This is a genomic window from Paenibacillus sp. 01T442, from assembly GCF_056398345.1.
The window spans coordinates 1-55,894 of the sequence record NZ_JBFTPF010000041.1; the positions used below are offsets into that span (position 1 = coordinate 1).

At 47.1% G+C, this 55,894-nt stretch carries 48 protein-coding genes, 6 tRNA genes and 1 rRNA gene; 40 read left to right on the forward strand and 15 right to left on the reverse strand.

Features of this window, described 5'->3' with window-relative positions:
• Window positions 1–28: 28 nt before the first annotated feature.
• From rrf to AC1DLM_RS23830, 10 genes are all read left to right on the forward strand, one after another.
• Window positions 29–145 (forward strand): 5S ribosomal RNA (gene rrf / locus AC1DLM_RS23785).
• Between the two features lie 30 nt (window positions 146–175).
• Window positions 176–252: transfer RNA gene (locus AC1DLM_RS23790), tRNA-Met, on the forward strand.
• A gap of 7 nt (window positions 253–259) precedes the next feature.
• A tRNA-Lys gene (locus AC1DLM_RS23795) sits at window positions 260–335 on the forward strand.
• Between the two features lie 56 nt (window positions 336–391).
• Window positions 392–471 (forward strand) — tRNA-Leu (locus AC1DLM_RS23800).
• Window positions 472–514: 43 nt separating this feature from the next.
• Window positions 515–589, forward strand: a tRNA-Gly gene (locus AC1DLM_RS23805).
• Between the two features lie 9 nt (window positions 590–598).
• Window positions 599–675: transfer RNA gene (locus AC1DLM_RS23810), tRNA-Arg, on the forward strand.
• A 19-nt stretch (window positions 676–694) separates the two neighbouring features.
• Window positions 695–768, forward strand: a tRNA-Pro gene (locus AC1DLM_RS23815).
• 130 nt (window positions 769–898) lie between these two features.
• Window positions 899–2,098, forward strand: a complete 1,200-nt coding sequence (locus AC1DLM_RS23820; protein ID WP_477571359.1) for an MFS transporter — start codon at window positions 899–901, stop codon at window positions 2,096–2,098.
• 69 nt (window positions 2,099–2,167) lie between these two features.
• Window positions 2,168–3,046 (forward strand): aldo/keto reductase, encoded by an 879-nt coding sequence (locus AC1DLM_RS23825; protein ID WP_477571360.1) that lies wholly within the window; start codon window positions 2,168–2,170, stop codon window positions 3,044–3,046.
• A gap of 121 nt (window positions 3,047–3,167) precedes the next feature.
• Window positions 3,168–5,165: a transglycosylase domain-containing protein gene (locus AC1DLM_RS23830; RefSeq protein WP_477571361.1), complete on the forward strand. Its 1,998-nt coding sequence runs from the start codon at window positions 3,168–3,170 to the stop codon at window positions 5,163–5,165.
• Window positions 5,166–5,768: 603 nt separating this feature from the next.
• On the opposite strand, the gene AC1DLM_RS23835 is transcribed toward AC1DLM_RS23830, so the two are convergent.
• On the reverse strand, window positions 5,769–6,623 hold the full coding sequence (locus AC1DLM_RS23835; protein ID WP_477571362.1) for a hypothetical protein: 855 nt from the start codon (window positions 6,621–6,623) through the stop codon (window positions 5,769–5,771).
• Between the two features lie 83 nt (window positions 6,624–6,706).
• Complete coding sequence (gene hprK / locus AC1DLM_RS23840) at window positions 6,707–7,621, reverse strand: HPr(Ser) kinase/phosphatase (RefSeq protein WP_477571363.1); 915 nt, start codon at window positions 7,619–7,621, stop codon at window positions 6,707–6,709.
• A 238-nt stretch (window positions 7,622–7,859) separates the two neighbouring features.
• Between hprK and AC1DLM_RS23845 the strand changes: the two genes are divergently transcribed.
• Entirely contained in the window at window positions 7,860–8,129 is a 270-nt protein-coding gene (locus AC1DLM_RS23845; protein ID WP_477571364.1) for a zinc ribbon domain-containing protein, read from the forward strand.
• Entirely contained in the window at window positions 8,122–8,346 is a 225-nt protein-coding gene (locus AC1DLM_RS23850; RefSeq protein WP_441991681.1) for a hypothetical protein, read from the forward strand. Before AC1DLM_RS23845 ends, AC1DLM_RS23850 begins: the two co-directional genes overlap by 8 nt.
• Before the next feature lie 89 nt (window positions 8,347–8,435).
• Here AC1DLM_RS23850 and AC1DLM_RS23855 read toward each other — a convergent pair whose 3' ends face one another.
• The 4 genes from AC1DLM_RS23855 to AC1DLM_RS23870 form a co-directional block, all read right to left on the reverse strand.
• Complete coding sequence (locus AC1DLM_RS23855) at window positions 8,436–8,606, reverse strand: hypothetical protein (RefSeq protein WP_155993910.1); 171 nt, start codon at window positions 8,604–8,606, stop codon at window positions 8,436–8,438.
• Between the two features lie 161 nt (window positions 8,607–8,767).
• The gene (locus AC1DLM_RS23860; protein ID WP_477571365.1) at window positions 8,768–10,150 is read right to left on the reverse strand and encodes a DUF4129 domain-containing protein; all 1,383 of its coding nucleotides are present in this window, start codon (window positions 10,148–10,150) and stop codon (window positions 8,768–8,770) included.
• On the reverse strand, window positions 10,131–11,264 hold the full coding sequence (locus tag AC1DLM_RS23865; protein ID WP_477571366.1) for a DUF58 domain-containing protein: 1,134 nt from the start codon (window positions 11,262–11,264) through the stop codon (window positions 10,131–10,133). The genes AC1DLM_RS23860 and AC1DLM_RS23865 overlap by 20 nt, the downstream gene beginning before the upstream one ends.
• Before the next feature lie 7 nt (window positions 11,265–11,271).
• A complete protein-coding gene (locus tag AC1DLM_RS23870) occupies window positions 11,272–12,228 on the reverse strand; it encodes an AAA family ATPase (RefSeq protein WP_477571367.1) in 957 nt (318 codons plus the stop codon).
• A gap of 606 nt (window positions 12,229–12,834) precedes the next feature.
• On the opposite strand from AC1DLM_RS23870, the gene AC1DLM_RS23875 reads away from it, so the two are divergent.
• From AC1DLM_RS23875 to AC1DLM_RS23920, 10 genes are all read left to right on the forward strand, one after another.
• A complete protein-coding gene (locus AC1DLM_RS23875) occupies window positions 12,835–14,493 on the forward strand; it encodes a response regulator (RefSeq protein ID WP_477571368.1) in 1,659 nt (552 codons plus the stop codon).
• Between the two features lie 68 nt (window positions 14,494–14,561).
• Window positions 14,562–16,316 (forward strand): histidine kinase, encoded by a 1,755-nt coding sequence (locus tag AC1DLM_RS23880; protein ID WP_477571386.1) that lies wholly within the window; start codon window positions 14,562–14,564, stop codon window positions 16,314–16,316.
• Window positions 16,313–17,281 carry a substrate-binding domain-containing protein gene (locus tag AC1DLM_RS23885; RefSeq protein WP_477571369.1) on the forward strand — a complete coding sequence of 323 codons (969 nt, stop codon included), beginning with the start codon at window positions 16,313–16,315 and terminating at the stop codon, window positions 17,279–17,281. The genes AC1DLM_RS23880 and AC1DLM_RS23885 overlap by 4 nt, the downstream gene beginning before the upstream one ends.
• Window positions 17,282–17,400: 119 nt before the next feature.
• Window positions 17,401–18,477 carry a galactose ABC transporter substrate-binding protein gene (locus AC1DLM_RS23890; protein WP_216626270.1) on the forward strand — a complete coding sequence of 359 codons (1,077 nt, stop codon included), beginning with the start codon at window positions 17,401–17,403 and terminating at the stop codon, window positions 18,475–18,477.
• Between the two features lie 149 nt (window positions 18,478–18,626).
• Window positions 18,627–20,144: a sugar ABC transporter ATP-binding protein gene (locus tag AC1DLM_RS23895; RefSeq protein WP_441991687.1), complete on the forward strand. Its 1,518-nt coding sequence runs from the start codon at window positions 18,627–18,629 to the stop codon at window positions 20,142–20,144.
• Between the two features lie 18 nt (window positions 20,145–20,162).
• The gene (gene mglC, locus AC1DLM_RS23900) at window positions 20,163–21,194 is read left to right on the forward strand and encodes a galactose/methyl galactoside ABC transporter permease MglC (protein WP_441991688.1); all 1,032 of its coding nucleotides are present in this window, start codon (window positions 20,163–20,165) and stop codon (window positions 21,192–21,194) included.
• An 83-nt stretch (window positions 21,195–21,277) separates the two neighbouring features.
• The gene (locus AC1DLM_RS23905; protein WP_477571370.1) at window positions 21,278–23,011 is read left to right on the forward strand and encodes a methyl-accepting chemotaxis protein; all 1,734 of its coding nucleotides are present in this window, start codon (window positions 21,278–21,280) and stop codon (window positions 23,009–23,011) included.
• Window positions 23,012–23,602: 591 nt separating this feature from the next.
• A complete protein-coding gene (locus AC1DLM_RS23910; protein WP_477571387.1) occupies window positions 23,603–24,343 on the forward strand; it encodes a hypothetical protein in 741 nt (246 codons plus the stop codon).
• A gap of 16 nt (window positions 24,344–24,359) precedes the next feature.
• Window positions 24,360–26,045 (forward strand): vWA domain-containing protein, encoded by a 1,686-nt coding sequence (locus AC1DLM_RS23915; protein ID WP_477571371.1) that lies wholly within the window; start codon window positions 24,360–24,362, stop codon window positions 26,043–26,045.
• 31 nt (window positions 26,046–26,076) lie between these two features.
• The gene (locus tag AC1DLM_RS23920; protein WP_441991691.1) at window positions 26,077–27,216 is read left to right on the forward strand and encodes a toxic anion resistance protein; all 1,140 of its coding nucleotides are present in this window, start codon (window positions 26,077–26,079) and stop codon (window positions 27,214–27,216) included.
• Between the two features lie 370 nt (window positions 27,217–27,586).
• Here the strand turns inward: AC1DLM_RS23920 and AC1DLM_RS23925 are convergent, their stop codons facing one another.
• The 4 genes from AC1DLM_RS23925 to AC1DLM_RS23940 are packed head-to-tail and all read right to left on the reverse strand — an operon-like array spanning window position 27,587 to window position 31,514.
• Complete coding sequence (locus AC1DLM_RS23925; RefSeq protein ID WP_028557558.1) at window positions 27,587–28,051, reverse strand: RidA family protein; 465 nt, start codon at window positions 28,049–28,051, stop codon at window positions 27,587–27,589.
• A 46-nt stretch (window positions 28,052–28,097) separates the two neighbouring features.
• The gene (locus AC1DLM_RS23930; RefSeq protein ID WP_477571372.1) at window positions 28,098–29,702 is read right to left on the reverse strand and encodes an N-acyl-D-amino-acid deacylase family protein; all 1,605 of its coding nucleotides are present in this window, start codon (window positions 29,700–29,702) and stop codon (window positions 28,098–28,100) included.
• A 37-nt stretch (window positions 29,703–29,739) separates the two neighbouring features.
• Complete coding sequence (locus AC1DLM_RS23935; RefSeq protein WP_477571373.1) at window positions 29,740–30,849, reverse strand: alanine racemase; 1,110 nt, start codon at window positions 30,847–30,849, stop codon at window positions 29,740–29,742.
• On the reverse strand, window positions 30,846–31,514 hold the full coding sequence (locus AC1DLM_RS23940) for a helix-turn-helix transcriptional regulator (RefSeq protein WP_441991694.1): 669 nt from the start codon (window positions 31,512–31,514) through the stop codon (window positions 30,846–30,848). The genes AC1DLM_RS23935 and AC1DLM_RS23940 overlap by 4 nt, the downstream gene beginning before the upstream one ends.
• Window positions 31,515–31,716: 202 nt before the next feature.
• On the opposite strand from AC1DLM_RS23940, the gene AC1DLM_RS23945 reads away from it, so the two are divergent.
• The 5 genes from AC1DLM_RS23945 to AC1DLM_RS23965 all read left to right on the forward strand — a co-directional run bounded on the left by AC1DLM_RS23945 (window position 31,717) and on the right by AC1DLM_RS23965 (window position 38,399).
• Window positions 31,717–33,513, forward strand: a complete 1,797-nt coding sequence (locus AC1DLM_RS23945; RefSeq protein WP_477571374.1) for a cache domain-containing sensor histidine kinase — start codon at window positions 31,717–31,719, stop codon at window positions 33,511–33,513.
• A complete protein-coding gene (locus AC1DLM_RS23950) occupies window positions 33,510–35,063 on the forward strand; it encodes a response regulator transcription factor (RefSeq protein WP_441991696.1) in 1,554 nt (517 codons plus the stop codon). Before AC1DLM_RS23945 ends, AC1DLM_RS23950 begins: the two co-directional genes overlap by 4 nt.
• A 132-nt stretch (window positions 35,064–35,195) precedes the next feature.
• The gene (locus tag AC1DLM_RS23955; RefSeq protein WP_477571375.1) at window positions 35,196–36,542 is read left to right on the forward strand and encodes an extracellular solute-binding protein; all 1,347 of its coding nucleotides are present in this window, start codon (window positions 35,196–35,198) and stop codon (window positions 36,540–36,542) included.
• A gap of 74 nt (window positions 36,543–36,616) precedes the next feature.
• Entirely contained in the window at window positions 36,617–37,492 is an 876-nt protein-coding gene (locus tag AC1DLM_RS23960; protein WP_441991698.1) for a carbohydrate ABC transporter permease, read from the forward strand.
• A gap of 52 nt (window positions 37,493–37,544) precedes the next feature.
• A complete protein-coding gene (locus AC1DLM_RS23965) occupies window positions 37,545–38,399 on the forward strand; it encodes a carbohydrate ABC transporter permease (protein ID WP_477571388.1) in 855 nt (284 codons plus the stop codon).
• Window positions 38,400–38,939: 540 nt separating this feature from the next.
• Here AC1DLM_RS23965 and AC1DLM_RS23970 read toward each other — a convergent pair.
• Window positions 38,940–39,791, reverse strand: a complete 852-nt coding sequence (locus tag AC1DLM_RS23970) for an SDR family oxidoreductase (protein ID WP_441991699.1) — start codon at window positions 39,789–39,791, stop codon at window positions 38,940–38,942.
• 278 nt (window positions 39,792–40,069) lie between these two features.
• On the opposite strand from AC1DLM_RS23970, the gene AC1DLM_RS23975 reads away from it, so the two are divergent.
• Window positions 40,070–40,525, forward strand: coding sequence for a GNAT family N-acetyltransferase (locus AC1DLM_RS23975; RefSeq protein ID WP_477571376.1), 456 nt, complete (start codon window positions 40,070–40,072; stop codon window positions 40,523–40,525).
• Between the two features lie 85 nt (window positions 40,526–40,610).
• On the opposite strand, the gene AC1DLM_RS23980 is transcribed toward AC1DLM_RS23975, so the two are convergent.
• Window positions 40,611–41,408 carry a Cof-type HAD-IIB family hydrolase gene (locus tag AC1DLM_RS23980; RefSeq protein ID WP_477571377.1) on the reverse strand — a complete coding sequence of 266 codons (798 nt, stop codon included), beginning with the start codon at window positions 41,406–41,408 and terminating at the stop codon, window positions 40,611–40,613.
• A gap of 117 nt (window positions 41,409–41,525) precedes the next feature.
• Between AC1DLM_RS23980 and AC1DLM_RS23985 the strand changes: the two genes are divergently transcribed.
• The 8 genes from AC1DLM_RS23985 (at window position 41,526) to AC1DLM_RS24020 (ending at window position 48,821) form a co-directional block, all read left to right on the forward strand.
• On the forward strand, window positions 41,526–42,203 hold the full coding sequence (locus AC1DLM_RS23985) for a DNA alkylation repair protein (protein WP_477571378.1): 678 nt from the start codon (window positions 41,526–41,528) through the stop codon (window positions 42,201–42,203).
• Window positions 42,204–42,308: 105 nt separating this feature from the next.
• Window positions 42,309–43,319 carry an ABC transporter substrate-binding protein gene (locus tag AC1DLM_RS23990; protein ID WP_477571379.1) on the forward strand — a complete coding sequence of 337 codons (1,011 nt, stop codon included), beginning with the start codon at window positions 42,309–42,311 and terminating at the stop codon, window positions 43,317–43,319.
• 14 nt (window positions 43,320–43,333) lie between these two features.
• Window positions 43,334–44,374 carry a FecCD family ABC transporter permease gene (locus AC1DLM_RS23995; RefSeq protein WP_477571380.1) on the forward strand — a complete coding sequence of 347 codons (1,041 nt, stop codon included), beginning with the start codon at window positions 43,334–43,336 and terminating at the stop codon, window positions 44,372–44,374.
• 12 nt (window positions 44,375–44,386) lie between these two features.
• Window positions 44,387–45,415, forward strand: a complete 1,029-nt coding sequence (locus AC1DLM_RS24000; protein ID WP_477571389.1) for a FecCD family ABC transporter permease — start codon at window positions 44,387–44,389, stop codon at window positions 45,413–45,415.
• Between the two features lie 225 nt (window positions 45,416–45,640).
• Complete coding sequence (add, locus tag AC1DLM_RS24005) at window positions 45,641–46,678, forward strand: adenosine deaminase (RefSeq protein WP_477571381.1); 1,038 nt, start codon at window positions 45,641–45,643, stop codon at window positions 46,676–46,678.
• 115 nt (window positions 46,679–46,793) lie between these two features.
• Entirely contained in the window at window positions 46,794–47,249 is a 456-nt protein-coding gene (locus AC1DLM_RS24010; RefSeq protein WP_477571382.1) for an NUDIX hydrolase, read from the forward strand.
• A gap of 15 nt (window positions 47,250–47,264) precedes the next feature.
• Window positions 47,265–47,708 (forward strand): hypothetical protein, encoded by a 444-nt coding sequence (locus AC1DLM_RS24015; RefSeq protein ID WP_477571383.1) that lies wholly within the window; start codon window positions 47,265–47,267, stop codon window positions 47,706–47,708.
• A 354-nt stretch (window positions 47,709–48,062) separates the two neighbouring features.
• Window positions 48,063–48,821, forward strand: a complete 759-nt coding sequence (locus AC1DLM_RS24020) for a (S)-benzoin forming benzil reductase (RefSeq protein WP_477571384.1) — start codon at window positions 48,063–48,065, stop codon at window positions 48,819–48,821.
• A gap of 30 nt (window positions 48,822–48,851) precedes the next feature.
• Here AC1DLM_RS24020 and mscL read toward each other — a convergent pair whose 3' ends face one another.
• A complete protein-coding gene (gene mscL / locus AC1DLM_RS24025) occupies window positions 48,852–49,316 on the reverse strand; it encodes a large conductance mechanosensitive channel protein MscL (protein WP_441991709.1) in 465 nt (154 codons plus the stop codon).
• 126 nt (window positions 49,317–49,442) lie between these two features.
• Entirely contained in the window at window positions 49,443–50,561 is a 1,119-nt protein-coding gene (hisC, locus tag AC1DLM_RS24030; protein ID WP_477571385.1) for a histidinol-phosphate transaminase, read from the reverse strand.
• A gap of 160 nt (window positions 50,562–50,721) precedes the next feature.
• Between hisC and AC1DLM_RS24035 the strand changes: the two genes are divergently transcribed.
• Complete coding sequence (locus AC1DLM_RS24035; protein ID WP_477571390.1) at window positions 50,722–53,406, forward strand: response regulator; 2,685 nt, start codon at window positions 50,722–50,724, stop codon at window positions 53,404–53,406.
• A 56-nt stretch (window positions 53,407–53,462) separates the two neighbouring features.
• Here AC1DLM_RS24035 and AC1DLM_RS24040 read toward each other — a convergent pair whose 3' ends face one another.
• A complete protein-coding gene (locus AC1DLM_RS24040) occupies window positions 53,463–53,741 on the reverse strand; it encodes a hypothetical protein (RefSeq protein ID WP_441991711.1) in 279 nt (92 codons plus the stop codon).
• Window positions 53,742–53,895: 154 nt separating this feature from the next.
• On the opposite strand from AC1DLM_RS24040, the gene AC1DLM_RS24045 reads away from it, so the two are divergent.
• The 3 genes from AC1DLM_RS24045 (at window position 53,896) to AC1DLM_RS24055 (ending at window position 55,400) form a co-directional block, all read left to right on the forward strand.
• Complete coding sequence (locus AC1DLM_RS24045) at window positions 53,896–54,117, forward strand: hypothetical protein (protein ID WP_171634368.1); 222 nt, start codon at window positions 53,896–53,898, stop codon at window positions 54,115–54,117.
• A 67-nt stretch (window positions 54,118–54,184) separates the two neighbouring features.
• Window positions 54,185–54,577 (forward strand): VOC family protein, encoded by a 393-nt coding sequence (locus AC1DLM_RS24050; protein ID WP_441991712.1) that lies wholly within the window; start codon window positions 54,185–54,187, stop codon window positions 54,575–54,577.
• 70 nt (window positions 54,578–54,647) lie between these two features.
• Window positions 54,648–55,400: a YwmB family TATA-box binding protein gene (locus tag AC1DLM_RS24055; protein WP_441991713.1), complete on the forward strand. Its 753-nt coding sequence runs from the start codon at window positions 54,648–54,650 to the stop codon at window positions 55,398–55,400.
• Window positions 55,401–55,894 lie beyond the last annotated feature (494 nt).

Genomic DNA, 55,894 nt, shown 5'->3' on the forward strand with positions numbered 1-55,894 from the left:
TTCAAGGCGCAAACAAACGCTTTGACTGTTTGGTGATGATGGCGGAAGGGATCCACGCGTTCCCATCTCGAACACGACCGTTAAGCCTTCCAGCGTCGATGGTACTTGAACCGCAGGGTTCTGGGAGAGTAGAACGTTGCCAAGCAGTTTCCCTAACGGGAGCTTACATGAATGACGCGGGGTGGAGCAGCTCGGTAGCTCGTCGGGCTCATAACCCGAAGGCCGCAGGTTCAAATCCTGCCCCCGCAACCAATTTTTTGAGTCATTAGCTCAGTTGGTAGAGCACCTGACTTTTAATCAGGGTGTCGTAGGTTCGAATCCTACATGACTCACCATTTCATTATATAGGGATCTTTAGGCGAAGACTAAAGTCTCTCAGATTTACCAGCATGCGCGTATGGCGGAATTGGCAGACGCACTAGACTTAGGATCTAGCGGGCGACCGTGGGGGTTCAAGTCCCTCTACGCGCATCAAACATCCCCAAGTCGTATCTTACGGCTTGGGGATCCCTATGCGGAAGTGGCTCAGCGGTAGAGCATCGCCTTGCCAAGGCGAGGGTCGCGGGTTCGATCCCCGTCTTCCGCTCCATTTTCATAAGCGCCCTTAGCTCAGCTGGATAGAGTATTTGACTACGAATCAAAAGGTCGGGAGTTCGAATCTCTCAGGGCGCGCCATTTTTTATCACAATCGTATCGGGACGTAGCTCAGCTTGGTAGAGCACCTGCTTTGGGAGCAGGGGGTCGCATGTTCAAATCGTGTCGTCCCGATCAAGAAAGAAAGCATAGACTGTCAGCTTCATGCTGATAATGTCTATGCTTTTTTTGTGCATCAACGTCTACTAATAACTGGGATTCAAGTTTGTGTTGGTGTATAGTAGACAGGGAGGAGGGCTACAAGATGGAACTACGCTGGAGACGGAATCTATTTATTTTATGGATTGGGGCATTCTTTTGCGCGATGGCGTATACACTCTCGATCCCGTTTATCCCTATATTTTTACAAGAAGACTTGGGTATACATAGTGGCTTGGAGGCATGGTCAGGGATCACGTTTTCGGTGAGCTTTCTCGCAAGTGCCGTGATCGCACCTTTTTGGGGCTCACTGGCTGACAAATATGGCAGGAAACCGATGCTGCTCCGTTCAGGGCTAAGCTTAAGCGCCGTCTATTTTCTAAACTATTTCGTGAATGATCCGTATACGTTTATTGTTGTTCGTGTTCTGCAGGGACTTATGGCGGGCTATATCCCCGCATCGATGGCGTTAGTCAGTACGAACACACCAGAGAAGCATGTTGGTTATGCCTTAAGTGTCATGTCAACGGCGACGGCAGCTGGAAGCATCCTGGGCCCCTTGTTCGGGGGCATGCTCAGTCACTGGGTAGGGACAAGAGAATGTTTCTTGGCATCTGGGTTTGTCGTACTCATTTCTGCTGTGATCGCCGTAGTCGGCGTGAAGGAAGTACATCACAAGAAGGCGGGGGCACGCCCAAGTGTGCTTCAGGATATTAAGCAAGCGACTGCCAATAAGCAGTTATTATCCATTTTTGGATTAACCGTATTAGTGGCAACTTCGGTGATGATTTTGGAACCGCTTTTAACGATATATGTGGTACAAATTGGTGGAAGCGCCAAGGGGGCATCACTCAGCTCGGGTATTATTTTCTCGGCTGCCGGCGTAGCGACCGTCATCATGGGATCAAGATGGGGCATTATCGGGCAGCGAATCGGCTATGACAAAACACTGCTCATTGGCTTAATTGGCGGCGGTGTTGGGAACCTACTGCAGTTGGCTGCGCATAATTTGATCGCTTTTGGTGTGCTTCGTTTCAGTTATGGGTTATTTTTCGCTGCGGTCTATCCGGCACTGAGCGCGCTTATTGTGAAAGCTTCCGATGCTGACTTCCGAGGGAGAGCGATGAGTCTTAATCAAACATCGAATCAATTAGGGATGATGATCGGCCCTTTGATTGGCGGATTCCTAGGAGGTCTAGTAGGGATACATTCTGTATTTTTATTAACAGGATGTGCGCTACTGCTAGCAGCCGGTGTGTTACAGGTCAATCTGAGGAAGCAAATGAAACAGATTTCTGCGGACTGAGGTTTTAATGTAATTAGATTTGTAAATAAAGGGAATACATACTCGATTACAAAAGGAGCAAATCTAAAGATGTTGAAGAGAACAGTAGGCCGATTAAATAAGGAAACTTCTGTGTTGATGTTTGGTGCAGCTAGTCTTGGCCAGGTTACACAGCAGGAGGCAGATGCCTCAATCGCTTTCGCGTTGGCACATGGCGTGGATCATTTTGATACGGCGGCGAGCTATGGAGACGCAGAAATGCGGATGGGCCCGACGATAAGCCGGGTGCGGAATGATATCTTTTTAGCTACCAAAACAGGGCAAAGAACGAAAAAGGAAGCAAAGGAAGAAATCTATCGCTCCTTGGAGAGAATGAAGGTAGATTCCGTCGACCTATTACAACTGCATGCGGTGGGATCGATGGAGGAATTGGATCGCTGCACGGCCAAGGGCKGGTCGCTGGAAGCGGCATTAGAAGCGCAAAGCGAGGGTGTTGTGAAGGACATCGGGATCACCGGTCACGGGCATGAGGCGCCGGCGGTTCATTTGGAAGCGCTGCGTAGGTTCCCTTTTGCCACCATACTCTTCCCGCTGAACTACTACATGTATGGCTTACCTGACTATCGTGAGGCTGTAGATGCTCTGATGGAAGAAGCGAACAAGCAGCAGACAGCGATTCGGGTGATTAAAGCGATTGCTAAGGCGCCTTGGATTGAGGKGGCGGAGCGTGCGTATGCGACGTGGTATGAGCCTTTTGATCAGCAAGAGATTATCGATGCCTGTGTGCACTTCGTGTTGTCGTTCCCAAGCGTATGCGGTTTTGCAAGTGCGGGGGATGTGCATTTATTTCCCAAAATCGTGGATGCTGTAGAGCGCTATGGTACGATGAGCAAGGATGACATGGAGCGGATTTTGAGTGGGATTAGCGGATACACGAGTGTTTTTGGAGCACCGACGTCGATTGCTTAATGTGATAAACCTTCACCTATCATTGATGGGTTGAAGGTTTTTTTGTGTCTTCCTGCACGCATACGACACTTAATGGAGCCATCATACGAATAGCTATGAGGTACGTTAGGGGGAATGATATATGTTAAAAATTAAAAAAATACCTCGGCGCTTCTGGCAAGTTAGTGTTGGCGTAGTCCTAGTCATGGGTGTGGGTGTGGCGTTAATGAGCACTTTGTACATAAAAGGACTTGATGTGTCGCTGTTGAATCAGCCGCTTCCAGAGGCATCTGTTGTGCTTGATAAGAATGGTCAAATCGCTTCTCAGTTGTCGGCGTCAAAGATCGATGCAGTGCCTTTTAAGGACATCCCGCAGGTGTTGGTCGATGCCATTGTCGCGGTGGAGGATCGACGTTTCTTCGAGCATAAGGGGGTAGACATGAAGTCGATCTTCCGCGCAGTTGGCCGCGATGTGCTCAAAGGAAGCTATTCGGAAGGTGCCAGTACCATTACGCAGCAATTAGCTCGGAATCTTTTCTTAACAGCGGATAAAACGGTAGGTCGTAAATTGCGGGAAGCGGCGTATGCGATCAAAATAGAGACGAGCTATAGTAAGAATGACATTCTGGAAATGTATCTGAACAAGATTTATTTCGGTGAGGGCAGTTGGGGGGTACAGGGGGCTGCGAAAACATATTTTAATAAAAATGTGACAGACCTCACCTTGCCAGAAGCTGCGGTGTTAGCGGCATTACCGAAGGCACCTAGTCATTATTCCCCTTTTCAAAATGAAGAACAAGCGCTGGAAAGAAGGAATACGGTTCTCAAGTTGATGCTAAAGGAAGGTAAAATAACTCAGCAAGAATACGAGAAAGCCGATGCTTCAGCACTTGGAGCCGTGAAGACGGTCAATATGGATGAGGCCAAAGGGAGAAATCGGGCGTATGTGGATGCTGTGATTGATGAGGCTGTAACTCTCTACGGTTTTACGGAAGAACAATTGCTTACAGGCGGTTTGCGTATTACGACAGAGCTGGATCCAACGGTACAGAAAGCAGTAATTGATGTGGTTAACAATAACAGTCTATTCCCTGAAAGCAAGCCAGATCAGCTCATTCAGAGTGGTGCTGTTATCGTCGACCAGAAAACAGGTGGTGTTAGAGCGCTAGCTGGTGGACGCGGGGAAGGCGTATTTCGGGGCTTCAGTCATGCCACCCAGTTGAGGAGACAGCCAGGATCGGCTTTTAAGCCAGTCGCTGTGTATGGCCCTGCTCTGGAGTTAGGCTACAAGCCGTCAACCATGCTGTTTGATGGACCGCTGAATATTGAAGGCTATCAGCCGCAAGATTGGGATCACCAGTCGAGGGGGCAAGTATCGATGCAAGAGGCCATTACTTCATCTTGGAATGTTCCTGCAGTGTGGCTTTTACATGAGATAGGCATCGACAATGGCTTGAAGTTTGCGAAGTCATTGGGGATAAGTCTACCCACACAAGACCGGCAGTTGGGCATCGCGCTTGGCGGGCTCTCCGAGGGGGTATCTCCGCTGCAGATGGCACAGGCGTTTAGTACTTTTGCAGCGAAGGGAGTCCTGAACCCTGCACACTTGATCGCCAAAATCGAGACAAATGACGGACACCTGCTTGTTCAAGCGAAAGCTAAGGGACAGTCGGTGATGCGCGCTGAAACAGCCAACACGATGACGGCGATGCTGCAGACGGCCGTAGCGCAGGGGACGGGGAAGAATGCGGCTATGAATCGTCCCGTTGCAGGGAAATCAGGTACGACACAACTGCCGGATACGAAGGAATTTGATGGGATCGGCAGCGGAAGTGCCAAAGATGCCTGGTTCGTTGGCTATACGCCGGAGTTGACGGCAGCGGTATGGGTTGGTTATGACCGAACGGATGCGACGCATTATTTAACAACCTCGGGTGGGGCCGTACCTGCCGTATTATTTCGTGAGATGCTCAGTCGTGCCTTAGCTCAAACACCTGTTGTACCTTTTGACATTCCGATGATTGTCGAGCGACCTGAGAAGGAAATCTCCTCCTCGAATGAATCATCAGCGAAGAAGGACAAGGAGCAGCAAAAGCAAGCCGAACAAGGACATGGACATGGGAAAGAGAAGCGGAAGTAAATTTTGCATGCCATGATGATGTATGACATGCTTGGTTGCTAGTATAGAGGGGGTAGGGGGAGGAGTAGAGTAAGAGTAAGAGTAAGAGTAAGAGTAAAGTAGAAAGAATGTATTACTGAGTCAGAATGGTAATGGTTGGGGGGAAGTTCCGTAAAGCTGCTGTGCTCGAGGCGAATAGATGGATTTTCTACATTTAAATTCCGAAATTTTTCGATTAAACGCAGAATAGATGGAGAACCTACAGTTAATTTTATCCATATGAACCGATCTGCGCAAAAGAGGCATTTTTACCTACATGTTTTCCAGTTAAATCGAGATTTCGAGGAAATTTCGCGTAAATAGCTGTACCTTTTCCAGTTAGTACAAATGTACCGAGTAATTGTCTCAAAACCTACAAACTCCAACAATAACGCTTGCCTGCGGCGATCCCGTGTACGCGTCCCGTGCGTCCATAACGAGTACTCACCTTGCACGAACGTTTGAGCGATTCGTTGAGTCAAAACTACTCCTAAGGCGATTGAATGCACCTGCAAAAAAAACCAGTTAACATCCGTAAAATCGGCTGTTAACTGGTTTTTTATCATGGTTGACAATCATTGAAGATTAGTCATGCTTATTGTTGTTACCGGACTTTTTATCATTACTTTTTTCTTTTTGAGGTTTCTTGTTGTTCTCTTTGTCGTCCTCTTTGTCATCCTCTTTATCATCGGAATGTACGTTCAAATGAACATTCAATTTGCCGGCTTCTAAATTGTATTGTTTGGCAAGCTGCTGGCTCACGGTCTCCTGCGCACCTGGTGCGGATAAGTCAACAGAACCAAGTAGTTTGGAGATCCAAGCTTGGGCTTGCGATCCTGTGAGATGAATTCTGCCGGCATGCGGAGACTGGATGCTCAGATCATACTGAGAACCTTGCGCTCCTTTGATTTGCTTCAAATGAAAGTTGAAATGCTGCCCATCTACACGAATATCTACATCCTTCAGGTCAGAACGGCTACCTGATGAGGAAGCTTCTGGCTTGTTTTCCACCTTCGTAGGTGAGGCGGTTGGTCCCACGGTTGGGCTGGGAGCCGCCAAATCAGGTACAGGGGATTCACTCGGAACGGGAGATACAGGCTGTGCGGATTCAGTAGCGATCGAGCTTTCAGAAGATCCTTTTACATAAGCGGCCTGTTTCTTGTTATTCAGAATGACTTCAATTTCACTCCCAGTCTTCAAATCGCTTAGCTGAGCCTTCTCGTCATTCAGGTACACCCAGACGGATGAAGCCAACGGGACAGTTTGATCACCAGTATCCGTATGTAAAGTAATTGAATCTGCCGTCAGGGCCGATAGCTTACCTTGGATGGCTGTAGATGTCGCCACGCTGGATGAAGTTGCCGCATACGCCGTCCAACCACAGAGCATCAGGGTAGCCATTCCAATAGCAATAATCGTTATTTTCATTCTTTTGTGCATCTTAAACACCTCCGCTAAAGCTTTCGAGCCGAAGGGAGGTTTTAGGACGGTATACGTAAAACTACAAAATGAAAGACATGGAGCTAATCGGTGTCAGATTGCAGGCGTTGCATGAATTCTTCTGCTGCACTGTAGCCTTGTTGACGCAGATACCAGCTATTGGCGGCAGCTTCGATTAGACCGGCTACATCACGTCCAGGCTGGAGTTGGATTTCAATATGGGGAATCGAAATGTCCATATAATCGGTGAAGGTAGGCTCTAACTCTAAATCATTATTTAGAGCGTGTTCCTGCCACTTGGTCAGCTCGATATCGAGTACGATGCGTGTTTCATCTTGAAAAGCTTTGCGGCCATAAAGCCGTGAGACATTGATGAGTCCAACGCTGCGCAGTGCGAGGAATTCCTTTGTTTTGCCATTGTGCGTGCCGAGCAGCGTTTCCGGGCTAATTTTCTTGAGCACGACGATATCATCGGCGACTAGGCGATGCCCTCTGCGGATCAGCGTGTGGGCTGTTTCGCTCTTGCCAACCCCGGACTTCCCACGCAGCAGGATGCCGATCCCTGAAACATTGACGCAGACCCCGTGAACGGCGATCTCTTGAGCTAATGATTTGCTCAAAAATAAATCAACCAAGTCCTGGAATTTGCTCGTAGGGGCGCTCGTGCGGAGAAGGGGGATTCGTTCTTCTTCGCAGTACTTCTTTAAGTATTTCAAGCCTTCTTGGTTTCTCGTCACGACGAAACAAGGCGGGTGATATTTGACGATATTACCGATGTGCAAATTTCTTTCATTTTCGCTAAGCTTATGCAGGTAAGTGATTTCTTTACGACCTAATAGCTGTACATGTGCTTGTGGAAAATATTCAAAATAGCCGACAAATTCTAGGCCAGGGCGGTGTGCCTTCGTTTTGGTAATAGGACGGTGGAGCTCCGAATGGCCAGCGAGAACTTCGAGCGAAAAGCGTTCAACTAAATCTTTCACAGTGACGGACTTCAAACGGGATCCTCCTTCAAGTTGTGCGGTAGTCAAGTAAATCTAGCAGTAAAGATAAGATCTACGGATTATGCCTATCTATCTTTACTAAATTCTCTTTCACCTAGTAACAATCCTTTATTGAAAGCGCTTGAACATGGGATGCGTAAGCATTTCTCGTCAATCCTAAGCTTTTCATTGCATTTGAAAGTTATGTTGGTATGATGAAAGGAAAAGCTAGCTTTAGAGGGGATTGAATGAAATGGAAGTTGCCTACAAGAACTGCCAGAGCTGCGGGATGCCTCTCGCTCGTGATGAGCAAGGCGGCGGTACGGAGAAATCGGGTAGTAAGAGCAAGATGTACTGCAGTCATTGCTATCAGGATGGGGCGTTTACGATGCCTGATCTAACGGTTGAAGAGATGAGAAATCTGGTTAAAGGGAAATTAGTGGAGTTTGGCTTTCCGAGATTTCTAACGGGGCTATTTACGAGAAATATCCCTAAACTGAAAAGGTGGTCGACCCGTGAGTAAGAAGAATAATATTCAATCATTTGCGGCTATGAAAGAATGGCTTGCGATTCCGGAAACATTTCGCACGCGTCTTTTATCGAATGTTTATTGCGCAAAATGTATGGGAGAAACGACGATTATCGACTATTCAGTGAATCTGGAGAAAATAGGTATCGTACTAGATGGCATATGTAAAACCTGTCAGAAGAAGGTTGAGCGAGTTATAGAGAGAGAATAAAACACAAATAAACGCTCTGTACCGTGATGGTACAGAGCGTTTTCAATTGACTCCTTAACTCATATCCACCTCTCTGTATGTAAAAGCAGCTATCTGTGAAAGCCGCATTTTTTGGCAAGTGTTGGCCATGTCGAGAGAAACATGCTTTCCCACCTGTCTTCGGGTAACACGAGGATCCATCTGGCGATTTGATCCAAGCCCATTTCATAAAGCGTGTGAAGCACTTCTTCTTTTTCTGATCCGGTTTTTAATGCTAACATCTCAAAACCACCTCAATCGAATGTATTCAAACAATTATGTATATGCGAAGTTTTGAAAATATGTGACGGTTATTTTCAAAATGCTCGTTCGCATGCTTAGAAAGTAGATTGTTTTTTGCACCATTTGGAAATAAAAGGGTATGAAATAGGGTGGGCTTGTCTCATTTCAACTGACTCCGAACGCTCGGATCCAGCGTTTGGAGCACCTCAGCAAGCTCCTCGTTTGTGAACGTTTCTCCTCCGTATCGCACACGATTATAAGCTGTGGTAAGCGCGTGAACCGAAGCTTCTGCAAGCTGTGTTTGATGCGTGAGCTCCCAGCCTGTTTCGTTGGGGGTTAACGCGCGCTTGAAGGTATAACCGCTTCTGCTCGCCTGCCCAATCAACACACGGTACAGATAGCGGATACGCTCCTGATTGTTCGGTAGCTGTGACCAAGACGGCTCGCGATTGGATGTTGACCACAGTTTCGAACTTGCTTTACGCCACCATAGGTTAGGAAGCTTTCTCCAATCGAGAAGGGCTTCTTTCTCGTCGGTATAACCGTCAGTTGAATCACCTTGCTCACGACGCAGCGATCGTTTCCAAAAGCGCCGAATGAAGGCGAGAAGCGCGGGTGCAAGCTTCATCAAGATCAGATAGAGGCAGCCGAGGATGAGTGCAATGACTAACACATAGCCCACAATTTGCACAAGATACTGCATGAGAATCCCAAACCAACCTGGTTCATGCGGTGCAGCTAGCGGAAGTTCCATCGGAGGCGGCGCTGAAGGGCTGGCTTCGGGAACAGCAGGTGGTTCTTCGGATGACATCAATCCCAGCAGCCAAGCTAGGGTGCCATGTAGAAGGCGCATAAGGACTTGCTTGACCTGCTGAAAGTAACCGACGGCAGCGATAACCGCAATAAAGCCGATTAACCAAATGCGGCTGGAACGTTTCACGGTTTGAGACAACGACGAGGCGGCAGCGCGATCATTCCCTGCTAAGGTAGCGACAAGAAGCTGCGAGCGATTCGTAATAAAGAAGAAGAGGATCAGCGTAGCGAATCCGAGCCCGTTTAAGGCTATTTTGTATGGATGCATAAGTTCCACTCGGGTCATAATCGGTACACCAATGAAGTACATCACACCAGAGATTACGAAGACACCAGGTGGATAAAGGGAGAGCCCCCCATCTTTGGTATACCGAATCCCCCGATAAACGAGGAGTGCACCAATTGCCGCACATAAAGCAACGTGCAAGGCTTCTTTTTGAAATAAATAAGATAATCCGTAACCTGCAGCCACACAGACAAGGAACTCGTACCCTTTGCGAGAGAGCCAATTCATTTGTCCAACATAAGCACCGATCACGAAGCAAAGCAGCAGCTGGATGCAAGTTAGCGCAAGTACACTATCGAACACATATACTTGAGATAATGTAACTAATGGAGCAAAGATAATCAGTTCAACGAAGCCGAATAAGAGTACAAGACCGCATCCCCGTAGAAAGTAGGATAAACGAGAAGGTGGAGAATTCGTTGGATTAAGCAAGGGCTTGAGCATCGGATGGAGCCGCCTCCTTATCACTGAGGTCAAGAAGATTATGTTGCAAGGGGACAAGGAAGACGGAATGTCCGGATGCTTCAAGTCGTTCGATGCTGCGTGCCATCCCCTCAGAAACGAAGGCGGTCAGCAGGATGATATCCAGCGCCTCACCTTCCACCTCGATGCCATAATCGAGAAAATCTTCACAGGAGCGGGCACAAGAGATCGCAAGCTTTGCCATCGTTTGAAAAAGATGTTCCAACTGCCCACAGCCGCCTTCAGGCGCACAGTACACGGGAGCACCTGGTTCATTTAACAGCCAACCGTTATAGCCAAAACCGACAGGAACACCTCGGCTAATGGCATGTTCGGCTAATGTTGCTGCGTAGGAGAGGGCTTTTTCGACCAGTTCAGGGTCGGTTACCGCATCCCACATCGTTTCGGTGACTTGACTGTTAACGACGATAAGTAATCGGGGATCAGCCGTGAATTCTCGGTTGTACACCTGAAGCCGCTGGCTGCGCGCCGTTGCTTTCCAATGAATGCTATTCATCGTATCGCCATAGCGGTACTCCCTTGCACCGGAAACGAGAAAAGGATCAGGCATAATCCAGCGTTGGACCGTCACATCGCCTTGCCACCGACTAGACAAGAGTGGAATGTCATCGCGATTCACCAGACGCGGATATACCAGAAGCTCTACGTGTATACGGTGCGTGGTAGAAGCAGCCTGCAAACCGACGAAATCACCCATCGTTGCAGCGATGGTTTCCAGCTTGTACCAGCCGCGTTTGGCTGCATGCACACCATGGCGCCGCACGATGCGGGTATAGGGCATAAGGCTGAATAGACTGCGGTGATTTTGAAAAAGGGAGCCGCTGCTCACTTCCAGATTATTCATTTGCGTGAAGTGAAGTCCGGCATGAATCGTTGACTCCAGGCGCAGCCAGGGAATCGGTGCAAGCTTACGATTCACGATGGTTTCAATCATGAGAATATCATCGCCGACATGGCAATGTGTCGTATTAAAGGTTCGTTCAATGCGAAGTCCGCGAAATCCCCAGCGGGCGAAAAACTGAAACTGGAGAAAGAAGAGAGCGGCAGCGATAATGACAATCCAGCTTATGCTCATCCGTCCGTTACCCCATCTTCACTTCCGTAGGAACGGGGGTAATGGCCAGTATGTTCGTCAGCAGCGCATGCACCTGCTGATCCTGTTGGCGTGAGCGCGTGCGCAGCAGTACGCGATGCGCCCAGACGGGCGCGACCAGCGCCTTGACGTCGTCCGGCAGCACGTAATCGCGGCCGCGCAGCGCCGCGTACACCTGCGCCGCCTTCATCAAGGCGCGCACGCCGCGCGGGCTGACGCCGAGCGCGGAGTCCGCATGCGTGCGCGTCGCTTCCGCGAGCTGCACGATGTAGTGCAGCAGCTCGTCGCTGACGCGCACCTGCGTGAACAGCAGCTGCGCTTCGAGCAGCTCCGCGCGGCTCACGACCGGCAGCAGCTGATCCAGCGGATCTTGCTGCTGGTAGCGCTGCAAGATCAAGACCTGCTCGGCTGCCGTCGGATAGCCGAGGGACAACTTCATCAGGAAGCGATCGAGCTGCGCTTCCGGCAAGGGAAAGGTCCCCTGATTCTCGACAGGGTTCTGCGTAGCAATGACGAGGAACGGCGCTTCCAGCTTGCGCGTTTCCCCGTCGATGCTGACCTGGCGCTCCTCCATGCTCTCCAGCAAGCTGGACTGTGTGCGAGGCGTCGCGCGATTAATCTCATCGGCGAGCACGATGTGCGCGAAGAGCGGGCCAGGGCGGAATTCGAATTCGCCCAGCTTCTGGTTGAAGAAATTGATGCCGCTTAMATCGGACGGCAGCAAGTCGGGCGTGAACTGGATGCGCTTCATGGAGCCGTCAAGGGAGCGAGCCAGTGCCTTCGCAAGCTGGGTTTTACCTGTGCCGGGGACATCTTCGAGCAGCACGTGACCGGATGCGATCAGTGCGATGATGAGAAGCTCGACGGTATCGTTCTTGCCTATAATAACGTGACCAACGTTTTCTTTGATGCGGGAAGCGATGCGCTCAATAGGTGCGATATTCAAATGATTAACCTCCTAAATAATGAATGATACGAATGAAATGAGAAAGCAGAAGAGTTAAGGTGTTAATAAGATAAGGTAGTGTCGACAAAGTTAGTTAATGAGGAACGACGTTCCGCTATTTCACTAATTGCGCTGTTCTTTAGACCCGAAGGGGAACGTAGATCCGCTATTTCACGGAAAAGCGGTGGAAAACCTCCATTTTCGACAAAATAGCGGAACCTCGTTCCCTTCAGGTGCAAAAATGAGCTAATTTAAGAAAATAGCGCACTGAGGTTCCCTTACGGTGTCGGAGTGGTGGGGTGTGGTATGCAGGTTCCCTTTCATTGTCGGAGTGGTGGGGTGTGGCATGCAGGTTCCCTTTCATTGTCGGAGTGGTTGGGATTGGCATGCCAGTTCCCTTACGGTGTCCGAATACCTGTTTATAGGGTGTCAAGATTTACATATGCTCCACGCTTATTTTAACACCTTGCAGGGGATTTTTACCAATGTTTCCTTAGACAAGCATGAATTCTATTTGTATATTCGATGGGCAGTGAGTACAATGGTGGTGATATTAGAAATACGATATGGGGTGTTGCCAAATTGGGGAGTCCTGGGAGGTCAGGCATGTACAAGCTGCTGTTAGTGGATGACGAAGAGGATGTACGCGAAGGTGTCGTCCGTGAAATAAATTGGGAAGCCATTGGCTTTGAAGTTGTCGACAAGGCGGAGAACGGGAAAGAAGCGCTGGAAATGGTGGAGCGGCTGCAACCGGATGTGGTTGTGACGGATATTCAAATGCCTTTTATGAATGGCTTGCAGCTTGCAGAAGCAATTAGAGAGCGCTTTCCCACGATTAAGCTCATCATCCTGACAGGGCATGATGAATTTGAGTACGCCCAACGGGCGATTAAGCTGCATATTGATGAATATGTGCTGAAACCATTTTCCGCACAGGAGCTGGTGAATGCCCTTTTGAAGGTAAAAGGACACATCCAAGAAGAGGTTGCGCATCGTGAGGATGTGCAGCTGCTTAAGGAGCATTACCGAAAGAGTATGCCGGTGCTGAAGGAGAATTTCTTAGCGACATTAATGAATCGCAAGCTCCCGCGGGACGAGGTGTTTGAGAAGGCAGCGAACTACGGGATTGAGCTAAGTGGTAATAGCTATGTGGTGGCTGTTTTGAGCATCGATGGGGTCTTTATTTCGGAAGAAGATGTGGAGAATCGGAAGGAACTGTCGAAGTCGATATCGTTGAAATACTCGGAGGATCAGGCGTTAAAATATTTCGCCCTCTTAAATATTACCGAAGAAATCGCTAACAAGCGTGGCCTCGGACTCGTTTTCATGCATGATGATCAGGTTGTCTTGTTAGCGGCGAGAGAGAATAAGGACAAGGAAGCGGCGCTGCAGGAAACGATGAGAGTGCTGGAAGAAATTCGGCAGAGTGTGGAAAAATATTTGAAGTTCACCCTTACTGTTGGGGTGGGCAGTGTGATAAGCGATGTTACCAAACTTAGCTATTCTTATGAAGATGCTGTTCTTTCCCTCGACTACAGGCTTATTCTGGGCAGCAATCGCATGATTTACATTGATGATGTGGAGAAGCGAAGCGTAGATAAGGTTCGATTTGACGATGTGAAGGAACATGCGTTGACTCGCTGTATTAAGGTAGGCACGATGCAAGAGATCCGAGAGACGATTGATGAGCTGTTTCAGGGCATCGAGGCCGGTGTGTCGGTGAAGGACTATCAGATCTATTTACTTGAAATTCTTACTTGTATTCTGAAAGCAGCTAAGGACTCGAACCTGAATGTTGACGAGGTATTTGGCGAGAGTTTCATTCCTTTTACCGAGATTAATAAGTTCACTTCCTTGGAGGAAGCGAAGCATTGGTTGGCCGAGCTGTGTGCGAGCATGATGAGTCATATTGCAACAGATCGTCAATATACGTATAAAAACCTCGTGGATCTAGCGAAAGATTATACGAAGAGTCATTATCATGAGGGCGATATCACGATCAATAAGGTGTGCGGACATCTGCATATCAGTGCCGGTTATTTCAGCTCCATTTTCAAAAAAGAAACTAAAATGACCTTCGTTAACTATTTGAACCACATTCGGATGGAAGCAGCGAAAGAGCTGTTACGTTCTACGGATATGAAGCTACTTACAATCGCTGAGAAGGTGGGCTATTCGGATGCTAATTATTTCAGCTTTTCCTTTCGTAAAAATGTGGGCGTTTCCCCAAAGGAGTATCGCAATAACAGCGCCAAGGGGCTGTAGGGACTAGAAGGGGGAGAGCTGCTTTGAAACGCAGAGTGAGTACGCTGCTGAAGGCTTTATATAACGTAATGCTCGATACGATGCGGGTAAAAAGTATTCAGTTTACCATAACGCTGTCATTCATTCTTATTACTGTAACCGTCATGCTTGTTGTCTCCTTGGTGCTCTATAATAAATTTGCTAAAACAGCAGAGGAGAGCGCATTTCTGAGTACGGCCCAGGTGATTGAGCAAGTACAGTTCAACCTAGAGCAGTACATCAAAGGGATGTCAGATACGTTCGAAGTTGTAGATGCCAAAATTGCCAAAAGCCGCGGCATCCCATCGGACAAGCTGCTCGAACAGCTAGACACGATCGCGAGTACGCGTGAGGATATTGTGTCTATTCATCTATTTACCGCGGATGGCGGGTTGGTCACGGGTGTGCCAAAGACCGAGATGCGCAAAAATACACGGCTGCTCGAGCAGTCGTGGTTTAAGTCTGCCCTCGATAACCCAAACCATCTCACGTTCTCTTTACCGCATATCCAGAACCTATTCAAAGATCCCTACAAGTGGGTGGTTTCCATGAGCAAAGGGGTCTCGATCGAACAGAATGGGCAATTGGTTGATGCGGTTATTTTGGTGGACATTAATTTCAAGACATTGGACGATGTGTTTCGGACGGTTTCCCTCGGTAAGAAGGGCTATGTCTATATCATTGACGATTCGGCAGGCAGCATTGTGTATCATCCACAACAGCAGCTTATTTATATTGGTCTCAAATATGAGAATGTGGAGCAAGCACTCAAATTTTCATATGGCCGATACATGGATGAGAGCGAAGGGGAGTCGCGGTTAAATGTTGTGCGGACGGTCAATAACATCGGCTGGAAAATTATCGGGGTCTCCTATCTCGATGAAATTGTGACGACGCGCAAGGAAATTTCGACGTTCATGATTTGGCTGTTAGTGATCGTACTGTTCTTCATTTTGTTGATTTCCTCGTTCATGTCTGCGCGTATTTCCCAGCCAATTAAACGACTGAAGAAGTCGATGGAAATGGTGGAGAAGGGGCATTTCGACACGTATATTCATGTGCGTGGAGCTGATGAGGTCGAGCAGCTTTCGCGGCGCTTCAATTTGATGGTTTCGAGGGTTCGCGAGTTGATGAATCAGAGTATCGAGGAGCAGGAGATTAAGCGGAAGAATGAGTTAGAGGTTCTCCAATCGCAGATTAATCCGCATTTTTTATACAATACACTCAATTCGGTCGTTCGAATGGTTGGCAATGGGAGGACGGAAGAGGTTGTGACGACGATCACATCGCTGTCGAAGTTTTTCCGGATATCGCTCAGCAAAGGCAAAAATATTATTACGATCGGGGAAGAGATCGAGCATATTCGCAACTATTTGATTATCCAGAAGATGCGTTATAAGGATAAGTTTGAGTATGAGATCCACGTCTCGGAAGAGGTGCTTCCCTACAAAACGCTCAAGTTGATTCTGCAACCTTTTGTGGAAAATGCGCTCTATCACGGGATCGAGTATATGGTGGATGAAGGGTTGATTGAGCTCATTGTCACGATGGATAAAGGGAAGATTCTCTTCGAGATTCGAGATAATGGTGTCGGAATGTCAGAGGAAACACTGAAGAGTATTATGACCGGTCAGGTGAAAAGTGAAAAGGGCTCAGGTGTCGGACTGCGAAATGTGCATGAGCGGATTCAGCTTTATTTTGGCATGGACTATGGGGTCCACGTAAGTAGTGAACTGGAGGAAGGAACGATCGTTCGAATTACGATTCCAGCCATACTAGATGAAGAAGGGGGGAGCGAAGGATGAGATGGAAACCACTACTGATCGCAGTTCTCGTCGCACTTCTCTCGATTTCCTCCTGCACCGAAAGTGTGGAACCCTTGCCTACTGAGCAGAAGAAGCACCTGGAGGTCATTCTCCGCAGTCAAGAAGGCGACTATTGGAAGACGGTAAAAATGGGCGCAGAGGTCGCGGCGAAGGAGTTTGATGTGACGCTGGACTTTCGAGCACCAGGTGATGAGGCCGATGTAAAGGGGCAGATTGCTTTGATGGAGCAGTCTATTGCAAGCCTTCCGGATGCGATTGTCTTAGCAGCTAATGACTATAAGGAGCTTTCTCCTATCGTGGATGAAGCGGGTAAAGTGCATATTCCTGTCATTACGATTGATTCTGAGGTAGAAACGAAGAATGTACGCAGTTTTATTGGCGCGGATAATTATGCGGCAGGTCAATTAGCAGGGCGACAACTGATTAAGCTGATCGGAACGAGTGGGCATATTGCTATTATGAGCTTTAGGAAAGGGGAACGAAACACGGAGCTGAGGGAGAAAGGGCTTTTGGACGAAATATCGAAGTTTCCCGAAGTTCAGGTGATTGACAAGGTATATAGTTTAACGGATCGGGAGCTTTCCGCCAAACTCACGCATGAAGTTATCGACAAACATCCAGAGCTGGATGGGATTGTTGCGCTGAATGAAATCTCCTCCATTGGTGTTGCCAGTGCGGTGCAGAGTCGGAATTTGAATGAAAAGGTGAAAATCATTACGTTTGATAGTACCTCTGAGGAGCTAGAGCTGCTCCAAGAGGGGGTCATTCAAGCAACGATTATTCAAAATCCGTTCAGCATCGGTTACTTGGGCGTGAAAAGTGCGGTAGATGCCGTTGAAGGAAAAACGGTGCCAAAGCGCGTGGAAACGGGAATTAAGGCGATTGATTTGAGTAATATGTTCTGGTCAGACAATCAAAAATTGCTATTCCCCTTTATTAAGTGATGAGAAAAGTGATGAGAATTTCGATAGAAGACATGAGGATATTGCATTTGTTTATGCTCTTTGAACCAGTATAGTAAGGAATGTAAACAAACAATATACCTTTTAGGGAGGGTCTTATCTTGAAAAAATTACTTACACTTGCCGTAGCAGGCGCTTTGGTTGCAACCGTTGCAGGTTGTGGAAATAAAACAGAAACACCAGCAGCAAGCACAGCCCCAGCAGCTTCCACAGGTGCAGCAGCAACGACAGCTCCAGCAGCTGGTAAAAAACCAACAATCGGTGTAGCGATCTATAAATTTGACGATACGTTCATGTCTGGTGTTCGTGCAGCGATCTCCGACTCGGCGAAAGATAAAGCAACTGTTGATATCGTAGACAGCCAAAACTCCCAACCAACACAAAACGATAAAGTTGACCTTTTCATCACGAAAAAAGTAAATGCACTTGCGATCAACGCAGTTGACCGTACAGCAGCTGGCGTTATCATCGATAAAGCAAAAACTGCAAACATTCCAGTTGTCTTCTTGAACCGTGAGCCACTGGATACGGACATGAAGAAATGGGATAAAGTTTACTATGTAGGCGCTAAAGCTGAGCAATCCGGAACAATGGAAGGCCAACTATTAGTTGACTACTTCAAAGCTCACCCAGAAGCTGACAAGAACAAAGACGGTAAAATCCAATACGTCATGCTTAAAGGCGAACCAGGACACCAAGATGCTGAGCTTCGTACGAAATTCTCTATCCAAGCGATCACGGATTCCGGCATGGGTGTAGAAAAAGTTGCAGAAGATACAGCGATGTGGGATCGCGTTAAAGGTCAAGAGAAAATGGCAGCATTCCTAGCTTCCAGCGAAAGCAAAATCGAAGCTGTTCTTGCGAACAACGATGATATGGCGCTTGGTGCAATCGAAGCTTTGAAAGCAAAAGGCTATTTCAAAGACAACAAATTCCTTCCAGTAGTTGGTGTAGATGCAACAGCTCCAGCTCTACAAGCGCTTAGCGATGGAACGCTTCTAGGTACAGTTCTAAACGATGCGAAAAACCAAGGTGCTGCAACAACAAGCGTAGCAACAGCTCTTGCTAATGGTTTAGTGCCAAGCAAAGAAACAACTGGCTATGATATCACTGACGGTAAATATGTTTGGATTTCCTACAAAAAAATCACAAAAGCGAACATGAACGAAGCGAAGTAATTGTGAGAGTGGGCAAGAGAGGCGATCACTGAGCAATAGTCGCGCTTTTGCCTTCCTTTTTTCAAAACCCGTGCAAAGATAAAGAGAAATAAGCTTCGAATAAAGGCTTCACTTTGTGGGGATTATCGTGAGCTGTAGGGGGAGTTACCATGACTGTACATGACTATTTATTGGAAATGAATCAAATCTCCAAAGAGTTCCCCGGCGTCAAAGCGCTGGATAATGTCACCCTCAAAGTTCGTCCAGGAAGCGTACATGCGCTAATGGGAGAGAACGGTGCGGGTAAATCGACGCTCATGAAATGCTTATTCGGCATTTATAAGCCCGATGGTGGAGAAATTAAGCTGAATGGAGAAGTCGCTTCAATTACGAACTCCAAAGATGCATTAGCGAATGGTATTTCCATGATTCATCAAGAGCTACACCCCGTTCCACATCGCAATGTGATGGAGAACATTTGGTTAGGAAGATTCCCGCTAAAAGGTATCGGACCTTTGAAATTAGTGGACCACAAAAAAATGCGTACAGATACAGAGAGTTTGTTTAAACAACTCCAAATGGACATTAAGCCGGATACACTGGTTGGTACCTTATCGGTATCCAAGGTGCAATCCATTGAAATCGCCAAGGCTGTTTCTTTCAATTCGAAAGTTATTGTTATGGATGAGCCGACTTCCTCCCTTACGGGTAACGAAGTTGAGCAGTTGTTTCGGATCATTCGCGATCTGAAGAGCCGCGGTGTTTCGATCATCTATATTTCACATAAAATGGAAGAGATTCTGGAAATTTCGGACGAAGTAACGATTATGCGTGATGGTACCAAAATTGGTACATGGGCATCTTCCGAACTTACTACAGATATGATCATCTCCAAGATGGTTGGACGTGATTTGAAAGAGCGTTTCCCTGAGCGCAGTAATGTGCCAGAAGGCGTATTGATGAAGGTAGAGGACCTGACTTCGGTGGTTCCTAAATCGTTCAAGAATGTGTCTTTTGAGCTGAAAAAGGGTGAGATTCTCGGTGTCGGCGGCCTTGTAGGGGCACAACGGACGGAGTTGATTGAATCCCTGTTCGGGATGAGAGGTATCGCTTCAGGAAGAATCTCTATTCATGGGAAGCCTGTGAAGCTGAAATCGCCGATGGATGCGATCAAGCAGAAGATTGCTTTGCTGACGGAAGAGCGCCGCGTAACAGGTATTTTCCCTGTGTTATCAGTTTTGGAAAACACGGTCATTGCCAATTTGGGACGATACATGAATCCATTTGGCTTCATTCAGGAAGCGAAACGTAAAGAAGAAGTGAAACAAAGTATCGAAATGCTACGCGTAAAAACGCCGAATATGCATGCGCTGATTAAGAACTTGTCCGGTGGTAATCAACAAAAGGTTTTGCTGGCCAGATGGCTGTTAACAGAACCTGAAGTACTTCTTCTCGATGAACCAACTCGGGGAATTGACGTAGGAGCGAAATTCGAGATTTACTCCATCATTGCTGACCTTGCGAAGCAGGGGAAAAGTATTATCATGATCTCTTCTGAAATGCCCGAGCTGCTTGGGATGTCAGACCGAATTATGGTTATGTGTGAGGGACGTCTTACGGGCATTGTAGAAGGAAATAAAGCAACAGAAGAAGAGATTATGCGCCTTGCTGCACAGCATATGGCATAATGGAGGGGGCCTAGAACCATGACTACCAAAACAGAAACATTGAAATCCAGAGACCTTAGCGGGTTCATTACCAAATACGCTATCTACATCGTACTAGTTGTTCTAGTTATTGGGATCGCGATTTATGATCCACGCTTTTTGTCCGTAAGTATTCTACGTGATATCTTATTGCAATCTTCCACTCGCGTCATTATCGCATTGGGTGCAGCGTTCATTCTTATCACAGGAGGGACGGATTTATCTGCAGGGCGAATCGTTGGTTTATCCGCGGTTATCTCCGCTTCTATGCTTCAAACAGAGGAGTATGGCAGAAGATTTTTCCCAGACTTACCGCAATTGCCAATGATTATTCCGATTCTAATTGCTGTTGTAGCGGGTTTAATCGTGGGTTTAATTAATGGGATAGTCGTTGCGAAGTTCCGAGTCCCGCCATTCATTGCGACCTTAGGAACGATGGTAGCTGTTTATGGTGCGAACTCCTTGTACTTCGATATGAAGCCAAATCAATCACAACCAATCGGTGGTTTGAGAGGGGACTTCAGCAGCCTCGGAACGGGAGCCATTGGATCAAGCTCAACTTACTCGATTCCTTATATCGTTATTTTCGCGATTATCGTCTCGGTCATTGTTTGGATCGTATTTAATAAAACAAAGCTTGGAAAATACATGTACGCAATTGGTGGCAACATTCACGCCGCTGTCGTTTCTGGGATTAACGTAAATCGCTACTTGATCTATATTTATGCGATTGCGGGTGCGCTTTACGGACTTGCAGGGGTATTGGAAGCAGCAAGAACGGGTGGAGCAACGAACAACTATGGCAACATGTACGAGCTTGATGCGATCGCGGCTTGCGTTGTCGGCGGTGTATCAACTTCAGGTGGTATCGGTACGGTACCAGGCGTGCTTGCAGGGGTATTGATTTTCAGTGTTATCAACTACGGTTTGACGTTTATCGGTATTAGCCCATACTGGCAGTTAATTATCAAAGGTGTGATCATCGTTGCTGCAGTAGCGTTTGATATGCGCAAATATATGAATTCGAAGTAAGTAATGGAGGCTGTCGATATTCTCGGCAGTCTTTTATAATCTAGTTTTATGTAAGCGTTTACGAATTGTCGGAGGGATAAAAAATGAGTAATAATCGCAACAGGCCGGATTGGAAAAAACGCCTTTTATTTATTTCATTACAAACGAAACTAGTGGGGGCTTTTGTTCTCGTTTCCTTGCTGGTAGGGATCACGAGCGGGTTATCTTACATGTATATCAAAAAAGTGGACAACTCCTATACGGAGCTGCTCGATACGAATGTGAGATTACTCCAGGACGTTGCAGAAATAAAAGAAAAAACACAGATGCAAACGAGCTTATTGTTTGGTTATGTGCTGGATCCCACGAAGGACAGGGAAAAGCTTTTAACGGATATGAATGGGAAGCTTTCCTCGATCATTACGAAAATGCAAGATACGGACGGGAACGAGGAAGAACAATCCGCAGTTGGGTCCATGCTGGAGGCGAATCAGACTTTCGCTAGGTTGGTTCAAAAGGTGGTTGCATACGGTGAAAAAGGTGACGCCTCCTTGGCAAAAGCGGAAGCTATGCAGTGGGCGATTCCAACAACGGAAACATTGACGCAAGCAGCGGCTAAAATTGAAGAACTCGAAGCCGTTATTCAGGCAGATGCTTCTGTTCAAAATCATCAGACCGTCTCTGCGACGATCAAGACATTAATTTGGGTGAGTGGAGCGGCTTTAGTATTCGCACTAGTTATAGGTTTCTTGGTCTCGCGTTCAATTGTGGTACCAGTGCGCTCCATGGTGAGAGCGGCAGAGCGAATCGCGAATTGCGATTTATCTGTGGGCGATATTGGGGTGAAAAGCCGCGACGAGCTGCAGGATTTGGCGACAGCCTTCAATCAGATGAAAGGCAATCTACAGGGCTTGATTCGCCAAGTGGGCAGTAGTAGCGAGCAGGTTGCTGCGGCTTCGGAAGAGCTTAGTGCGAATTCCAATCAGGTTAGTGAGTTATCGGAGCGGATCACGGGAACGATACAACTCATTTCGCAGGGCACGAATGCACAGGTAGGCAGTGTGCATCAAGGTGTTGCGATCATGGAGGAAATGTCAGCGGCGGTTACGCAGATTGCTAGTGTGACGCAAACAGCGAATAAGCAATCTGTGTTTGCGCAGCAGGAGGCGGGGGAAGGTACTGCGGCGATTGAGACTGCGATGCTGCAAATGAAGGCAATCCATCGGAAGATGGATGAGTTGGCCGTTTCGGTCGATCGTTTAAGCGCCCGTTCCGAGAAAATCGTCAATGCGAACGCGATGATCGCGGGTATTGCGCGGCAGACGAATATGCTGGCGCTCAATGCTTCGATTGAAGCGGCACGGGCAGGCGCCGCGGGCAAGGGGTTTGCTGTGGTTGCGGAGGAAGTCCGCAAGCTGTCCATGCAGACCGGCGCAGCGGCGGAGGAAGTGGCTGCTCTCGTCACGAGTATTCAGGAGGAGACGAGGGACGTAATGCGCTCCACCGAGGCGGGCAGCCGTGAGGTGGAGACGGGGCTTGAGGTCGTCGGCGAAGCGGGAGCGACGTTTGGGCGCATTCGTTCGGCGATGGACGAGGTCGCTCGTCAGATCGAGGAAGTAGCAGGCTGCTCGGAGGCTATCTCCGAGAAGACGCTCGTCGCTGCCCGCGTTATTCGCGCCATCGACGAGGTGGCGGGGCAGACCGCCGCGGGCGCGAAGAACGTCTCCGCCAACATCGAGGGGCAGTATGCGAGCATGGAGGAGATCGTCTCCTCCGCGACGGTGCTGAGCAGCATGGCTGCGGAGCTGCAGGGGTTGATTGGGCGGTTTCGGGTTTGAAGTGAAAGTTTATCTATATTTTTACATTTGTGGTGTTATAGGAGTAGTTTAATGGCAATGAAGATCACCCCAGAATGACAAGCGTAGTTCATACGCCTGCCATTCTGGGGTTTTTGCATTCACTAGCCTTTACAAGGATTTGAAGGGAACGTAGATACCTTATTTGGCTGATATCTGATAAAACAAGACCCAGGGGAACGTAAAGTCACTATTGTGTCAAATTTCGTGAAATATAGCGTTTTTCAAAGAAATAAGAAACTGTAGTTCCCTTTGGATGATGATTTCACCTACTTTTCCGCCAATAGAGCATCCTCGTTCCCTCTTCGTGGAGGACTTATGGGAGAACATCGTTTATTTTTGGCAAGTAGTAAGGGGAGCGCTCTAACGAGCACTATAGTGCTACAAAAGCGATTTAAGTTCCGCAACTTTGGTATGGAGAGGAAATACAGTGATTGAACAGCAGAAAGCAGATATGTCTTAAATGTCCTGCATATAATCCAATATCAGCATTTTTCGTACGATACAAACTTACATATGTTTTCTTGTGAATTCGGGGAGTTGAGATTGCGAAGAGAGGAGTTATTCCCTTTGATGGAAGCCGCAAGCAAAATAATGAAGTTATTTGTGATAACGAGTGGGGTCGCCTTGTTTGATATTGTCATGCTATCACCAGGATTTCTAGGCATTGGAATYGGACACAGCGCGTTGCAAACGGCATTCGCAGTATCCATTCTGCTCGCAAGCACCCTAGTATTGCTATTTGGCATCTACAACGTAGTCATGAAGCCGAACGTTCGACTTCCCGTCAAACAGATGAAGAGCCCCGAAGATTTAGAGGGAGCTTTGAAACAATGTAAAGATGTCAAATCCCTTGCACAAGAAATTGCGCTTGGCTTGCACCAATTGGAGCGAATGCGTAAAAAACAAGAGACCATACGAAGTGTCCTCATCCAAAGGTTTGAACCGAGCGGACTTAGCTTTCAGAAATTTGCTTCTACGACGCAAGAGGTGGAGAAGTTATTTTTTCACAATATACGGAGTATGATAAACCGTCTCCATGTGTTCGATGAAGAGGAGTTTCAAAGTATCTCTAAACAGAATACCAGCCAGTTATCTCCCGAGCTTTTGCAAGAAAAAAGAACCGTGTATAAAGCACATATGTCGTTTGTTAAATCCTCTTTACATATAAATGAAGAAATTTTGCTCAAATTGGATAGGTTGCTGTTAGAAATTTCTCGACTAGATAGCCTGGAGATTGGTGATATCGGGCAAATGCCGGGTATGCAAGAGATTGATGCTTTGATCAAGCAAACACAATTCTACAAACAGTAGAGGTGGTGCTCAAAACATGAATAAAACGAAGTTCTTTTTTATATCGCTTCTTATTGTGATGATTGTATTTATCGGTGTTTATGCTGGCGTTTCCTTCACGGCAAATTTAGGCAAATCCACAAATCAAGTGACAGCGGAGAATGCCACAAAGCAATTGAATAAGATGTACGAGAAGATTTCAGTGGTGAACGGAACGCCAGTGAAAGGACAAATTGATATTAATCCGGCCGATGTCGCTTCCTCTTTGCCTGAGATCTCGAAATTTCCAATTACGGTGAATAATACGACCGATTATTTCGTAGAAATTTTCTCCTCAACTGAGAAATCCGGCAGTGGTGTGGATGGTTGGTTAACGGATGTAGCGAATGAATTTAATAAAGCACAGATTGTGGTGAACGGGAAGACGGCCTCTGTGAAAATTCGCAATATTGCTTCTGGGACGGCGACGGACTATATCAAGTCAGGGAAGTATGTGCCAGATGCTTTCACACCTTCGAATGAGTTATGGGGGGAGATGATCAAATCCGGCGGTCCGAAAATACAACTAGTCACCAAAAGTCTGGTAGGCAATGTCCCTGGCATTGTGATTTCGAAGAAAAAATATGATGCCCTCGTTGCCAAATACGGCTCCATCAATGTAAATACAGTAACACAAGCGATCTCTAATAATGAATTTGCTATGGGTTACACGGATCCTTTCGCGAGTTCAACCGGCCTCAATTTTCTCGTAACAGCTTTAAGTACTTGGGATAATAAAAACCCAATCAGTGAGAAGGCCGTTCAAGAATTTGAGAAATTCCAAACGAACGTGCCCTTTATCGCATCGACAACGATTCAAATGCGAGATGCTGCGAAGTCAGGGATGCTGGATGGCTTCGTTCTGGAATACCAGACATTCCAGAATGCGCCGGAGCTTACGAATGACTATGTGTTTACACCTTTTGGATATAGACACGATAGCCCACTCTATGCGCTTGGTGATCTGCCGATCGTGAAGCTTGATGTGCTTAAGCGATTTGCTGAATTTGTTACACAGGCGAAATATCAACAAACAGCCAAGGAGAAAGGGTTTAATGGGCTAGAAAATTACAAGAGTGAGCTCCCTGCGATAGATGGAAATACACTTTCTACTGCACAAAAGGTTTGGAAAGAAAAGAAGAATGGCAGCAAGCCTCTAGCAGCTGTTTTTGTGACGGATGTGTCTGGCAGCATGGACGGTAAACCCATTAGTCGATTGAAAGAGTCTCTGCTCAAAGGCCAAAAATACCTGGGTAAAGAAAATAGAATTGGTCTTGTGTCCTATTCGAACGGGGTGACGATCAATCTCCCCATTGCCAAGTACGATACAAATCAGCAATCGCTGTTTGTCGGTACCGTAGGTACGCTCCAAGCAGGGGGAGGAACAGCGACGTTTGATGCCATTGCCGTTGCCATGAAAATGCTGCAAGACTATATGGCAGGGGATCCGAATGTGAAACCGATCATCTTCGTATTGAGTGATGGGGAAACCAATGCAGGACATTCCTTGAAGGACATTCGAGGATTGATCGAGACGTTGCAGATTCCCATCTATACGATTGGTTATAACGCGGATATTCAGGCGCTTCAGAGTATCTCGAGTATCAATGAAGCGGCGAGCATTAATGCGGACACGGATGATGTTGTTTATAAAATAAGTAATTTGCTTAACGTCCAGATGTAGGGTTAACTTACCGTTCAAAGGGGGAGCTACGATGTCATTTTCGATGGAAATTGCTGGCGACGAGGTGCTTAAAGCCGTTGTAGAGGAACAAGTGAAGCCTGTTCCTGAGGAAGTTGTGAAGCTGAAAGCACAAGCAGAACAGAATGTGCAGACGATCATGGAGATCGATCTCGATTCATTGGAGAAGAGAAAAAATATTTTGGCAGCGGTAGAAAACTTCGGTATTGAGACGATGCGAGCATCCTCACAGAAAAATGCTTTACTCCAAGTAACGATAGGGCAGCTTTCGAGGGCCGGTGACGAGGGAGGAATCGTTGCCAAAGGATTAGGGGAGCTGCAACTCCAAATGAAGGACCTCGATCCTAGTGGGATCGACTTCGTCAAACGCGGGTTTCTGGGGAAGTTTTTTAACCCACTGCGCTCCTACTTCCATCAGTTTGATAAAGCGGACATGGTCATTGCCGAAATTATCGAAACGCTGAATAAAGGGAAATTAGGGTTGAAGGATGACAATACGACACTTCTTCTCGAACAGCATGCACTGCGTGATCTTACCAAAAAACTTCGTAAAGAGATCCAGCTAGTTTCCTATATGGATGAAACGATTGAAGCTCAAATCGCGCTAGCTAAAGCCCGAAATGATGAACCAGAGAAGATTCAGTTCATAACCGAAGAGGTGCTTTTTCCACTTCGTCAGAGAACGCTCGATATGCAAGCGATGATGGCGGTCAATCAACAAGGATTTATTACCTTCGAGGTTGTTATTCGGAATAATAAGGAGCTTATCCGTGGGGTAGATCGTGCAAGTACGGTCACGGTAGCGGCTTTGCGCGTCGCGGTTACGGCGGCAAGTGCGCTAGCCAATCAGCGAGTGGTACTGAAACAACTTAATGCTTTGTACAATACAACGAATACGTTCATTGAACATACGGGGCAAATGTTGAAGCAGCAAGGTGTGGATATTCAAAAAGGCGCCATTGAGGCAAGTATTTCAGCAGATTCGCTCAAAAAAGCATTCGCTGACAGCTTTGAAGCCCTGCAGGCGATCAGTACCTATAAGCAAGAAGCGCTTCCGAAAATGCGTGAAACAATTACCCAATTCCGTGAGCTGGCTGAAACGGGAGAGAAGCAGATTCTGCGGCTGGAAAGAGGCGCGGCTGTGGGGTTATAAGGGAAAGGAACCTTGGACTTGTTAGTCTGAGGTTCCTTTTTTGTCGTTCAAATATAGAATTTATAAGTTTCACATCATAATTTGGCTATATTTCTCCATAAACGCTTCCGTCCTTGAAGGACGGCGTAGCCGTTTATTTTGGGTGCTGGTAATGGATAACTGGATTTCATGTAGTTAAATCTTTAATAATCGACTTTAAATACTAAATAACTGGATTTCCTGCAGCTAAATATAAGGAATTTATCGAATTCGGGCAAACAGGGATAAATTAACTACCTATTTTCCATTTAAACTGAGATTTTGGGGAGTTGCCTCCAGAATAGCTGTACGTTTTCCAGTTAATTGGGATTATTCGTCAACCGCTCGATTCCTAGTCGCGAATCTCCACAATCAACTCAATTTCCACAGGCGTGTGGAAAGGAAGATCGCTCGTGCCGATCGCGGAACGGGCATGTTTGCCGTTTTCACCAAAGATCTCAACAAGCAGGTTGGATGCACCGTTGATCACATACGGCTGGTCGCCAAAGCCGGACTCGCTGTTGACGAAGCCGAGCATTTTGACGATTTTGACGACACGATCCAAATCGCCTAAATAGCCTTTCATAACCGCTAAGCAGTTGATAATCGTCTGACGAGCTGCCTCTTGGCCTTGCTCAATCGTGACTTCACGGCCGAGTTTTCCTTCATACATGAGCTCACCGTTAATCCGACAATCTTGGCCGGACAAGTAGATTAAGTTACCTGTTTGATTGCATGGAATATATGTGAAACGCGGTTCTGGGGAAGGGGGAAGCGTGATACCAAGCTCTTGCAAACGTTGTTCAATAACGGACATGTGAATGACCTCCAAGTCAAAGTTAGGTTTAGGTTATATAAGAAAATTAGTGCTTGCAGCAATGCTGTGCGCGAATGAAGCTGCCTTCTCGCGCATGCGTGTGTTGACCGCCGGTCAACGATAATGCGCCATTCACGACAACATGCGTGATACCATCCGGATACTGCCTCGGATTCTCGAACGTCGCATGATCCTGAATGGTATCCGGATTGAACACCGCTACATCGGCGATGTAGCCAGGAACAATCAGCCCCCGCTTGCCCAGCTTGAAGCGCTGAACAGGGAACGATGTCACTTTGCGCACCGCCTGCTCCAGGGTCAAAATACGATTCTCGCGGACATACTTCGCAAATACCCGAGGGAACGTCCCATATAAGCGTGGATGCGGCTTCCCGGTATCACAAGTGAGACTATCGGATGCGATGAGCGATTTATCGTAAGCAACAACTTGCTTCACATCTTCGTCAGACATATGGAAGTAGACGATAGAGATTCGGCCTTCTTCTTCCAAAAGAAGATCCATCATACAATCCGCTGGCTCCTGCCCGCGGATTTCGCTGATCTCGGCAAGGTGCTTGCCTTCGAGGTGGCGATTGCGTTCCGTGTGCATGGCGGAAAGGAACACACTTTGCCAGCCTGTGGAACAAACCAAGTTGTCCCACGTCGTCTGTTCGTGACTCAATTCTTCGCGAATATGAGCACGAAGCGAAGGATCACGCAGCACTTCAAGCGCACTTTCGATGCCGCCTTCGAGAACCCAAGGGGGAAGAATCGTCGTTAATGAAGTCGAGCCAGCATTATACGGATACACATCACAAGTGACGTCCATGCCACGAGAGCGTGCATCCTCAATGAGCTCCAGCGCATCGGTAATTTGCCCCCAATTGCGTTTGCCGGCTGCTTTGAGGTGAGAGATGTGCAGGGAAACGCCAGCTTTTTCTGCAATCCAGATGACTTCCTTCACAGAAGGCAACAAATTGTTGCCTTCACCACGAATATGTGTGGAAAAAAGACCGTTATACTTTGGTAATACGGAGCATAACTCGGCAATTTCTTCTTTACTCGTGTAGCTGCCTGGCGCATAGAGCAGCCCGATGGAGAAGCCAATTGCGCCGGCCCGCAGGCCATCTTCGAGCATAGCCTTCATCTGTGCGATTTCTGGCTGGGTTGCTGGCCGATTGGCGAAGCCCATCACCGCGATACGCAGTGCGCCATGCGCCACATAGGTAGCCATATGCTCAGATGGACGCGAGTTCGCGACGGCATCCATATATTCGGCAACCGTTTCCCATGGCCATTGCCATTTGGTTTGACCTAACACCGGCTGCACATAGCTTTGGAGAAGCTCAGCTTGGGAAGGGACGAAGGGAGCGGGAGCGAGCCCGCAGTTGCCGACGACTTCGKCCGTAACGCCTTGACGCATTTTGATTTCACTATGTGGATAATCGAAGATCATCAGATCGGAATGGCAATGGCCATCAATAAAGCCAGGTGAGATGACTTGCTTATTGACATCGATGACCTTTAAAGCATCCTCATGAAGCTGACCAACAGCGACGATTTTGTTGCCTTGGATGCCAACATCGCCAGCAAACCAAGGATTACCAGTTCCGTCGACAATGCGTCCGTTTTTCAAAATAAGATCCAACATGATGGGGCACCTCCCAAATGTATTCCAGCAATTTCAGCTATTCCAGCATGCCTCGTGCAAGCACAGGCACGCGTTCAAATGTGTCACCGCGTTGCATCACAACATGATTGTGCAGGTTAACCGTACTGCAAATATGATTCGGAATAATGCGCAGCTGGTCGCCGACTTTCAGGTCAGCGGCTTGTGCCAGAGGGCCAAGCTCGACCATGCCATGCTCTTCGGTCATCCGAACGAGAAGCGCATCTTCCAGGCCATGAATATGGCCGAAACCGCGCAGCTGCAAGGGATGCATGCCTGGCTGCACATCGGTTGCGAAGGTTTTGCTGCCGCCGTCGACGATCGCCAGATCCGCCGAAGGCCGGCTCACGACGGTGACCAGCACGCTGCCGGCGCAGTCTTCAAGCTCGCAGACGCCAAGCTGCGCCTGCATCCGGTCTTGATAAACGTAGGTGCCGGGACGGACCTCCGTCACCCCTTCGACCGCCGCGGCATACAAAGCCGTCGGCGTCGAGCCCACGCTGACATCCGCGATGGCGATGCCTGCGGCTCTAAGGCGTTCAGCCAGCTGTACCATCAGCTGGCCTTCTTCTAGGCCGGCGGCCGCCACGTCGAGCGTGGGCTTGCCGGCCAGCAAGGCGCCGCGGAACGTGTAGATGCCGGTCAGCTGCAAATGCGGCATGCCCGCAATCTCCGCTGCTAGCGCGGCGGCTGCCTCGTAAGGCACACCGGTTCTGCGCAGCCCGGTGTCAATCTCTAACCGAACCTGCAGCGTATGTCCCAGTTTGGCCGCGGTCTGCTCCATCAGCTGGGCACCAGCCAAGCTGTCGACCCCAACAATAAGCTCGATCTGCTCGCTGATGCGAATAGCTCGTTCAATCTTGCTCACCGTCACGAGGGGATAGGCGATGAAGATATTGCGAATCCCATGCGCCGCCATCACTTCGGCTTCAGAGACTTTGGCGACTGTAATGCCTACGGCGCCAGCATCAATTTGAAGCTGAGCGACCGATGGGAGCTTGTGCGTCTTGGCATGCGGTCGTAATTTCACACTGCGATGTTGCTCGACTTGGTCAGACATGATCGCAATATTTCGTGCCAAGATGTCCGTATCAATGATGAGGCAAGGCGTTTCTAGGGAGATCGTCATAGGGATGCACTCTCACTCTCTTTGGCATTACTTTTGCCCTCTTCCAGATGGCTGTATAGGGTGTATTTGGAGATGTTGAGATAGGTGCAAATTTTCTCGCCGCCTTTTTTAATCAGGAAAGCACCTTTGGCATCGAGAAGTTGAATCATTCGCATCTTATCTTCTTTGGTCATAACGGCAACAGGCTTGTCGATGACTTCCTGCGCTTCTTGAATGAGTGCATCCAGCAGATCACTAACACTCGTGACGAACGATTCCCTCACCTCGGATTGCTCACCAGCGGGGTTTATGAGGTTTTTCAGTGTTTTCTCAGCGACCATGAGATCCGTGATGTCCATGTTAATGCAGAGGGAACCGATGATTTTGCCCCCTTTATTCTTCATATACATCGAGCTCGAGCGCAGAATGCGGCCGTCCTTCGTTTGGGTCAAATAGTTAAATTTGTTGCCGTTTACATGATTGCCTCGCAACAGCTCAAGACCAAGATTCGTGCCGGGATCCCCGACTTTGCGTCCTGTGATGTGACCGTTTGCAATGGCGACGATGGAGCTTTCGTATGACCCCGTCAAATCGTGCAGCACAACCTCGCAATTCTCACCGAACTGAGCGGCAAGGCCTGTCACCAAATCGGTCAAAAAAACGAATTCATCCTGAATGGATTCCATACCGGTTATCCCCCTAACAGCTTGTAGGTTATTCTGAGCAAAATGGTAACACAAACTTTTCGAATGTCAAACAAAAAGTTTGTTAGACTAAAAAAAAGTATGATTTTCCAGTGTTGCTCGTGATACTATAGTAAAAAGATCAAGGTATGTGGAATGCTAAGTGTTGCCAGAAGATGGATCGCTAGATGAATGGAGGTCTCCTATGAAGCGGTGGTTTGCTAAATCACTCAATCGCAAGCTCTCATTGCTTATTTTATTTGCTGTTGTACTGCCTTTACTTACGATGGGAACGGTCTCCTATCGGATTGCAACCTCGGTGACGGAGGATAAAGCGAAGCAAGCAGGGATGAATACCCTGAAGCAGATGACCGATAAGCTTGATTTTGTTATTCAGGACGTCGAGAACATGTCGATCTTTCTGATCGGTCAGAAGGATGTCCAGTCCTACTTAGGCAAGGAAGAGAGTGATATCAATCTTTATTCGCAGCTTGTCGGGACCTTATGGAACTTATCCTATTCCAAAAAGTATATTGCCAACATTACGATTATTCCGAAAAACAGCAATCCTGCGTTATTTACGACGACGATAACGAATTCAGGCTTGGCACCACTTTTGCAACAGTACGAAACAACGAATAAATCGGCTCCCAAATGGTGGTCACCGCTCTATGACATTCAAACCTCCGACGGTTTGCGCAAGGTTATTTCACTGGTCAGACCGATTCGAGATTTCTCCCTGTTCAAAACGTTGGGCACCTTATCCTTTTCCTTAGATCAATCAGAGATTGAGCATTATTTGACGGAGGCAGGCTGGGAAACGAGCGGATTTGTCGTCTTGGTAGACGCGAATAATCGTATTATCGCTGGAGGCGATCGAAAGTGGCTGATGAAGGATATGTCCGATGTATTCCCCAACCTGCATGGACTTACAGAAACAAGCGGCGTGTCGAATGTGCTGCAAGGGATGCATCCTTATACGGTTCTCTATAACGGACTTCCACGCGTGGGTTGGAAATTAGTAGGGTTCATTCCGACCAATATTTATCAAAAGCAAAATGGCTTCGTTCTGACGGTAACAGCCGTAACCATTATCATTGCGCTCTTACTGGCGATGGCGCTGGTTATTTATTTCTTGCGCTGGGTAACGAATCCGCTGATGAAGTTGACCAAATATTTAAAGGATCTGAATCCAGATGAGACGATTCCTACGTTTGAAGTGAAAAGCGTAGATGAGGTTGGGTTGCTCGTTCATAGCTACAATAAGCTCAGCGACCGAATTAGCCGTCTGAAGATTCAAGTTCAGCTCAACGAAGCGATGAAGAAGGAGGCGGATATTATGGCGCTGCAAGCACAGATTAATCCGCATTTTTTATATAACACCTTGTCGTCTATTCACTGGATTGCCTTGATGAACAAGGATCGACAAATTGCTGAGATGGTCGGTGCGCTCAGTGATTTCTTGCGTTTTAGCTTAAATAAAGGGGAGGAATTCTGTGTTGTTCAGCAAGAGGTTTCTCATGCACAGAACTATGCCTATATTCAGGCGATTCGGTTCCCGGAGCAATTCGAGATTGAGTTTTTTATCGACCCCGCTATGACGCAAAAAGTGATGTTGAAGCTGCTGCTGCAACCCTTGATTGAAAATAGCCTGATTCACGGCATTCAGAAGAAAAAAACCAAAGGACACATTTATGTGCACGGCGAGCTGCGTGAGCATGATATGAAATTTGTGGTGGAGGATACGGGAATTGGGATGGATGAAGCGAAGCTGAGAGATATTCATGGTCAACTGGCTTTGGCCAATCAGAAGCTCGGGATTCGCAGTGAAGCGGATGAAGAGAGGAAAAAGGTTGTGACCAGTTATGGGCTCATTAATGTGCATCGCAGGTTGCTGTTGCATTATGGGGCAGGGGCAGGCCTTGTTCTGGAAAGTACACCGGGATCAGGTACTCGAATTACATTCCTAATTCCGCGCGAGAGAGGGGAGTCGTCGGTATGAGAATTTTGATCGTGGATGACGAAGTTATTATTCGGACCGGTTTATGTACCGTGATTGATTGGAAAGAGCTTGGGTTGGAGCTGCTGCCTGCGGCTTCGTCAGCGGAAGAGGCTCTGGAGCGCATTCCGCAGGAGAAGCCGCATATTGTTTTGACGGATATTCGGATGTCAGGGATGGACGGTATTGAACTTGCCCGGGAAATAAAGCTAATTTTACCGGATACGGAGATTGTTATTCTCACGGGATATGATGATTTCAACTATGCGCAGCAGGCTTTGCGTGGCGGGGTAACGGATTATTTGCTGAAAACCAGCCGGCCGGAGGAAATCATCAAAGCGGCGCTGAAAGCGAAGCAGAACATCATGGATAAATGGGAGTCGATGAAGCAGGACAATCGTAGACAGGCCGCGCTGCGCTCACAATTGCTAGAAAGAGCTCTGAATCGTGGCTTGCACGATGATGATGAGGCGCGAGCTCAGCTTCACCAGTGGTTTCTCAAAAATAGTGTCGATACCGCAGTGGATGATGGCGCGGGGATTGCAAGGCAAGTGCTTCTCGTTTCCTGTTCGGGTTGGGTAACGTTTGCTGATCTGCTGCAAGGAGCCGCAGAGAATATGTTGTACGAGCTTCTCCCTTGTGTGACGCTGATGAATAAGGATCATTTCGTACTTGTCGTCCGATATGAAGTTGGTTTAACGGATGCCGCGGGGCTGCGTAAGGCGCTCCAACGTGTCACTGAAACACTGAAATGTGCCGTTTTCGCTGCGCTTGGACCCGTTGCGCACGATGATGAGGGACTGCGTGAGTCCTATCGCGCTGCCAAGGAAGTTTTCGACTATCAGGGTCTGTTGGGCTCAACTGGCCTTTACACGCCCCAAGATATTCGGGATCGAAGCGGGAGCCGCACGGTGTGCACGGAGAAAGAGGAGTCGGAGCTTGCAGCTATTCTCATGAATGATAATGCGACGGACCTCAGACACTGGGTCAATCACAAGGTTCGCACACAACTGGAGGATACCGCGGCTACACCGCTTTCTGTTCAAGGGTACATACAGTCTCTTGTAGTAGCTGGTCATCGCTGGTTAGAGAGAGCTAGTACGGCAGAGCAAGATCTGACGGCACTAAGCGCGCTATCTAAGCTAGAGGGGGGAGGCCGTCCTGAAGAGGAAGTATTCAAGGTGTTGTCAGCGCTCATGAATATCTTCCATCAGGGACTCGATCAGAATAAGTATGCGTACATCCATAAGGCGATTGCGTACATTCGGGACAATTTGCATCAGCCCATTTCGCTCCAGCAAGTTGCAGGTTTTGTTCATATCAATCCCAATCATTTCAGTGAGGTGTTTAAGCGGGAGACCGGCTGCACCTATATCGAGTTTGTTACACGGGAACGGATGAAATTAGCCACAGATATTGTGCAAAGTACGCAAATGAAAGTGAGTGATATTGCTAGACGAGTGGGTTATGAGGATATCAAATACTTTACGCAACAGTTCAAAAAGTATACGGGAAGAACACCATCCGAATTTCGACAAAGTGGCAAAGACTGAAAAATGTCCCCCTTCGGGCCGAAGTCTCTCCCGTACCAGGGCAGAGAAATGTCCCCTATACTAAAGGAGTAACGAAGAGCGCTCGCAAGTAATGGAGCTAGTTGCTACGAAACTTTTAGGAGGTCCGAACGAATGAAAAAGTCATTTATCGTTACACTGGCGGCTGCGATGTCACTTTCGTTGATAGCAGGTTGTGGGTCGAATGGAACTACAGATGKGGCGAAGGAAAGCACGGCACCAGCTAAAACAGAGACAGCGAAGCCTGGTGAGAAAGTGAAGCTATCGATCTGGCACAACTATACAGGCGAAGATACACGTGCCAAAACGATGCGTGAATATATGGAAAAATTCAAGAAGGACCATCCGAACGTGGAGTTGGATATTCAGGGGATACCACCCGATGGCTATCGTCCTCGCCTGAAAACCGTAGCAGCAGCGAATGAAATGCCGGATCTGTTCGTGATGTGGCCAGGTGTCATGACGAAGGAGTTCGTCGGCGGCGATTTGATCCAACCGATCAATGAGCTTCTGGATAGCAAGGCAGAGTGGAAAGGCAACTTTATGCCAGGTTCCTTCGATGATTTCACCATTTCTGGCAAAACATACGCAGCACCTATGGCCTTATCGCCAACATCCATTCTTTATTACAACAAAGAAATCTTCAACAAATATAACGTACAGCCACCGAAAACGTGGGACGACATGATGAAGCTAGTAGATACGTTCAAAAAGAATAACGTAACACCAATCGCGCTTGGTAACAAAGCAGCTTGGGTTGCACAATCGAGTATCCTAAGCTCATTAGCTGACCGCGTGACAGGAACAGAATGGTTCTTGAAGGCTGTTGATCAAAATGGTGCGAAGTTTACGGATCCTGAATTTGTTCAATCCTTGACGTACTTACAACAGCTTGGTAAAGCCGGGGCTTTCCAAGAAGGATTCAACAGCATTGATAACACACAAATGGAACAAATGTTTGCACAAGGAAAAGCGGCGATGATGATCGATGGTGGCTGGGCATTGCCGAACCTAGCAGCTAGCGCTTCCAAAGAAGCATTGGCGAACATGGCTGTTACCGTGTTACCTTCCGTACCGAATGGTAAGGGAGATCCGAACACACTATCCGGTGTTGTTGGAACAGGGTTAGGTATGAGCAAAAAAGTAACTGGTGCACAGAAAGCAGCTGCTTACGAGTTGATCTATGCATTGTCTGGTCCAGAAGCACAAAAAGCTATCTTAGAAGGCAATCAGCTTGTTAGTTACAAGGTAGCTTTGGATACAAGCAAAGTAACATCACTATTTGCAGAGGTTTACAAAATGATGGGCACCGTGAAAATGACGCCTGTTTATGACGGCAGACTGAGCTCATCCAGCGCAGATGTGGTAAACAATGGACTTCAAGAGCTTCTGATGGGCGGCAAGCCAGAGGATATTGCGAAGAAAGTGCAAGATGCGCAAGCGAAAGCTATCGGTAAATAAGGTTAGGCCAAAGGACTCCAGCCTCAGCTCGGCTGGAGCCTTTTTTCCAAAAAAAGCTTACAAGGAGGGGCATCATGAACGTGTCCGCAAGAATGAGAGGATTCATCACCATAGGGCTCCTTCCAGCCTTAATCATCTATTTGTTTTTTGTTATCGTTCCCCTGTTTTGGTCGGCGTACTATGGCTTTTTTGACTGGAAAGGCATTGGCGCAGCGAAGTTTATTGGAATGGACAATTATATCGAAGTATTTACAGATCCGATCTTCTGGAAAGCTTTTAAAAATAACATGCTTATCGTTGCTGCTTCCGTCTTCGGACAGGTTCCGATCGCGATGATCCTAGCGCTTCTCTTGATGCGCAGCACGCCTTTTCAACGAATCATTCGTGCTTCCGTTTTTATGCCCATGGTATTGTCATCTGTCGTTGTCGGGATTATTTGGGGATACATCTATCACCCACAAATCGGTATTCTGAACTTCTTGCTTGATGGTGTTGGCCTTGATAGTTGGAAGAAAGCTTGGCTCTCCGATCCGAAAGTATCGATGTTCGCACTGATGGTGCCGATCATCTGGAATTATATTGGTCCTTATATGATTATGTTTATTGCTGCGTTACAAAATATTTCTCCCGAAATTGAAGATGCTGCTCAGCTGGATGGCGTCGGACCGGTACGTAAGCTATTTACTGTCACACTGCCTATGATTTGGGATACGGTGAAAGTGGCGATCGTGCTTTGTATTTCGGGCTCCTTGAAGGCGTTCGATCTGATTTACGTCATGACAGGCGGCGGGCCTGCGCATTCCACGGAATTGCTGGCTTCCTATATGTATAACAGTACCTTCAATGTGTATCGCTTCGGATTCGGTAGTGCACTTTCCACTGCGATTATTATTCTTAGTCTGCTCTTGATTGTGGGCAGTCAGTATCTAATGAAGCGAGATTATCGCTAACACCGATCATTCTAATTCGTCAGGAGGGACATCTATGAAGCAGGTTGTAGCGATGCAGACGGGTTTTCCCGCTGGAGCTAAGCAACGTAAAGTGTGGACGCGCGGCGCCATCAATGCCGTTCTTTCCTTATATGCACTGGTCACGTTGTATCCATTAATATGGTTATTTATTAGTGCCGTTAAATCAAATGAAGAGTTTTATTCCCGGCCGTTTCTGCTGCCGACAGTCTGGAAGTGGGATAACCTAGTCCGCGCATGGAAAGTTTCGGGAATGGGACTCTCCTTGTGGAACTCCACAGTTGTAACGGTGGCTTCCTTAGTACTTACGCTGATTCTAGGCGCATTGGCGGCATTTGTTATTGCGCGGTTTGAGTTTAAATTAAAGGCATTCTTCACAGGATTGTTCCTGCTAGGCATGCTCATTCCGATTCACAGCACATTAGTACCGCTATTTATTATCATGAAAAAAATAGGGCTGTTGAACACGTACGGCGCACTTATTTTGCCCTATGTCGGATTTGAGTTACCCTTAGCGATTTTCATCGTAGCTGCTTACTTAGTCAGTATTCCAAAAGAAATCGAAGAAGCCGCACTCATTGATGGTACGGGCTACTGGGGCATTTTCTTTCGCATGATGCTCCCGCTAAGCGTACCGGCGCTATCAACCGTTGCCATTCTTGGCTTTCTACGGTTCTGGAACGACTTCGCTTTCGCCCTTGTTTTCATTAGTAAGCCTGCACTCAAAACCGTACCGCTCAGCCTATCCGCCTTCGCCACGGGATATATGACGGATTACGAATTGACGATGGCGGCGCTTGCGATTGCCGTGCTTCCAACGATTATCGTGTTTTTGCTGTTCCAGGAGCAGATTATGAAGGGCATGACGGCTGGTGCTGTGAAGGGGTAGGAGATGCTCCAGCACCTCTGGCCACCCCGGCGGCAGTCTGACCAATCACATTGTAGTGATGTGAAATAGACATACAGATGTAAGTTTGCATCTGTATGTCTATTTTTTTTGAAGAAGTGTGCAAAAAAAGAACAAGTAGCATGAGTGGAGAAGAGTAGCAGAATTGTGGAAGGTAGAAGAGTAGATTAGAATGGCAGTGGAGCAATAGCGAAAGTGCTAAAGAGCGGTAAGTGCGGTTAGAGTAAGGTAGAAGGTAGCAAGTATAGTAGCTACCCCAGGGACAGCGCCTATCGCGCGTATTAGATGGGAAATGTCCAGTTAAATCCACCCAATTCCATCGAAAAAGGAAGATAACTGGATTTTCTCCATCTATTTTTAACTATTTTCAATGAAACGCTCATAATCCACTAAATTAGATGTACATTTTCCATTTATTTCATTTTCAGAGCCAAAATGAATGGAATTACCTGTAGTTTTTCCAGTTAATCCACCAAAGCGTGAGTCGCATCACCATACGGAGCTGCTTACTGCTAATTTGCCCTACGATTTCCCCTTGCGGGTCATCTCCGCAAGTGAAACCCACTGCTCGTCGGTCACCTCGAGCAGATCGTTGAACTGCCCGGCGCCTTGCAGCCACTCGCCGCCGTCAATCGTGATCACTTCGCCGTTAATATACCCGGCGAAGTCCGAAATCAGATAAGCGGCGAGGTTCGCCAGCTCATCTTTTTCCCCGACGCGCCCCAGCGGGACGCGGTGCAAGAGCTTCTGCGACAGCTCGGGCGTGGGAGCCAGTCGGCTCCACGCGCCGTCGGTCGGGAACAACCCCGGCGCGATCGCGACTTGCCGGATCCCGTACCGCGCCCACTCGACGGCGAGTGAGCGGGTAAGGGCAAGCACGCCGGCCTTGGCGGCGGCGGAAGGTACAACAAAGGCGGATCCAGTGGAGGCGTAGGAGGTGACGATGTTCAGCATCGTACCGCCTACACCTTGCTCGATCCACCTTTTACCTAACTCCAACGTGGTGTAGAACGTCCCGTGGAGCACAATGTTCAGCACCGCATCGACCGCTCGCGGTGATAAGTGCTCAGTCGGGCTGGCAAAATTGCCCGCCGCATTATTAATCAGCACGTCGATGCGACCGAAGTGCTGCTCCACGGCCGTGATCATGGCAGCAACCTGCTGCGGATCACGCACATCGCAGGGATGATAGAACACATCCCCGCCGTTAGTGCTCATTTCTGCCGCAGCTTTCGCGAGCACTTCTTCACGTCTACTCGTAATAGCCAGCTTAGCTCCGAGCGACAGGAATTTCTCTCCCATCGCGCGGCCAAGCCCTGTGCCGCCGCCAGTAATAAGTACTACTTTATCTTGAAGTAATGCGCCATCGAACATAGGATTCACGCTCCTTTTTGAAATATAGAGTTTATATGTTTCACTTAGATATTAATCTCATGAAATTCTTATGCCCTTCATGTTATGGATAACGCTTACATTAGTGCGGATAACTCATGTTCTCATACCAGTAACCTTACTGTCTAGTACCAATAGATGCTTTGTCACCGTACACAATCCCTGCACTTCAAGTTGTGCAAAAAACCAATAACAGTTGAATTGACCGATGTAATGTTGTATTCTAATCAATAAAAATTATAGATAGAGGAGTGGCAAGAGTGGAGATTAAAGTAGACGATTTATCCGGTCCTGAAGTTAGAGCGCTCATTATGGAGCACCTTCTACATATGCAATCATTATCCCCGCCTGAGAGTACACATGCCTTAAATCTGGATGGATTAAAAAAGCCAGATGTAACTTTTTGGAGTGGATGGGAACAAGGGGAAATCGTCGGTTGCGGGGCACTCAAAGAACTGGATCCTCAGCACGGTGAGTTAAAATCAATGCGAACATCTTCCGCCCATCATAGGAAAGGCGTTGCGAAGCGAATTCTTGAACACATTATTAATGAAGCGAAGCAACGCGGCTATACGCGAATCAGCTTGGAAACGGGCTCCATGGAAGCTTTCGAGCCAGCTAGAAAGCTATATGAAAATTTTGGGTTTCACTACTGCAAACCGTTCGCGAATTATACGGATGACCCGCTAAGTTCATTTATGGCGTTGGAATTATAAATTAAACTTCTCAAAAATAGACGTTCTATCCACACAAAAAAGAGGTCCCCAAGGACCTCTTTTTCTCATTTTGCATTCCCCACAATTACTCCGCCAAAACAAACTTTTCCAGCACATGCCTCACGCCATCATCATTGTTGCTCTTCGTCACGAAGTTCGCCAACGCTTTCAGCTCAGGCAGCGCATTCTCCATGGCAACGCCGAGACCAGCGACTTCAAGCATCTCCCGATCATTCCATGCATCGCCTAGTGCAATGACTTCATCTAATGAGCATCCGATGTGCTCAGCAAGGAACGTGATCGCATGTCCCTTCGTACCTTCCTTATGCATGAACTCCAAATAGTGCGGCTTGGATTTCGTGATATGCAGCTTGTCACCCAGTAGGGGCAGCAGTTCCTCACGGATTTGGTCACATACTTCAGGTTTATCAACAATCAGCATTTTCGGCTGTGGAATATCAATCCATTGACGCAAATCACCAATAATATAAGGTGTTTTGGACAAGCTTACGTATTTTTTGATCTTATCGTTATCCTCAGCTGCATAAAGCTCATCCCCATGGTAAAGCTGAAGATGATAGTTGTTCTTCTCACAGTAATCAAGCAGGAAGCGGGCACTCTCGACAGGGACAGTGCGTTCGTAGAGGACTTCTTCGTCTAGCAAATTTTTGATCAAAGCCCCTTGATACGTAATGATGGGGACGTTGAGTCCGATGCGATTGGCAATTTTGGCAGCAGAAGGGAAGCTTCTTCCTGTGGCGATGGTGACCGTTACCCCTTTGGCAACAGCTTGATGCATGGCCTCAACCGTCTCTTGTGAAATCGTCAAATCATCACGCAGCAGCGTATCATCCAAGTCAGCAGCAACTAATTTATACGTCATGTTTCTCACCGATCCTATTCATCATCTCTATTAAAATTCTGCTAATAGCATACCCGAATTGCTAGCGAATTGCTACAATAAGCGCATAGGATTTAGCTAAAAGGAGGCACATTTACGATGACATCCCCATACACGAATGACTTGGAGAAATGGCTCAGATCGCATGCGAACAAGGAAAATGCATCTAGTATGGAAGCTTATATGAAGTATCATTTTCCATTCCTCGGTATTCGTAATCCGGAACGCGTTGCGCTGACCAAACAATTCACAAAGGAGCATGGCTTTCCGAAAGGGGAGGAAGCCGTTCGCGTAGCCCAGGAACTGTGGCAGTTGCCCGAGCGTGAATTTGCCTACACGGCAATTATAATGCTTTTGCAAGTTCGAAAGACCGTACCAGCGGAACACATCGAAATACTGGAGTATTTCATCGTAACCCAATCCTGGTGGGACACGGTAGATACGATTGCGGATCACTTAATCGGTTTTCATCTTCAGCGATTTCCCGAGCTAATTCCTGCTTATGTGGAAAAATGGTTAGCTTCCAATCATATGTGGCTCCAACGAACAGCAGTCTTATTTCAGTTGAAGTATAAAAAGAAGACCGATGTCCCGCTGCTATTTCATTGCATTACGACGATGGCCCATTCGAAAGAGTTTTTCATCCGCAAAGCGATCGGATGGGCGCTGCGTGAGTATTCCAAGACGGATGCTGCAGCCGTACAATCCTTCGTCGCTAGTCATGATTTATCACCCCTAAGTGTACGTGAGGCACTGAAGGTAATTCACAAGAAATAAGAAAATACTGGGATATAGCCGGATGTATTGACATTGATAATCATTTTCATTAATATATATTGAGAATCAATATCATACATAAATAGCTACCCAGGAGGGTCCACCGTGATACATTTCAATAAACAAAAAACTACTAAAGTTACATTCACTGTCCTTTCAGTGTGCATGGCAGCTCTACTTGCAACAGCTTGTGGAAGTGACAAGGATGCAGCAGGCACAACAACACCATCAACTTCAACTGCTCCGGCAGCTACTGCAGCAGCGACAGCAACACCTGCGCCTGCTGTTGATAAAGTTTTAAAAGATAGCATGGGCCATGATGTTAAGGTTCCTTCGAACCCGAAAGCGGTTATCGCGTCCTACTTGGAAGATCCGCTTCTAGCACTTGGTGTTAAACCAGTTGTTCAGTGGTCTGTAAAAGGTTCAACTGTTCAAGATTACCTACAAACTCAACTTGCTGGCGTACCAACGATTGGTTATGATCTGCCAGTTGAATCGGTTTTGAAAGCTGCTCCAGATTTCATGATCGTAGGAAACGAGTCTGCTGTTGAAAAAGGTCTTTACGATCAGTACTCCAAAGTCGTACCGACATTCGTACTAGGTAGCGAGGTAACAGCTGACTTCCGTAAGACGCTTTTGAAAATGGGCGAAATTCTTAATAAGTCAGATGCAGCGAATACCGCGTTGAAGAAATATGATCAAAAAGTAACAGATACAAAAGCAAAACTTGCAGCAACTGTTGGTGATAAAAAGGTTGCGATCCTTTGGTTAACGAACAAATCCTTCTTTGTTGTTAACGGTAAAGTAGCAAGTGGCGCGGTTGCTTATGGTGATCTTGGTTTGAAAATGCCTAATATTCTAGCTGTCTTGCCAGATGCTACAGCGAACTGGACACCAATTTCCCTAGAAAAGCTTGCGCAATTGGATGCAGACTACATTTTCTTGGTTAACAGCGATAAAGGTCAAGCCGGGAACCTGGAAGATCCACTATGGAAGAACGTTCCGGCTGTTAAATCAGGAAAAGTATTCGAGATGGACACGAAGAGCAGCTGGTTGTACAACGGTGTAATTGCTGGTGAGCGCGTGATGGATGATATCGTTAAAGTCATTAAATAATGKGGGGCTAGGGTATGACGGGTTCAGTTAAGCAAGTTCCCTCTGTCAAACCTCCATTGAAATCCCGTCCATTAGCTGCATCAGCCATTATTTTTGGTGGACTGGCTTTGTTGCTGGTCAGCCTGATTGCTTCTATTTCGGTTGGGGCAGCAGATATCTCCTTCGGCGAGGTATGGCAAGCCATCTTTCAATTTAATGCTGATTCGACTCAGCATTTGATCATCCAACAATTAAGGCTTCCGCGAGCAATCGCTGGAGCTTTAGTTGGGGCTGCTTTTGCTGTGGCAGGGGCGATTATGCAAGGTGTTACACGCAATCCGTTATCGGACCCGGGTATTCTCGGTATCAACGCAGGTGCAGGCTTTATGCTTGCCCTGTGTTTTGCCTTTTTACCACAGCTGCCGTTTCACTATGTCATTCTATTTTCATTCCTCGGTGCTGCAATAGGAACGGGGCTTGTCTATGGCATTAGTGCGCTGGCGAAGGGTGGCGTAACACCTGTTCGAATCGTTCTGGCAGGGTCCGCTGTCAGTGCTTTACTTCTGGCACTCAGCGAAGGGATTGCGATTTCCTACCATATTGGTCAGGATCTCGCCTTTTGGTTTGCAGGTGGGGTTGCAGGTACGAAGTGGTTGCAAGTTGATATTATGGCACCTTGGATTATCGTTGCCTTACTAGGCGCGTTTTTCATCTCACCTTGGATTACGCTGTTAAGCATGGGGGAAGAGGTAGCAACAGGCCTCGGTTTACGGACAGGGCTTGTGAAGCTTGCGGCATTCGTGCTGGTTCTTGTCCTTGCAGGTGCAGCTGTGGCAACGGTGGGAGCTATTGGGTTTATTGGTCTCATTATTCCTCATATTGTCCGCTATCTTGTTGGCGTTGACTATCGTTGGATCATTCCAACCTCAGCGGTATTAGGCGGGTTGTTGGTCGTGCTGGCTGATATCGGAGCCCGCATGGTCAATCCGCCCTTTGAGACGCCGATAGGTTCGATTATTGCTCTGATTGGTGTGCCATTCTTCCTCTATCTGGCGCGTAAAAAGGGGAGGGATTAGGCAATGACATCCATGCAATCTGGAAGCATCAAGAAACCGAGATTGACTAAAGCGATCACGGTGATGTCGATTTTAATGGTCCTTATAATCATTGTATTTATTATTAGTATGAACACTGGCGTGATTCGTTTGAGTCCTATTGAGGTGCTTCGAACGTTTTTTGGAGGCGGGACAGCGAAACAAGGCATTATTCTATGGGATTTCCGACTTCCACGTATTGTGATTTCAATCCTGGTAGGAGCGGGGTTAGCGGTTTCTGGAGCCATCTTGCAGGGGATTTCACGAAATATGCTAGCTGACCCAGGTATTCTGGGCATTAATGCAGGAGCAGGACTTGCGATCATTCTGGTCGTATCCTTTTATCCCAATAATGCTGGGGCACCGTTGTTCTTCATGCCGATGATCGCTATGCTGGGTGCGGGTTTGGCCGCTTTTCTGATCTATACGCTTTCGTATGTCAAAGGCAAAGGGATCTCGTCATCCCGGTTGCTCCTTGTGGGTATCGCGGTTTCTGCGGGTATTGCTGCACTGATGATGGTACTTAGCATTCGTTTGGATCCAACCGATTTTCAGTTCGTTCAAATCTGGTTAGCGGGTAGTATTTGGGGAACCAACTGGAAGTTCGTTCTGGCCCTATTACCGTGGATCGTCGTTCTCATTCCTTATGTCATATTCAAAGCGAATGTCCTGAATGTGCTGAATCTGGGCGAGATGACGTCCATTGGACTCGGGATTCGAATGGAACGGGAACGACTTGGATTGCTAGCCGCAGCTGTTGCGCTTGCAGGCGCATGTGTCGCGGTCGGTGGTGGAATTGGCTTCGTAGGGTTGATAGGGCCACATTTGGCACGAAGGTTAGTTGGACCTAAGCATCAATACTTGATTCCAGCCTCGGCACTCACTGGCGGGCTGCTGCTTATTGTCGCGGATACGATAGCGCGGGGGATGTTTCAGCCAACAGAGGTTCCGACGGGGATTGTAGCCGCTGTTATCGGAGCGCCATATTTTCTGTACTTATTAGTTCGAACGAGAGCTTCGTAAGAGGACAAACATAGAAATCCAGAGTAGGCTGAGTAGCCTGTTGTGGATTTTTTTCATTTTACATCCATGACAGGAAATATTACACTTAATAACACATACACTAATAAAATAAATTATTTGTCATATATATTGACATATACATTACATTCGTTTAAAGTAATTAAAATTCTTCTCTAGCGCGCTGGTGCTTACGAGAGGCAAAGGGAGAGATGGGAGATGGCTCACATGCGAACAAATGATTTGTTAGCGAGATTACCGAAAGTGGATCTTCATTTACATTTGGATGGAAGTGTGAGGCCCGAGACGATTTTGGAGCTCGCTCTCGAACAAGGTATATCACTCCCTGTTTACGACAAGGATGGGCTGATCCCGCATATGCGAGTGACGGACACTTGCGGCAGTCTGATTGAATACTTAGGGAAATTTGATTTTACGACACGTTTCCTACAAACAGGTGCAGCCTTAGAGCGTGTAGCCTATGAAGTCGTTGAGCAATCCGTGGAGCATAACTGTCGGTATGTGGAGGTCCGTTTCGCGCCTCAACTGCATCGCAACATGGGATTAACCCTGGAAGAGACGTTTCACTACGTCACGCAAGGATTAAAGCGTGCGGGGCGCGATTTTGGAACGAGATTCGGTGTTATTGCCATTTGTATGCGGAATCATCCTTGTGCAGATAATTTGGAAGTCATAGAAGCAGCCGCCAAGTTCATAGGGAAGGGCGTTGTTGCTGTTGATTTGGCAGGTGATGAGGCGAATTATCCGCCTGAGTTTTTCCGAGAAGTGTTCGCTAGATCACATAAGCTGGGCATTCCTGTTACCATTCATGCCGGCGAGGCGGCAGGTGCGGTTAACGTCTACGAGGCAGTTACACATTTAGGTGCCACTCGAATCGGGCATGGGGTAAGACTTCGKGAGAATGCCGCTATTCTTGCATTGATCAAAGATCGCCGCATCCCATTGGAAATGTGTCCGATCTCCAATATCCAAACGAAAGCTGTGGCTTCGTGGGAGGCTTATCCGATCCGGGAGTACTTGGATCAAGGTTTGATCGTGACGATCAACACCGATAATCCTAGTGTATCGGGAACCGATATTACGAAAGAGTATCGCACGATCGCTGATCGATTCGCTTTTACAACACCAGAACTAGTGAAGTTGATCATGAATGGTGTGGAGGCTGCTTTTATGGAAGAACACGATAAAGGGATATTCAGACAAGAGATGGAAGCTGAGCTTACGAGCTTAGGTGTGTATAATTAAACAAGGGAAGAGGATCTGTTGCGATTACGCAGCAGATTTTTTTTGTTCATGGAGATGTTTGTTATGTTAAAATAAGGGATATTTTCAAATCCTTGCGGTCGGAGGTGTAAGGGTCATGGAGTATTATAAGCAACTTAGACAGTTCGTTGGGCATCATCCGATCATTTTGCCTGGAGCCGTCGTGATCTTGGTTAATGATCTGGGAAAAGTTCTCCTACAACAAAGACCGAATGAGACCTGGGGGTTGCCAGGAGGACTTATGGACTTGGGTGAGTCTTTAGAAGACACAGCGCGACGCGAATTTTTTGAAGAAACAGGTCTGACAGTGGGGGACTTAGCATTAGTAGGCGTGTTTTCTGGCGCTCAGTATCATTACACGCTTTCCAATGGAGATGAATTTTACGCAGTAACGACGGCTTATATGGCGAGCAAAGCTACAGGTGAGATAGCCATGGAAACAGATGAAACCCGAGATTTGCAATACTTTGATTTGCACGATCTACCGGAGATGATGGGGCCAGTATACAGGGATAGTATAATGGCTTATCTACAAAGTGTATTAAAAAGATAGGAGGCGAACATCGTAATGATTTCATATGTGATCGTTCTTGTCTATGTTTTGTACATGGTATTTAAGAGTTACAGATCCAATAAAGCTAAGAAACAGATTGGGACAGTTACGCTTGTTGGCTATAGTGACTACAAAAAAATATTCATTACGCTGCTGAATTTGTTTTTCTTACCCTTTATTGTCACATTAGATAATAATGGGAAGTACGGGGTGCTATTCCTCCTTATTCTCCTATCTGCCGTGCTGGATCGAGCGTATATTGGAGATAGAGGCATTAAGCTGCATGATGAATACATTCCTAAAGAAGATATCCTGCATTACTATATGGTTGAAGGAAAAGTTAATCAATTCGATATTTTTGTTAGAGGCAAGTTAGACGTAGTAAATATTACAGTTAATAAGCGGAAATTGAAAAGACCGTTAGAAGAAATGTTGGCAGAATGGAAGTCCATAGGGTAGCATCAGGACCAAAACGGCTGAATACAAGGTGGAAATGGAACCTAAGATTTTCAAAAATTAGGGGACCATAAGCATGGATGGCCGCAAACGGAACGTGGTTCCGCTATTTCGGCTAAATCAGCCGTTTTTCAGATCGAAAGGGAACGTCAGTACGCTATTTCACCCCGAAACGTGGATTATTACGGGAAATCGTAGGAATAGAGGAACCACGTTCCCTTCGGCAATGAAAACAGACTATTGTCATAAAATAGCGGATCCTCGTTCCTCTTGGCTGCCGTGCAAAGTTCTAAGAAAATGGAATAGCAAGGCTATGAACCTAGTCGGGCTAGACCGGATAAAAGGAAGGCTTACCATATGGATACTTACATCATTACGGGCGGGTCCAAAGGCCTCGGCGCTGCTATCATCCGGCAGCTGCTAGAGCAAGGCGCTGCGGTTCACTGCATTTCCCGCAGCGAGAACGAGACCTTGCGCCAAGAGGCGCTGCGCATGGAAGGTCAGCTGACCTTCCACGCTTACGACTTGGCGCAAACCGAAGGCATTGATTCGCTCATGGAGCGAATCCTCGCGGAACCAGATGGCGTGGCTTCCGTCACGCTCATCAACAATGCGGGCATGATCGAGCCGATTGTCTCGATCGGCCGAGCAACCCCGGAAGACCTGCAGCGCAGCCTGCAGGTCAATCTCGTCGCACCCGCGGTGCTGACGAACAGCTTCATTCGGCTCACGCAGGCGTGGCCGATGGTGAAGCGGGTCGTCGGGATCTCCTCGGGCGCGGGGCGCAAGCCCTACCCTGGCTGGGGTGCCTACTGCACCGCCAAGGCCGGGTTGGACATGCTGACGCGCTGCGTCGGCGTCGAGCAGTTGAAACAGCCACACCCGGTGCTGATCTGCAGCGTAGCTCCGGGTGTGGTGGACACCGATATGCAGCGGGAGATTCGCGCTGCCTCGGAAGAGGACTTCCCGCAGGTGGGGCGGTTCGTCCAGCTCCAGGAGCAGGGGGAGCTGCGCTCCCCTGAAGATACCGCGAAGCAGCTGTTGCACCTGCTGCAAGCGAATGCGTTCGAACAAGGCGAGGTCGCCGACTTGCGTACGAAAGAGCCCGTGTCGTAATCCGACACGGGCTCTCTCTATCAAGGCGATCTATTGAATGCTGCCGCTAACCTTGCCACCAGACGAAAGTTCCGAAGTACAGAACTTACAGCGTGATGCTTGCGCGGGAATTTCAGATAAGCAATGAGGACAATCTTTGGTTGTAACTGCTTTTTCCTTCGGTGCTTCCTTCTTGCGGAACTTGCCGATTTGACGAACAACCATGAAGATCACGAATGCCACGATCAAGAAATCTAAGAAAGTTGATAGGAATTGTCCGTATCGAAAGACAGCGGTGCTCTGGGCAGCCTCAGCAAATGTTTCGTAATGTTTCCCATCCAAAGCAACATACAAATCATTGAAATTTACTTTTCCAATGAGCAAACCCACGAGCGGCATGACCAAATCATTCACAATGGATGTAATGACTTTACCAAAAGCCCCTCCGATAATAACCCCGACTGCAAGATCGAGCATGTTTCCTTTGAATGCAAAATCCTTGAATTCTTTTAGCATGATGTACCCCCAAGAGACTATGATTGATAGCATTGTATCATAGTTAATAGAGACCAAACAAATACGCTCCCCATCAGCTAAGGTGATATTTTATCTATAGGCAGGGGAGCTTCATCTACCAGATTTCTAAGCCTTCACTGCGACGATCTCTTTCAAAACCTGAACAAGTACGGCATTCTCTTCGGAAGTTCCTATCGAAATTCGAACATGATTAGGAAGATTCCAACCTCCGCCATACCGAACGATAACGCCACGACTCATCAAATTATCATAGATGGATTTAGCTTGTGTTCCTAGATCGACGAGTACGAAATTACTCATGCTTGGCGTGAAAGGGATAGCTAGCGTACGCAATTCGGTGTAAAGCTCCTCCCGCACCTTCACATTATTCGTGCGTGTTGCTTCAAGATGCTGATCATCCTTGAGTGCGGCTACAGCGCCAACTTGTGCGAGCGTGTTCACGTTGAAAGGTTCTTTGACCTGGCGAATCCGCTGCAGAATACCCCCATCTGCGATGCCATATCCCACACGTATGCCCGCTAAGCCGTAGATTTTAGAAAATGTTTGCAACACAACAACAGGATAGCCTTCTCGTACTAGCGCAAGTCCATCGCAATAATCATCAGCTGTAACGAAATGGCTATACGCACCATCGAAGATCACTAGCACATGCGAAGGTAGGCTCTTAACGAGTCGGTGCAGGTCCGTTTTGGTCATATAAGTGCCCGTCGGATTGTTCGGTGAACAAATATAGAGCATTTTCGTGCGTTCAGTGACAGCCTCGAGAATAGCTTCTACTTCATAGCGATAGTCCTCCCCGAGTGGCACGTTGATGATGCTGGCTCCAAGCAAGTTGGCTCCGAATTCGTACTCACTAAATGTTGGTGAGGGCACGATGACTTCATCGCCAGGCTCCAAGTAAGTTTCAGAGAGTAGCGTAATCAGTTCATCACCACCGTTAGTAACAAGGACTTGATCAGGCGAGAACCCGCGTTTTTCTGCAATAGCTTCTCTAAGATTTACAGTCTCTGCATCGGGATAGCGATGAATGTCAGTTAAATAAGCTTGTATTGCCTCAAGAGCGAGAAGGGAGGGGCCTAATGGGTTTTCATTGGATGCTAATTTGGTAACGGATGTTAGCCCGAATTCACGTTGAACCTCCCAGATGGGTTTGCCGGGCGTGTATGGCTTCATTCGTGTTAAAATGCTGCGTGGATTGATATTTTCAACACCAGGACCTTCCATATAAAACACTCCTTATTATTGTATTTACTTTATTTAGATAATACATTAACTTGGTAAAGTAGTAAAGTAAAAAGTTTGCATACCAGTTAATGGTTGTTTGGTATATGATACATCTATTAGGCGTTGATCTGGTAGAAGGGGTGGCAGTGGATTGAGGAAAATGAGATTCGGTATTCGTGCCAAAATTATGATTGGATATGCGTTCATCATTTTCTGCTTAACCCTTTCTTTTGTTCTTGTTAATCAACAGTTAGCTGCCATGCAGCGAGATCGCAATTATGTGATTGAGCATGATTTCGCCGTCAATAGAGAGTCGAACCTTCTTGAGAAATATGTCATGGATATGGAAAATGGGCAAAGAGGCTACTTACTCACAGGGGAAGTTAAATATTTAGAACCTTATACGACCGGGCAGACCAAGTGGAGAGATTCCTTCAATCAACTGAAAGAACTAACGAGTGATACACCAGTCCAGGAGAAAAATTTAATCGCGCTCAAGGAAACTATCGAAAATTGGCTTATACAAACAGGCGGGACCATGCCGACCATGAGAAATGGTCTTGAGAATGAGAGTTATTTTAATTTCACCTTCTTTATTACTCATCAAAATATTCTAGATATTCGTTCGCAATTGAGTCGATTTCGCAGTCTTGAAATGGGATTCGTGAAGGAGCGAGCGGCACACCTTGATGCGCAAAATAAAATGTTGACCAACTCCTTATTCGTCATGTTGGGATTGGTGCTCATCTTTTCGCTGCTAGCAGCTGTAGTTATTTCGAGATCCATTGTCGGGACGATCAAACAGGTTACCAAGAGCATCATCAAGCTGAGCTCCATGAAGCGGGATCGTTCCAAGCGTATTCATGTCACAATGAATGATGAAGTGAAGGATCTGGCGGACGCAACCAATGCGTTGCTAGAGAGCCAAGAAGAAATCGAGTGGCAGCAGCGGAAGTTGACAGAGGTTGTCCATATGCTGCAAGGTATTTCCGATTTGGAAACGCTGGGGACGTGCTTTATTCGTAAATCTGCAGAATTATTTGGAGCTTCCTTCGGCGTTTTCTATATTCGAAGCGTACATGAAGCTAAGGATGGCATGATGAGGCTGGCGGCCTATGCGGCGATGGAGGAAAGTGCTGAAGCAGGTAAACCTTTTTTTCATATTGGGGAAGGCTTGATTGGTCAATGTGCGATTGAGAAGCGAGTTGTACATCTCACACATGTCCCCGAAACGTATATCCGTTTAAAGTCAGGACTGGGGTCAGCGAGTGCGCAAAGTGTTCTCATCGTTCCGATTATCCATAATCAAGAAGTCATCGCCATTATGGAGCTGGCTTCTTTTGATGAATTTACGTCGCTTCAACTGAGTTTGATGGATGACATCTTAGAGGTGTTGGGAACAATCGTACACAGCGTGCAAACGCGTGTTGAGGTAGAGCGTCTTCTTCGAGAGTATCAGGCGATGACCGAGGAACTTCAAAGTCAACAAGAAGAATTGTATCGGACCAATGAACAGCTAGAGGAAAGGAATCGCTACGCGGATGAAAGGTCGAGGGAGCTTGAGTACATGAAAGTTTCCTTTGAAGAGCATGCCATTCAGCTGGAACTGAGCTCGCGGTATAAATCGGAATTCTTGGCGAACATGTCTCACGAGCTGCGAACGCCGCTTAACAGTATATTGATTCTTTCTCAGATGCTTCAGGAAAACAATAGTAAAACCTTAACGCATGATGAGCAAGAGTATGCCCGTGTTATTCATTCTTCGGGAAATGACCTACTGCTCCTTATTAATGATATCTTGGATTTATCCAAAGTTGAAGCGGGTAAATTGGATATTCATATCGGTGAGTTGCGTGTGGACTGGCTTCCCGAGCTCTTGCTAAGTCAGTTTGAGAAGGTCGCAGAACAACGCAAACTTACATTCCGGATCGAGATGGATGCTCAAGTGCCGAAGATCTTCAATACGGATGAACAGAGGCTCTGCCAGATTCTCAAAAATTTGCTTTCTAATGCATTTAAATTCACGCATGAAGGCTCTATTCACGTGGAATTTCGCATGTGCAGCGTGGAACAAATTGTGGAACTGCTGCCTTCGGCCATGCACAGGCAGGTTATGGCAGTTTCCGTTAAGGATACGGGTATAGGTATTCCAACTGACAAGCAAGAAGTCATCTTCGAGCCCTTCCTTCAGGCCGATGGCACAACGAATCGGAAGTATGGAGGGACAGGGCTAGGGTTATCGATTAGTCGGGAATTAGCCAGACTTCTTGGAGGTTGTATCCAGATGCAGAGCGTGGAAGGCGAAGGAAGTACATTTACGTTATATGTGCCTTCGCTGCCACCTTTAATAGGGGTAACTAACGCCACGCATAAGGAAGTAGCGGCAGCAACTGCTAACACGATCAGTGACTATTTCATTCGAGAAAACGGTAAAACCATTTCTGCACGCGAGGATGGCAACGGCAATCGATTTAAGGGTAGAAAAGTTCTGGTTGTTGATGATGACGTGCGTAACGTATTTGCCCTTTGTAATGCATTTGAACAAGAAGGAATCATCGTGAGTGTTGCTCAGAATGGACAAGAATGCTTAGAGCTATTGGGGAAGGATCCTAGTATTGAGCTTATTCTCATGGATATTATGATGCCGGTGATGGATGGCTATGAGGCGATGCGGCTCATTAGGAAAAATAATCAATATGCTGATGTTCCGATCATTGCACTTACGGCCAAAGCCATGAAACAGGACAGAGAAATCTGCTTGCAGGCCGGTGCATCTGACTATATTAGCAAGCCGCTGCATATGAGCCAACTTCTTTCGCTTATGCATGTTTGGCTTAGTAAATAAAACAGAAAGACCTTTAACTACCTCCCGATGATGGAAGTAGTCAAAGGTCTTTTGTGTTAATGGACATCTCGTTCAGTAGATACTTCAAAATGATAAATCGTGTTGCGCGTCAATACACGGAAATCCAGTCCGTCTTGATCAATCGCTTGAACACGTGTTGTTTTGAATGGTGTATGTTGCCGAACCCCTGATAACGTCATTGGACATCCTACCTCGGTGGGGTTCACTTCACGAAATGTTTGCCCTTGAATCTCATCGAAATTGAATCGATCTGACCGATGTTTCGGCGTAATCCCATCCACCTCATAGATTTGCAGCAGCTTTAACAACCTCATTATGGCCCCTCCCGTCCCTGGCATTCGTTTTCATTATACACGGACGCCTCATATTTGGCGAAGTCTACAAACCTAACATAAACCTAAAGAAGTCTTCATACTTTCCTAGCTTCCAAAATATACAATTGTTCTATCTGAACCGGGGGTGTTGCGAGTGCTGCACACGAAAGTGATCATTGGGGAAAAAGAAGTGCTTATTTTTTTCGAATCCATGTACCAAGAATATTCATACCGAGCCGTTGAAGCGATAACAAAACATTTAAATAATGCTCAGATAAGAGAAGTATTTGATAACCTCGGATTAGTTCATACAACCAATACAGAAGTAACGCTCTTCTCGTTAAATGGAGAGATGGAGACAATTCCGATGTATTGATCGCGGTCTAGCCCTTTTCTTTATTTTTAGCTAAAATGAAGGGATTAGAACAAGGAGGCAGATACATATGACCGTTATGAAATTAGAGCACGTAGGCGTCATGGTAGCAAACTTAGAAGCGTCTATAGCATTTTATGTTACTGTAATCGGACTTAAGCACAAAGGAACGTTACTCCATACGAATGGCGTTATCCGGCTAGGTTTTCTTGGCTTTGAAGCCTCAAATGAAACAGAAGTTGAATTAATCGAAGGCTATAATGCGAACTTGCCACAGGAAGGCAAAGTGCATCACTTGGCTTTTACCGTAGATGATATCTATGCTGAATTCACAAGAATTCAAGCTTTAGAAGTTGAGCAATTGGATACGGAAATTACAACACTTCCGAACGGTTCTAAGTATTTCTTCTTTAATGGACTAGATGGCGAGCGAATTGAATTCTTTCAATCGACACGTGGATAGGTTTAACATTTAATAGATACGGGCATCCTTTTACTAGAGTGATAGATTCTAGTAAAGAGGTGCTTTTTTCATGTCAAAGCGTTGGACACAAATAATAATAGGCATCACTATACTAGGTTTATTCTTCGGCTGGATACGTCATGTGGATGCACAGGCAGAACAAGATGCACAGTTATTACTCAGTGTGGCAAAGCCCTATATGCAATCGAATGAACATATTACCTTCAAATATACAGGCTATTTCGGTACATGCGACGGTGTGGATGTCAAAGTGATGGATGCGGGTGAACGTTTATCCAACAAGCTTGGCTTGCAATCTCACACGGCGAATGAGTCCATATCTTTAAAAAGCGGTATCTATACGGTAAAGTCACAAGTTGCTGGAAGCGCCGTCTTGACATTAACCGTTGCTAGTCCAGTGGGACAGTCGGCTTGTTATGCTGTAGTACGATTAGATGCGCCAGGTAGTGCAGACCAATCCCAGCTTCTGAAGTGGCAGGAGCAAATGACCGCGCAATTAATCGAACAGGGCATTCAAGGCATGTGGAACGTGATGATACAAGGGAATGCTGCTGAAGCCATTAGCATATCGAATGACCCTAAGGAGTTCCTAGCTGAGTTAGTTCAAGCTTATAAAGGAAAGGTTGTTGAGCGCTACGAAGATGGCACTACCTTCAGTGCATCAGTGGTATCATCTGAATTCGAAGCTTCAATACGAAGCGGCAGTCAAAAGGTGAATGTCCAAATCGCACTTCATCAAGATACGACTTCGGGCCTCTGGCGCTTAACGATTGGAACACCGATTATTACAATGGAATACTAAACCGGGGAAAAGGGTGCAGGATGCATTCTTTTTTTTTGCGTGCACTTGTAGGAACAATTCRAAACAATKGCAATARTGGAACTWTTCCAAAGGGGTTGTAATTGATTTCTAGGCATGGTACATTAGTCCTCGTTGTTCTGAAGCAAATAACCACGACAAGCGAAACCGAAGTGGACTTGCTTTCAAGCAATGAGGTATGGTAAGATGACTTTCCGACAGACGCCGACATAAATTGACAAGAAAAAAGTGCTTGCAATTGAGAAACGATCTGTGGTATATTACATCTCGCTGCTYCGGTAACACGGTAGCGAATGAAAGAAATTGATCTTTGAAAACTGAACAACGAGTGAGTAAGCACAGTCGAGTAATCGACTATAAAAGAGATTGCAAAATCTCGCTAGCTTCAAATGAGCAATTAAGCTTTTTCAAATAGGACGAGCAATCGTCCACTATTATGGAGAGTTTGATCCTGGCTCAGGACGAACGCTGGCGGC

Coding starts and splice junctions, on each gene's coding strand:
- AC1DLM_RS23820 (WP_477571359.1), top strand. CDS start 899: ATGGAACTACGCTGGAGACGGAATCTATTTATTTTATGGATTGGGGCA.
- AC1DLM_RS23830 (WP_477571361.1), top strand. CDS start 3,168: ATGTTAAAAATTAAAAAAATACCTCGGCGCTTCTGGCAAGTTAGTGTT.
- AC1DLM_RS23835 (WP_477571362.1), bottom strand. CDS start 6,623: ATGCACAAAAGAATGAAAATAACGATTATTGCTATTGGAATGGCTACC.
- AC1DLM_RS23845 (WP_477571364.1), top strand. CDS start 7,860: ATGGAAGTTGCCTACAAGAACTGCCAGAGCTGCGGGATGCCTCTCGCT.
- AC1DLM_RS23855 (WP_155993910.1), bottom strand. CDS start 8,606: ATGTTAGCATTAAAAACCGGATCAGAAAAAGAAGAAGTGCTTCACACG.
- AC1DLM_RS23860 (WP_477571365.1), bottom strand. CDS start 10,150: ATGCTCAAGCCCTTGCTTAATCCAACGAATTCTCCACCTTCTCGTTTA.
- AC1DLM_RS23865 (WP_477571366.1), bottom strand. CDS start 11,264: ATGAGCATAAGCTGGATTGTCATTATCGCTGCCGCTCTCTTCTTTCTC.
- AC1DLM_RS23875 (WP_477571368.1), top strand. CDS start 12,835: ATGTACAAGCTGCTGTTAGTGGATGACGAAGAGGATGTACGCGAAGGT.
- AC1DLM_RS23880 (WP_477571386.1), top strand. CDS start 14,562: ATGCTCGATACGATGCGGGTAAAAAGTATTCAGTTTACCATAACGCTG.
- AC1DLM_RS23885 (WP_477571369.1), top strand. CDS start 16,313: ATGAGATGGAAACCACTACTGATCGCAGTTCTCGTCGCACTTCTCTCG.
- AC1DLM_RS23895 (WP_441991687.1), top strand. CDS start 18,627: ATGACTGTACATGACTATTTATTGGAAATGAATCAAATCTCCAAAGAG.
- mglC (WP_441991688.1), top strand. CDS start 20,163: ATGACTACCAAAACAGAAACATTGAAATCCAGAGACCTTAGCGGGTTC.
- AC1DLM_RS23905 (WP_477571370.1), top strand. CDS start 21,278: ATGAGTAATAATCGCAACAGGCCGGATTGGAAAAAACGCCTTTTATTT.
- AC1DLM_RS23915 (WP_477571371.1), top strand. CDS start 24,360: ATGAATAAAACGAAGTTCTTTTTTATATCGCTTCTTATTGTGATGATT.
- AC1DLM_RS23920 (WP_441991691.1), top strand. CDS start 26,077: ATGTCATTTTCGATGGAAATTGCTGGCGACGAGGTGCTTAAAGCCGTT.
- AC1DLM_RS23925 (WP_028557558.1), bottom strand. CDS start 28,051: ATGTCCGTTATTGAACAACGTTTGCAAGAGCTTGGTATCACGCTTCCC.
- AC1DLM_RS23935 (WP_477571373.1), bottom strand. CDS start 30,849: ATGACGATCTCCCTAGAAACGCCTTGCCTCATCATTGATACGGACATC.
- AC1DLM_RS23940 (WP_441991694.1), bottom strand. CDS start 31,514: ATGGAATCCATTCAGGATGAATTCGTTTTTTTGACCGATTTGGTGACA.
- AC1DLM_RS23945 (WP_477571374.1), top strand. CDS start 31,717: ATGAAGCGGTGGTTTGCTAAATCACTCAATCGCAAGCTCTCATTGCTT.
- AC1DLM_RS23950 (WP_441991696.1), top strand. CDS start 33,510: ATGAGAATTTTGATCGTGGATGACGAAGTTATTATTCGGACCGGTTTA.
- AC1DLM_RS23960 (WP_441991698.1), top strand. CDS start 36,617: ATGAACGTGTCCGCAAGAATGAGAGGATTCATCACCATAGGGCTCCTT.
- AC1DLM_RS23965 (WP_477571388.1), top strand. CDS start 37,545: ATGCAGACGGGTTTTCCCGCTGGAGCTAAGCAACGTAAAGTGTGGACG.
- AC1DLM_RS23970 (WP_441991699.1), bottom strand. CDS start 39,791: ATGTTCGATGGCGCATTACTTCAAGATAAAGTAGTACTTATTACTGGC.
- AC1DLM_RS23980 (WP_477571377.1), bottom strand. CDS start 41,408: ATGACGTATAAATTAGTTGCTGCTGACTTGGATGATACGCTGCTGCGT.
- AC1DLM_RS23985 (WP_477571378.1), top strand. CDS start 41,526: ATGACATCCCCATACACGAATGACTTGGAGAAATGGCTCAGATCGCAT.
- AC1DLM_RS23995 (WP_477571380.1), top strand. CDS start 43,334: ATGACGGGTTCAGTTAAGCAAGTTCCCTCTGTCAAACCTCCATTGAAA.
- AC1DLM_RS24000 (WP_477571389.1), top strand. CDS start 44,387: ATGCAATCTGGAAGCATCAAGAAACCGAGATTGACTAAAGCGATCACG.
- AC1DLM_RS24010 (WP_477571382.1), top strand. CDS start 46,794: ATGGAGTATTATAAGCAACTTAGACAGTTCGTTGGGCATCATCCGATC.
- AC1DLM_RS24015 (WP_477571383.1), top strand. CDS start 47,265: ATGATTTCATATGTGATCGTTCTTGTCTATGTTTTGTACATGGTATTT.
- AC1DLM_RS24020 (WP_477571384.1), top strand. CDS start 48,063: ATGGATACTTACATCATTACGGGCGGGTCCAAAGGCCTCGGCGCTGCT.
- mscL (WP_441991709.1), bottom strand. CDS start 49,316: ATGCTAAAAGAATTCAAGGATTTTGCATTCAAAGGAAACATGCTCGAT.
- hisC (WP_477571385.1), bottom strand. CDS start 50,561: ATGGAAGGTCCTGGTGTTGAAAATATCAATCCACGCAGCATTTTAACA.
- AC1DLM_RS24035 (WP_477571390.1), top strand. CDS start 50,722: ATGAGATTCGGTATTCGTGCCAAAATTATGATTGGATATGCGTTCATC.
- AC1DLM_RS24040 (WP_441991711.1), bottom strand. CDS start 53,741: ATGAGGTTGTTAAAGCTGCTGCAAATCTATGAGGTGGATGGGATTACG.
- AC1DLM_RS24050 (WP_441991712.1), top strand. CDS start 54,185: ATGACCGTTATGAAATTAGAGCACGTAGGCGTCATGGTAGCAAACTTA.
- AC1DLM_RS24055 (WP_441991713.1), top strand. CDS start 54,648: ATGTCAAAGCGTTGGACACAAATAATAATAGGCATCACTATACTAGGT.